Genomic DNA, 57,671 nt, shown 5'->3' with positions numbered 1-57,671 from the left:
GATGACCTCGTCATCCATCCGGTCACCGCGTACCCCACCTACGGTGTCGGCGCTGACCTAGCCGACGTTGATTCGTTGGCTTCGGATGAGCCGTGGAACTTGGATGGGTCGACAAAAGAGCGCATCAAATTGATCTGGGTTAACTCACCAGCGAACCCCACCGGCGCAGTCATGGACACCGAACAACTACGCAAAGTCGTCCAATTCGCCCGTACCATCGGAGCCGTTGTCGCCTCTGACGAATGCTACGCAGAGTTGGGCTGGGATGACTGGGAGGAACACGTGCCCGGTCTGTTGGAACCAGCGGTGAGCGAGAACAACCTCGAGAACCTGCTGGCCGTGTATTCGATGTCCAAGCAGTCCAATATGGCTGGATACCGGGCGTCCTTCATTGCCGGTGACAACCAGCTGATCGCAGAACTGACCAATCTGCGCAAGCATGCCGGCATGATGGTGCCAGCACCGATCCAGCACGCGCTGACCGTTGCCCTCGGCGATGACCAGCACGTCCAAGAACAAAAAGACCGCTACCGCAGGCGCCGCAACCAACTCAAAGAAGCGCTCACCACGGCCGGTTTTTCGATCACCCACTCGCAGGCCGGACTCTACCTGTGGGTCAGCGCCGAAGACCACGATTGCTGGTCGCTGGTAGAAAAATTCGCTGCGGCCGGGATCGTCGTGGGACCAGGAAGTTTTTATGGGCCAGTGGGGGAGAACAACATTCGCATCTCACTGACCGCATCCGATGAAGCCGTGGCTCAAGCGGTGAAACGGATACCGCAAGTTCTGTAGAAGACCAACTACATAACTGCAACAAAATTAGTACGAATGCATAAAGACGGGTACCGTTTTAGGTAAGTATGCACCTTGTGGGCTTGGCACCACCGAGACCACTGTGGACCCTCATTCGACCAAGGGAGATCCGATGACGGAACAGCAGGCCGCTAACAATGCGGCGACTTTGAACTACGGTGATGGACAGCTGGAGCTACCACTGGAAGAAGCCACTAACGGCAACGGCGGTTACGCCATTGGCAGCCTCCTGAAAGACACCGGGAACGTCACCTACGACCCTGGCTTCATGAACACGGCGAACACCAAATCGGCGATCACCTACATCGATGGTGAAGCCGGAATTCTACGTTACCGTGGCTACCCAATCGAGCAGCTGGCCGAGAAGTCCAGCTTCTTGGAAGTCGCCTACCTGCTGATCCACGGTGAGCTGCCAACCGAGACCGAACTGGAAGAGTTCGACCAGCGGATCCGCATGCACACCATGCTCCACGAAGACCTCAAGGACTTCTTCAACGGATTCCCCCGGGACGCCCACCCAATGCCGGTGCTGTCCTCCGCGGTGTCCGCACTGTCCACCTGGTATCAAGACTCATTGGATCCGTTCAACCCGGAACACGTAGAGGTTGCCACGATCCGACTGCTGGCCAAGGTCCCAGTCATCGCCGCCTACGCGCACAAGAAGTCCATGGGTCAGCCCATGCTCTACCCGGACAACTCCATGAACCTGGTCGAGAACTTCATGCGCCTGTGCTTCGCAGTACCGGCCGAGCCGTACGAACTTGATCCAGACGTGGTGAAAGCTCTGGACCAGCTGTTGATCCTGCACGCCGACCACGAGCAGAACTGCTCCACCGCCACCGTGCGCATGGTCGGATCCGCCGACGCCAACCTGTTCGCCTCCGTCTCCGCCGGGGTGAACGCACTGTTCGGCCCAGCCCACGGCGGTGCCAACGAAGCCGTGCTGAAGATGCTGCGCAACATTCACGCCGAAGGCATCTCCCCGGAAACCTTCATGGAGAAGGTCAAGAACAAGGAAGATGGCGTCCGCCTGATGGGCTTCGGCCACCGGGTCTACAAGAACTACGACCCACGCGCCAAAATCATCAAGCAGACGGCCCACGACATCTTGGAGAAGACCGGCGGTGACGAGCTGTTGGAAATCGCTATGAAGCTGGAAGAGAAGGCACTGGCCGATGACTACTTCATCGAGCGCAAGCTGTACCCGAACGTGGACTTCTACACCGGCCTGATCTACAAGGCCATGGGCTTCCCAGAGAAGATGTTCACGGTTCTGTTCGCAATCGGCCGCCTGCCTGGCTGGATCGCCCAGTGGCGTGAAATGATCACCGACCCGGCAACCAAGATTGGTCGCCCACGTCAGGTCTACACCGGCGCCGCAGAGCGGAATTACCCGAACTAAAATTAAAGGGCAACGCGCCAGAAAAATCGTTGTCAAAGAAGTGGCGGGCACATTCAGTCGATGAATGTGCCCGCCACTTTCTGTTTTAGGACTCGTGGCCACTGCCCAAATAGATAGCAGCGTAGCTGGGTCTTAGTTTACGAACGTGATGACGAGTTCTTCGGTTGGCTCATCGGTAGAATTCCAGCTGCGCTTACCCCGTTCCCAGTGAAGCGAGTTGAAGGAAATTGAGAGCACATTCCCGGCCTCAGCATTAGCAAGTGCCCACGTGGCCAACCGCCAACCGGTCTGATCATCGGGCACTGAGATGCGTAGCGACCGAGTATCCGTCTTCAGCTGGACCTCAGCCGAAAGAGCGTCGGCGAACCGTTTCATTTCGGCCGCGTAAGCTTTGTGCGAGAGCTCGGCCTGATCGGCCGGCGTGGCCTTCAAGGTACATGACATCGCACCCGGCTCACCTTCCGTCAAGGCCCGGGCAAACGCTGCTGCCACGTCTTCATGCTTTGCGTAGGCATCCGGGTAGGCGCTGCGCTGGACGGCCTGTGCTGCTTCGGTGACAGATAGGTCCCGGTAGCCGGGAACGGTCTCTAATTCTTGGTAGAACCGGTTCGCAGCGTACCAAGGATCCATAATTTGTTCTTCTGTACCCCAACCTTGAGAGGGCCGTTGTTGGAACAAGCCTCGAGAATCTGGTCCGACGGTGTCACCGTAGCCGATGTTGCGCAGCTTGGATTCTTGGCGGGCAGTGGCCAGAGCAATCATGACTTCGTGACGATCCAAACCTCGTTCAAGTCCTGCGGCCGCGATGATCGAGCCGTTTCGAGTCTGGTCCGGGGCCAGTACGTAGCGCTCCGAACCTAGGAGCACGCTGCACTGCTGACGTTGAAGAAAAGCGGTATCGTCCAGCCAACGTGTCGCGAACAGTACCCCGGCCAACACTAGTGCCAAGCCCAAGACCGCCACGAATGGGCCAAGGAAATGCCGCCGACGTGGGGCAGCCTCCGCCCTGAGGTAGCGGTCAAGTGGGTTTTCAGACATAGCGGTGTCGTGATTTCCGATCAACACGGGGGAGTTTGGACAAACCTATCTTACCCCTGAGTCAACCCGAGACAGACGCCAGCCCCGGCGCCTAGACCCATGTCGAGGGGCAGGCACCGGGGCTGGCGTGTTGATATGCGGTACGCGGTTTACACGGTGGCCGGAACACCGGTGGTGGTGTCCGGTTCGACTTCCCCGGAGGTACGGGAAGAGAGTCGACGTGCCAACCGACCGGCGATCCAGGTCAGGATGTAGTTCAGGATGATGAAGATGACGGCTGCGACCACGAGTGTCTGCAACATGTTCGACTGGCCGGAGCCCAGCTGGCGAGCGTATTGCAGTACTTCGTAGAAACCGATCAGGTAACCCAGCGCGGAGTCCTTCAGAATTACCACGAACTGGCTCATCAATGCCGGAAGCATCGCCACCAAGGCCTGTGGGACCTCCACGAAGGCCAACGATTGGTTGCGGGTCATACCGATCGCTGCAGCAGCCTCACGCTGACCTTTCGGCAGCGTGTGGACACCGGAGCGGATCAGCTCAGCGATCACGGCACCGTTGTACAGGGTCAGGCCGACGATCACCGCGTAGTAGGGCGCGTCCGCGGCGTTGATGATGCCCTGAGAGGCAACCACTTTGGCGAAGTAGTTGTACAGGAAGAACATCATCACCAGCACGGGCACGGACCGGAAGAACTCGACAACGATGGTCGCGAACCACCGGATCGGTGCGAACGGTGCCAACCGGAGGAATCCAAAGACCAGCCCGAACACCATGGAGGTGATGACCGCGATCACGGATGCCTGCAGGGTGAATCGCAAACCAGGCAGATAGTAGTTGGTCCACGCGTTAGCATTCAGGGCATTGCCCCAACGGGTGGGCGAAAGCTGATCCATCTCGTGGAGCTTAACCAGCACCAGCGCGATACCGACCGCCACGAGGGCAACCGTGATGATGTTGGCAATGCGTGTCCGGCGAGCGGCCAGCGGGCCGGGGGCGTCAAAGAGTACGGTTTGTTGTTTCATCGTGCCACCGCAAATCTCTCTGAGGCCCACGTGGTGACCAGACCGATAGGGATCACGATCAAGCAGAAGCCGATCGCGATAGTCATGAAGATCGAAATCATGACATCCGGCCGGAACTCGATCATGGTCTTCATGACAGAGGATGCTTCCGTGACCGAAGCCGCTGCGGCAACCGTGGTGTTCTTGGTCAATGCAATCAAGGTGTTGCCCAACGGGGTGATGGCACCGCGTAGAGCCTGCGGAAAGATCACCATGCGTGCCGCCGGCAAGAAGCTCAGCCCAATGGCGCGGGCAGCCTCAGCTTGGCCCAGTGGCACCGTGTTGACGCCGGAGCGGATTGCTTCACAGAAAAAGGCCGCGTGGTACAGGCTCAGAGTCACCACGGCGAACATGAAAAAGTTGGTGTTGAAGTCGGAGCTAAAACTGAACTTCAGCTGTCCCCAGACACCGAGGATGCCCAGCACCATCAGGATCGTCAGGGGAGTGTTACGGACAAGGTTTACATAGGCGGAACCAAACGCCTGCAATGACGGAACCGGAGAAATCCGGAATAACGCCAAAATAGCGCCGAGTACAAAGGAGCCGATCGCGGCCAGAACCGCGAGAGCGAGGTTTACCCCGAAAGCTTGGACTACGTTGTATTCGGCGATGAGTTCGAAAAGGCCATCCAAGGCAGCCACCTCATGGTCGATACGATGCGGAAGATGAAGGTGAAGTGGTGAAAAGCCCAACGGCCCGGTGCGGGTGGTCCGTCACCGGGCCGTTGGCGCCACTGAAGTAGCGGGAAACTCTACTGAAGACCCTTAGCCTTCGCAGGTCTCCATCTCTACATCGGTGTTCAGCTTCTCATCAGGCTCGTAGCCGGTACCCTCGGTGTTGGAGTCGAGAGCGTTCTGCCACTCGTCGCCGTCCTTCATCTTCTCAATGGCGGCGTTGATGGCCTCGCAACGGTCCTTTTCGCCCTTCGGCAGACCGACACCGTAACGCTCTTCAGAGAACGGGTTTCCAACAACCTTGAACTTGTCCTTGTTGTTGGAAGCACCGGCTAGACCAGCAAGAATGATGTCGTCGGTGGTCACAGCATCGACCTGACCGGACTCAAGGTAGGTCACGCACTCGGCGTAGCCGCCCTGTTCAACCAGGGAAACACCCTTGGCGTAGGTGTCCTTGATCTTCTGAGCCGAGGTGGAACCGGTCACCGAGCAGAGCTTCTTGCCATCAAGATCCTCTGGGCCCTTGATATCGGTGTCGTCCTTACGCACCAGCAAGTCCTGGCCGGCAACGAAGTACGGGCCGGCAAAGTCCACCCGCTGCTTGCGCTCGTCAGTGATCGAGTAGGTCGCCATAATCATGTCGACTTCTTTGTTCTCTAGCGCGTTCTCGCGGTTGGCAGACGGTGTCTGCTTCCACTCGATCTGGTCTTCTTCAAAACCAAGTTCCTTAGCGATGAAGCGAGCCACGTCGGTGTCGAAACCGGTTGGCTGGTTGCTACCTTCGCGGAAACCAAGACCTGGCTGGTCAAACTTGATACCGATCGTGAGCTTCTCGTCAGAGCCGGAGCCTTCGCCTTCCTTTTCAGAGCTCGGGGAGCAGGCTGTCAGGGCGAGTGCGCTGACGGCAAGGATGGCAGCGGCGCCGCGAATTTTTGAGATTCCCATTTGTGTTCTCCTCAATGTGGGAAGTGATGAACTGGTGCGATTACTGGTTACTCAGGATCTTGCCAAGGAAGTCCTTAGCGCGATCGGATTGTGGGTTGGTGAAGAAGTCCTCCGGAGTGGTGTCTTCGACGATTTCACCATCCGCCATGAAAACCACACGGTCGCCAGCCTTACGGGCAAAACCCATCTCATGGGTGACGACAACCATGGTCATCCCTTCTTTGGCCAACGAAGTCATGACATCCAAGACTTCGTTCACCATTTCCGGGTCCAGGGCGGAGGTCGGCTCATCAAAGAGCAAGACTTTCGGACGCATTGCCAGTGCTCGGGCGATCGCAACGCGTTGTTGCTGACCACCTGAAAGCTGGGCGGGCATCTTGTTGGCTTGCGCCTCAACACCCACCCGACGCAATAGCTCCATGGCTCGCTCTTTCGCCTCGGCTTTGCGCATCTTTCGAACTTTCATCGGACCCATGATCACGTTGTCCAAGATCGATTTGTGTGCAAACAGGTTGAAAGACTGAAACACCATGCCAACTTCGGCACGGAGCTTCGCTAGGTCTTTACCTTCGGCGGGCAATTCCTTTCCATCAATCATGATTTCGCCGCCCTCATCAATCGTTTCTAATCGATTGATCGTGCGGCACAAGGTGGACTTGCCAGAGCCTGAGGGCCCAACCACAATCACGACTTGTCCTTTTGGAATAGCCAAATTGATGTCTTTGAGCGCCTGAAACGAACCAAAGTGCTTATTGACGTTGGTCAGTTTTACCAATGGTTCACCACCGCTGACGACCGTCTGCGGTTCCGTGAACAGGTGCGAGGGCTCATGTGATGTGGAACTCATAAGTATGAGAGTAGCGAATAAACCCTGAATTCGATAGCAAATCGAAACCAGTTAGAGTAAATGTCATGAGCGAATATCCAAAGGACCTGCAGTTACGCTTTGGCGAGGCCGAGCGAAACCCGACTCGAAACCAAGGTGCGGTCGAGCTGCGGATGGATCTCGACGATCGTCCAATGGAGGACACGCTACTCCTGTTGGCGCCGACCCAAGAGGACTTCACCAATACCGACCCGTGGCGGGTCATGCGAATTACGGCAGAGTTCGTTGAGGGGTTCGACGCACTAGCGGAACTTGGCCCCGCGATCTCTATCTTTGGATCCGCGCGCACCCAACCTCATGAACCGCTCTATCAACTGGGCATCGATGTAGCCAAAGCCGTCGCCGAAGACGGTTTCAACATCATCACCGGCGGGGGACCGGGCCTGATGGAGGCCGGCAATGTGGGAGCGATGGAAGCCGGGGTTTGCTCGGTCGGCTTGGGGATTGAACTCCCGTTCGAAGCGGCCTTGAACGAATATTTGAATATTGGCATTAATTTCAGATATTTCTTTGCCCGCAAAACCATGTTTTTGAAATATGCCCGCGGTTTCGTCGTGCTGCCAGGCGGATTCGGCACCCTCGATGAACTCTTCGAGGCCCTGACACTAATCCAGACGGGTAAGGTCATTGACTTCCCGCTGGTGCTGGTGGGTAAGAAATTCTGGGCGCCGCTAGTGGATTGGCTTCGGGACACCCTGGTTGAAGAAGGTATGATCTCAGCCTCAGACCTGAACCTGTTCTCCGTGGTGGAAACACCGGAAGAAGTGGTGCAGGCGCTGCGCGAAGGATGCCGCTAATGCTCGTGTTGCTCTTGGTCCTGTTGGTGCTCTTACTCGGGATGGCCGCTCTTTTCCTGACCGAGAAGATTGCGCTGCCGACCGCGACCACCGATGTGCCAGAGAACGCATACCGAGCCGTGGATGCGGAGGCCAGCATCGATGATTTAGCGGCCACCAAGTTCTCCGTCGCGCTGCGAGGTTATCGCATGGACCAGGTTGATGCCGTCATGGACGTGCTGCACCAACGTATCCAGCGTCAAGAAGCTGAACTATCAGACTTGAGAAAAAAGATTACTGAGACAGAAGAATCTCGGTGATTAGGCTCACCGCAAAAACTCAAGGATAATACTAAGAAGAGTGAGCAACAAGAATAGAAAGGTCTAGAGGATGGCGGCACAGAAGCCACGCGCGGGGGACGGCCCATTAGAGGTTGTGAAGGAAGGGCGTAGCACGATCATGCGCATACCAGTAGAAGGTGGCGGACGTCTCGTGCTCGAAATCTCCCCGGAAGAGGCTCAGACGCTACTAGACCAACTCGTCACTGTGGTTGGGGACGAGCGCTAGAAGCCCTCACCCTCTGGTTCGAGGCTGCTAATGGCGTCGAACAGCTACGAGAAGACCGGTTCCAACCCCAAGTAGGGTGGTCAGGAACCGGTCATCATCGTTTAACAGCCGTTCTGCTTCGCGCGCGGAGACTGCAGTTTCTGACCGGTCTTGTGGGCGTGGGACCCGATCTTGGTCGAGTGCATCGTTGACTAAGACCAAGCCACCGGGGCGCACCAGGCGGGTCGACTGCTCAATGTAGCGGGGCAGATCCGCAACCTGGGCATCAAGAAAGACCACATCGTAGCCTTGGTCTGCCAATCGTGGCAGCACGGCTTCGGCTCGCCCAATGATCGTCCGGGTCCGATTGGAACGGTAGCCGGCTTCGGCAAAGCCTTCTTTCGCGGCACGGATGTGATCGGCGTCCGTATCGATGGTGGTCAGGACCCCATTGCTGGTCATGCCTTCCAGCAGGGCCAAGCCTGAGACACCGGCGCCGGTGCCGACCTCGACCACGGTCGAGGCTTTATTCGTGGTGCAAAGCACCGTCAACAGCCGGGCCACCGCGGGGGAGACCGCGGGCACACCGAGCGCGTGGGAGCGTTCGCGGGCACGGGCGAAAAGATCAGTTTCGACGGGACGGGACTCGATATAGGACCAATTACTGAACTTCGCTTCGGTGCTCATGAGCACTTATCCTAGCCGATCATCAGCCTTCTCCCAGCCAGGCCGGGCATACTAAAAACTGACTTGAACCCTCTGCGACAAGGAGCGCTTCGCGTATGGCCAACGATGCCCATGCTCATGGGCGTGCCGGCTCTCTGAGACGTCACCCGACGGCAAAGCTCGATCAGTACCTTGAAGACAAACTGACAGCAGAGCAAAGCCAGCGCATCGGTGCCCACCTGCACAACTGCCCCAGTTGCCTCGAAGAAGCCCAACGCCGTTCGCAGGTCATACGGCTAGCCCGCCAACAGCAGCCCTCGAGTATCCTTGCGACCTCAGATGTGCGTGGCGTGCAGGGCTGGAAAGTTGTTCTCGGAATCCTGACCCTCGGTGCCGTCGGCTGCGTGCTTTTACTCACCGCCTGGATTCTGGGTGGAGACCAGCCCACCGAGGAACCAGCAGTCGCCGGTGAAGACTCGCCCGCGGCAGCACTCTTGGGTGAATTCCAAAACCAGTTGGTGCCGGAACAGAACTTGGTCTACGAAGACATTTTGGCTATTCGCAACGTCGGTTTCGCCTGCCCTTTGCTCACCGGTCTTGGCTACTCGTACACCAACGCCCAAATTCTCCATGACGACCCAGATGTTGTCTCGGTGCGGATGGAACTCACGCGCGGCGACCAGCACGCCACGATTGTGGAGTCACGGGAGCTGTCCGAGCACCCTGCCACCGGGGAGCTCGGCCTGAGCGCCATCAAACCTGCCCAGAACAAGTCCGGCGTTCAGCGCAACACCCTTCAGGTGGTCGATGAGCCTGTGGCCAAGGACACGCCGGAGGATAGTTTCAAAGTCCGGGTCACGATGAATGAGGCCACCTACCTGATTGAAGGTAGCGGCACGCCGCAGCAAAAAGAACAGATCGTGAACTATGTGGCTCTTTCTGAGCAGGCAAGGTTAACCAGTGGTGACACCTACCCACAACAGGGTGTCCGGGATCGTTTTGAGCGCGGTTTCAGCCGCCTGATCGGCCAGTAATCCCGCGGTAAGCAGGTCCGAGGTTACGGTAGGCTAGAGGGCGTGGGTATCAACGGCGGCGAGTTCATCGTCCTTATCATCTTGGCCATGATCATTCTTGGCCCTGAACGCCTGCCCGAATACGCTTCCAAGCTTGCAGATTTGGTTAAATCCGCGCGTGCTATGGCCACTGACGCGAAGGCCAAGATCCAGGAAGAAACCGGTACCGACTTGGATACGGTCGACTGGAAAAAGTATGACCCGCGTAGCTACGACCCACGTCGCATCATCAAAGAGGCGCTATCTGAAGAAGCTGCTGCCATCCAATCAACGGCCGCCGCAGCGACGCTGCGGTCCGACGCCGTTCACCCGCGGATGCAGATGGGCGCAGCCAGCCCAGATGAACAGCCGGTGACCAACCCCATCTTGCGGGAGGGGCCCACAGCACTGGAACCTGGCCAACGGGCACCCTTCGACGACGAGGCCACCTAGAACGATAACGGTAACGATTTGCCGGCCAAGCCCCGTTTGCGCTGTGCAAGTTGATCCACGATTGCATTCAGTGCTTGAGCGCCGACCGACTGCGGTGCACTCGTCACGATTGGATCGCCCGCGTCCCCTGTACTGCCCAACAGCGGGTCAACGGGGATGCTGCCCAGCAACGGAACCTCATAGCCCAACGTTGCCGACAACTTCTCGGCGAGGGATGCCCCACCACCGGAACCAAAGATCTCCAAAGTCGACCCATCGGGCATCACCATGGCAGACATGTTTTCAATTACACCGCTGACCCGCTGGCCGGTCATGGTGGCTAGTGAACCGGCACGCTCCGCTACTTCCGTTGCAGCCTGCTGCGGAGTGGTGACCACGAGCAATTCGGCAGCGGGGAGCTCTTGAGCCACCGTAATCGCAATGTCTCCGGTACCCGGGGGCAAATCCAATAGCAAGACATCCAAATCACCGAAGTACACGTCGGTGAAGAATTGCCGGATGGCACGGGAGAGCATCGGGCCACGCCACGCAACCGGGGCGTTATCTTGGACAAACATGCCGATGGAAATCAGTTTCAGATCCTGCACCACCACCGGCAAAATCATTTCATCCATCCGAGTCGGAACCTCACCCAACGCCCCGAGCAAACGTGGCTGGGAGAAACCAAACACGTCGGCATCAATGACACCGACCGACAGTCCCCGTGCAGCTAACCCAGCGGCAAGATTCGCCGTGACAGAGGACTTACCGACCCCACCCTTGCCAGAGACCACAGCGTAGATCTTGGTCAGGGTGTCTTCCTGGGTGAACGGGTTAGTGGGCTTGTTCTTGCCTCCGCGCAACTGTTCCTTCAGTTTCTCGCGCTGCGCCGGAGTCATGACGGATTGCGCGAGATTGATCTGCGCCCCGGGCACGGCGGTGCTCAGCGCCTGTTGCACATCGGCTGCGATGTCATCTTTGCGCGGGCAGGCCGCGATCGTGAGGGCGACGGTGCAATCAACCACGACTGGGTCTTGGGAGGCATCGACGCTCAGATGCTCGACCATGCCCAGTTCAGTCAGGGGTTTGCGTAGCTCAGGATCAATGACGCGACTCAACGCGTCTTGGGCACGTTCAAGCAACTCAGTTTCCCGGGTTGCCATGGCTATCAGCTCTATTCTTTGGGATTTCAGGGGATTCAGTGGTGCTGAGCTCCGTGTTTTCTTCTTTTTTCAGCTCAGCTACGAGTTCTTCAAGAATGCTGCGGACTTCGGTGCGCACGAAGTCACGGGTGGCAACTTCGCGCAGACTGATCCGCAGCGCCGCCAGTTCGCGAGTGAGGTACTCAGTGTCAGCAAGATTGCGTTCAGCCCGATCCCGGTCCTCACGCAACGAGACACGGTCACGGTCATCTTGGCGGTTCTGCGCTAGCAACAGCAGGGGAGCGGCATAGGAAGCTTGCAGAGACAACATCAAGGTCAGTGCGGTGAACCCGAGCGCGGCGGAATCGAACCGCCATGCTTCAGGTGCGACGGTGTTCCAACCTAACCAGAGGACACAGAAGACTGTCATCCACAGCAGGAACTGGGGTGTGCCCATGAACCGGGCGAAGGTCTCAGTGGTTTGCCCGAAGGAGTCCGGGTTGGGCCGAAACCGGTTCCGACCACGGTGCCGGGCTTCAACCGGAGTATCGAGACCGGTGGCATCGGTGTTCTTGCGCATTGGGGGCCTCCTTGAACATGATCGGAACGAACAATACTGTTAGCGGTTGTGTGCGACACGCCAATCGTCGGGCAGTAAATGATCCAGCACATCGTCGACGGTACACGCGCCGACCAGCCGGCCGCTGTCATTGACCACGGGCAGCGAGGTCAAGTTGTAGGCCGCCAAGAGCCTCGTGACGACGGCCAGTTCGGTCTGGTCAGACACCGGCTCAAAGTCAGTGTCCATGATGGACCCGAGTTGTTCCGGTGGGGCGTGACGCAGCAACTGCTGGATATGGACCACGCCCAAGTAGCGCCCAGTTGGTGTCTCCAACGGGGGCCGGCACACGTACACGCTGGCGGCCTGGGCGGGAGTGAGGTCTTCTTTGCGCACATGGGCCATGGCTTCTGCGACGGTGGCTTCGGGGGAGAGGATCACCGGCACCGGGGTCATGATGGAACCTGCAGTGTTCTCGTCGTACTCCATCAACCGGAGGACGTCTTTGGCCTCATCCGGTTCCATGAGGTTCAACAGTTCTTGCTGCTGGTGATCGGCCAGTTCGTTCAACAGGTCGGCCGCGTCATCCGGGTCCATCTCTTCCAGCACGTCGGCCGCACGCTCGGGGGCCAGTTGGGAAAGGATTTCTACCTGATCATCGTCGGGAAGCTCCTGCAGCACGTCGGCTAGCTGGTCGTCCTGCATCGCCTCGGCAATTTCGAGGCGTCGTTTCTCGCCAAGTTCGTAGATCGCATCCGCCAATTCGGTCGCTTTGGCATCCTGGTGCTGGGCTAGGAACCGGGACGCCGGCTGTGCCAACTCATCGGAATACCAGCGAATCTCATCGAAACTGACAAGTTTGCGGGTGACAGAGCGGCTCTTGGGGGCGCTGATCGCCGCATAGAATTCTGCGATCTGCCAATCAGATCGGGTTGTCTGAGCCAAGCCCACGTCCTCGATATGGGCGGTCAGGGTGGGATCTTCACGCAACGTGATGCGACGATCGAACAACTCGGCGGCCACCAGTTTTTCCGACCCGCGCTTAGCAAAGCGACGCAAGTTAATCAGACCGGTGCTGATGACTTGTCGTGAATCCATGGAGGTAATGCGGGTCATCGGAACGAAGACGCGTTTCTTCCCGGGCACTTCAACGAGCAGACCTGTGAGTTGGGGCGGGGAGTGGATTCCCTGTTCATGCACCACAAGATCCCGGACTCGGCCCAGCCGGTCACCGAGTGGATCGAAAACGTCTAGGCCAAGAAGCCGGCCCGCGAAGATCTTGCTACTCACACCCCTAAGCCTAGTGCAGGATATTCAGCTGGGCGTAAAATACGGAACGTCCGGGCAGGTGAGGGCACTAAAGTTAGATTGAGAGATCAATCTATGTACCCTTCAGAAGGTGAAACCTCATGGCAAGGAATGCCCCCGCACCCAGCGAATTCATGCAGGATAACGGCCTGCCCCGCGGGGAGGTCATAGGCCATTTCGACCGCTACGCCAAAGCCCAAGAAATGGTCGACTACCTTGCCGATAAGGATTTCCCAGTTCGTGCCGTCACGATTGTGGGCAACGATCTGGTCTCGGTAGAGCAGGTGCGCGGCAAACTCACCTACGCTCGTGTCGCCCTGAACGCGGCGATGCAAGGTGCCGTGTTCGGTCTGTTCATCGGCTTCATCATGGCCCTGTTCTCACCCACCGACAACATGTTCGGGCAGATCCTAACCACCATGGGGATCGGTATCGGAATGTGGGTGCTGTTCGGGGTGATCAGCTACGCCATGACCGGTGGTAAACGTGACTTTATCTCCACCAAAGACATGATCGCCACAAGCTTTGATGTCGTCTGCGCCTTCAACTACGTCGGTGAAGCCAAGAACCTCTTGAAGGATCTACCCGGCTACCGCCCGTACACTCCACCAGCTCCCAAACCTGCTGCCGGCGCGGGGCAATCCGCCCCACAGGCGCAGCAACCACAGGCCGAACGCGCCTCCGGCAGATTCCCGGATCTTCCTGATGGTCGACCACAGTTTGGTGTGCGTATTGACGATCAGCAGCAAGAACAGACCGCAGACCAGCGTCCAGATTCCGCAGAGACCGAAGCCGGGGACTCGGAGAACCGGACCCAATAGACGCAATGCTTCACTCAACGATCTAGGCCCGTCAATCCTCGAACATATCGGGTGATTGACGGGCCTGATTCGTTGGACCTAGTACCCAGCCGGTTTAGGACGCAGACTTGCCTGCGATGCGGTCCATCCACGCCTCGATTTCATCCGGGGTGCGGGCCATCGATGCGGTGAGGTTCTCGCCGCCATCTTCGGTGACCAGGATGTTGTCCTCGATCCGAACACCGTTGCCGCGGTACTCTTCCGGCACCGCCAAGTCTTCCTTCTTGAAGTACAGACCGGGTTCAATCGTGAAGATCATCCCCGGGGCGAGGGTCCCGTCCAAATACATTTCCCGGCGCGCCTGGGCACAGTCATGAACATCGAGTCCAAGATGGTGGCAGGTGCCGTGTGGCATCCACCGGCGGTGCTGCTGACCTTCGTCGCTGAGTGCTTCCTCAACGGAGACCGGCAACAAGCCCCATTCGGAGAGTCGGTGCGCGAGCACTTCAAGAGCCTTGTTGTGCACGTCCCGGAACTTGATCCCCGGCCGGACAATCTCGAATGCCGCGTCATTGGCATCCAGCACCGCTTGGTAAATGCGGCGTTGTACCTCGCTGAAGCGACCGCTGACCGGGATCGTCCTCGTCACGTCTGCGGTGTAGAGCGAATCTGCTTCAATACCGGCATCCACTAAGAGCAGCTGACCGTCTTTGACCTCTCCGGTGTTGCGGATCCAGTGCAGGATCGTCGCGTTATTGCCGCAGGCAGCAATGGTGTCGTAGCCCAAATCGTTGCCTTCTGCGCGGGCGCGGGCAAAGAATGCGCCCTCTACGACGCGTTCGCCGCGTGGATGTTCTTTTGCCTTGGGTAGAGCGGCCACGATGTCATCGAAACCTGCCATGGTGGCAGCCACCGAGTGGCGCATCTGGTCGATCTCGTACTCATCCTTGATCAAGCGCATCTCAGAGAGTGTCTCCGCCAGCTCGATGCTTGGATCGGCCAGCTCTTGGTCTTGCAAGAGGGCATCTACTTGGGCGTCAACCTCGCGCAAGTAGGCAACCGCGGTTTGGCCGGCGTTCTTCGCCAAGGCTGGGCCCAGCTGATCCAAGTGTTCGGTCCGGATTCCGGTCCGTGCGGCCAAGCTGCCGAGTGTGGGGCGCGGGCCAATCCAAAACTCACCGGAGCGGGCATCGGCGTAGAACTCTTCGGTCTCACGCCCGGCCATGGGGCGGAAGAACAGGGTCGCTTGGTGGTCTGAGCCTCCGTCACCGGTGCCTGGGTCAACTGGTTCCAGCACGAGCACTGCATCGGGCTCGTGGTCAGCACCCAGACCGGTCATGTGGGCGAATGCCGAGTGCGGCCGGAACCGATAGTCGGTGTCATTGGAGCGAACCTTTGGGTTGCCGGCCGGAATCACCACGGTGGTGTCAGCGAACTGTTTGGACAGTTCCACGCGTCGAGTCAGGGCAAAAGGTGCAGCTTCATCTGCCGGTGGCAGTTCGGAATCGTCTGCGGCCCAGTGCGCAGCCATGAACTCTTTGAAGGCATCTGAGGATGGCCGGTGCGAGCGGTTATTCACACGCTCTTCCAGCGGCTGCTCGTCGGATACAGGGGAATCATTCTTCACGTCGTCAGTGCTAGTCACCCCCTTAGTCTCTCACTTTTAGCTTCGGTCTACACTAAGGGGTATGCGCTTCGATATGCACACCCACACGGTGGTCTCCGACGGTACAGACACCCCAACTCAGTTGGCGCAAAAAGTAGCCGCGGCCGGGTTGGGCGGCTTCGCCCTGACCGATCACGACACAACTGATGGGTGGGCGGCCGCTTCGACCGCAGCAAAGCAGCTGGGTCTAGTGTTCATCCCTGGAATGGAACTGACGTGCACCACTGATAACGGCATCAGCGTGCACGTGCTGTCCTACCTGCATGATCCCTATCACGAGGGTTTGTTGACGGAGATCGAACAGTCCCGGCGCTCCCGGCAGGAACGCGCGATCCGCATGGTCGAGCGACTCAACGAGGACTATCCCATCCAGTGGTCCGATGTGGAAGAACAGTGCGCGCCCGGCGCCACCATTGGGCGGCCCCATATTGCTGACGCATTGGTCGCGGCCGGGATTATTCACGACCGGTCGGAGGCATTCGTGGAGCTGCTTCATCCGCGCTCGCGATACTATGTCAGCCACTATTCCCCGGACCCCGTCCACGGCGTGGAGCTGATCCGGCAGGCCGGTGGGGTGCCCGTTTTCGCGCATCCGATGGCCTCCAAACGGGGACGCGTCGTGCCGGCGGAAGTCTTCCACGACATGATTGATGCGGGCTTAGCCGGTGTGGAAGTGTATCATCGGGACAATCCGCCGGCAGGACGGGAGTATCTGTTGAAGTTGGCCGCGGACCACGATCTGATCGTGACCGGTTCTTCCGACTACCACGGCTACGGCAAGCCCAATGAGTTGGGTGAGAACTCGGTCGGCCTGGAGGTCGTGGAGCGGATCGACGAGCTTGGCTTACTCGATGTGCACTATCCGGTGACGCGCTAGCGCCCTTGTGCCGGCAGTTGCTCGGTGAACAGTGTCGACTCGGGTAACCGTTTGCGCATGACATCGATCGCTTCGTCATTCTGATCGATCAGCACGAAGTTGCGGCCCAATTCCGCTGCCGCTGCACCGGTTGTTCCGGATCCGGCGAAGAAGTCGAGGACCCAGTCGCCGGGGCGAGACGACGCGGTGATGATGCGACGGAGGATTCCCAGAGGTTTCTGGGTGGGGTAACCGGTCTTTTCTCTGCCGGTGGGGGAGACGATGGTGTGCCACCAGACATCGGTGGGGAGTTTGCCCCGCTGGGCCTTCTCCTTCGTCACCAGCCCCGGTGCCATGTACGGTTCTCGGTCCACTTCAGTGGAATCGAAGTGGTATTTTTTCGGATCCTTCACGTACACCAAGATGGTGTCATGTTTGGCCGGCCAGGATCGTTTCGATTTGGCGCCATAATCGTAGGCCCAAATGATCTCGTTGAGGAAGCACTCACGACCAAAGATGATGTCCATCATGACTTTGGCGTAGTGCACTTCCCGGTAGTCCAAATGCACGTACAGGGTGCCGTCTTCCGCCAGCAACCGCCATGCTTCTTGAAGTCTGGGCATGAGAAAGTCCCAGTAGTCGATGAACTGGTCGTCGTAGCTAGCCAGTCTGGTACGAACGGAAGTGTAAGACTGTCCTTTGAAGCCGATTCGGTCTCCGGTACCGTCGGCTACCCGGGTGGTAGCGGTGTGGTGCCGTTGTTGCCGTCGGCCGGTATTGAACGGTGGGTCAACGTAAATGAGGGTGAAAGACCCTGCCGGTAGCTGTTGCAGGACCGGCAGGTTTTCCCCTTGGATAACGCGATTGGCGCTAAACACAGTCTTCTTAGGCTTCGCTACCGCCGGTGTTGTCCTTAGCGCCGCCGCTTCGACGGCGGTTACGGGTACGGGTACGCTTGCGTGGCTCTCCAGAGGTTTGCTTCTGGCGTGGGTGTTCACTCGCAGCTGCTTCGCCATCCACCACACGTTTGGTGCGGGTACGGTTACGCCGCGGCTTGGCTTCGCCAGCATCTCCCTGGCGAGAACGTCGTTCGCCGCGCTCACCCCGTTGACCACGGCCTCCGGAGCGTCCGGAACGGCCACGACCGCGGGAACGGTCATTGCGGTCACGACGATCCAGCTCTTCGCGTTCTTCAGCTTCCAGACCTGGTTTGGTGCGCTGATGACGGGGCAGACGGCCCTTGGTGCCAGCCGGAATGTTCAGGTCCGTGAACAGGTGGTCTGAAGAAGAGTAGGTCTCAACCGGCTCCGGCGTGTCCAGCTCAAGGGCGCGGTTGATTAACTGCCAGCGGGGAACATCTTCCCAGTCCACGAATGTCACCGCGGTGCCTTTTTGACCGGCACGCCCTGTGCGACCGATCCGGTGCAGGTAGGTCTTCTCATCTTCGGGGCACTGGAAATTAATGACGTGGGTGACGTCTTCCACGTCGATGCCGCGGGCGGCCACGTCGGTGGCGACCAAGACATCAATCTTGTTGTTGCGGAACGCACGCAGCGCTTGCTCGCGTGCGCCCTGACCCAAGTCACCGTGGATGGCGCCGGCAGCAAAGCCGCGTCGGGACAGCTCATCTGAGAGCTGGGCGGCAGCGCGCTTGGTCTTGGTGAAGATGATGGTCCGGCCGCGGTCTTCGGCTTGAAGGATGCGGGCGACAACCTCGTCTTTGTCCAGCTGGTGGGCGCGGTAAATGACCTGACGGATGTCTTTCTTGGTGGCACCGTCGTCTTCTGGGTCTGCGGCACGAATGTGCATCGGCCGGGACATGAAGCGACGGGCCAAGGTCATCACCGGACCGGGCATGGTCGCCGAGAACAGCATGGTCTGGCGAACCGGTGGGAGAGCGGCCATCAACGTTTCAACGTCCGGCAGGAAGCCCAAGTCCAACATCTCATCGGCTTCATCCAAGACAACACCGCGCACGTTCTCCAAGTTCAGATGGCGTTGACGGTGCAGGTCGATGAGGCGCCCGGGGGTGCCGACCACAATGTCGGTGCCGTTCGTCAGTTCGGCAATCTGCGGCTCATAGGCCCGACCACCGTAGATGGTTGTGACCCGGATGCCGCGCTTGGTGGCAGCCTTTTGCAGATCGTCAGCAACCTGGACGGCCAGCTCACGAGTCGGCACAATCACCAGACCCTGCGGGGCACCGGCGTGCGTGAGTTTCTTATAGTCCGCGTCGGTCCGTGCCCACGACTGCTGGATCAGTGGGATGCCGAAACCAAGGGTTTTACCGGTACCGGTCTTGGCTTGCCCAATAATGTCCTGACCGGTGACCGCAATAGGCAAGGTCATGGACTGGATGGGGAAGGCATGCGTGATGCCGTTGGCCTGCAGTGCTTCAACGATGTCCGGGTGTACGTCCAGTTCAGCGAAGGTGGGTTGCTGTTCGAGGACCTGTTCCTCGGGAGTCTGATCGAGTGCTTCTTGTTCAGTTGTCATAAAAGTGAATATTCCAATCGGTCGCGCACCACGAGCTAAGGTGGGATGCTCAACGCCAACGACCAAGCGTTGTTGGCGGAGCCACAGCAGGTGCTCTCTGTGGAAGCCGATCGGTTTAGAAACATCACAGAGCTAGCGACCGGGCATCCAATCTTCTGTACCAGTCTAACGGTTCAGCCCCAATTTCCACGAAACCTCATGCTGCTTAACTTTTGCAGCGCACACGAAAACGCGCCGTGAACCTCCTTGGTGGAGCTCACGGCGCGTGCGCTTGAGTCGAGGACTGCGGCGGGTGTGTGCCTTAGCGAACGAACCCGACCTGGCGGGACTCGGGATCACCACATTCAACGTAGGCGATGGAAGAACCGGCAACGACCACGGTCTTGTCCTTCTTATCGGTCAAAACGAGCTCTTCGCCACCCTTGATGGCTTTGGCTACGGTCTTCGTCAGGTCATCGACGCTGTCCTCGACTTCCAAGACGAGTTCACGGTTGACGTTCTGCATGCCAATGCGGATTTCCATGCGGGCTCCTTCAGTCAAACTAGACGGGGGTCTTCAGTTGTGACTTTACCCCACCGGGTACTAGCTGGCAGCGTCCTCATCCAGTGAGTTGATGCCGAAAAAGGAGACCTTAGTCAGTGAGCGGATCGCGTCCTCGCGTGTGATTCCGTTGGATTCACTGAACCAATGTTCACTCGCAGTGGTGAGCATCCCCGCCAGGCCGTGACCCAGAAGTTCAGCGGTCGGCTTATCGATCTCTGCGCTGGAGGCGATATTGTCGGCGAACTCACGGGCCAATGAGTGCCTCAGGTTCTGCACCACGGAGTAGATTTGCTGATCGGAAGCCACCGCCGCGGTGTAAATGAGCTTGGAAGCATCACATTCCTCATCTACGAACGTGAAGTACGCGGTCACCACGGCTCGCACCCGATCGTAGGGTGCTTGGGAATTATCTAAGACGGCAGTGACTCGGTCTCGCAGTTGGCGCACGGCGGCGAGCAGGATCTCCATGTAGAGATCGTGCTTCGAGTCGAAGTGCTGGTACAACACAGGTTTTGAAACTCCGCCACGCTCGGCGATGCTGTCCATGGATGTACCGTCGTAGCCGCGCTCCACAAAGCTTTCAGTGGCGGCTTTGAGCAGGGATTCCCGACGCTCAGCACGGGGCAGCCGGGGTGTACCGGACTTGAATGGACGACCACGAGGGCTCGGCTTCATTGCGTTACCTCCAAGAAACATAACTCGTGGTAGCTATGTTACTCGGGGTAGTCCTCCATTTACCGTTTAACCGGTTGCGGAATCCCGCAAATCTGTGCTCGTTGGGCAGCTCTTGCCTTCCGCGAGGCGTTGCCGCCGGCGTTTGTTCTCCAGCGCCTTACGTTTCTTAGCTGCCGCTAGTGCTTTGCGACGCTCAGCACGGGATTCGATCTCGTTTTGATCGATGTTGTACAGCGACTCCAGAGCGGCCACGTATTCGGCTGCTCGACCAGAGGCGGCTAGCTCCTTGGCCCGAATGGTCGGAACGTGGAGAAGCTCCCGCACGAGGTGACGTAGTGCGAACTCGACCTCTTGAGCTGCGGCGGTGCACCCGTGTCGGGAACGAACCTTCGCCATCTCATTTTCCAGCACTTCATGCGTATGTTCCCGCAGCGCAACGATGGCATCCGTGGCGGTACGCTCCCGAAGTTCGGTCAGGAATTCCCCAATGGCACGCTCCACAATGGCCTGGGCCTGCATGAGGGCCGCATCAGCGGATTGTGGCGCAGCGTTCTTGACCGATTCAAGGGTGATCAGTTCAACCCCAGGAAGCTGGGCAACAGCGGGATCAAAGTCATGGGAGAGGGCCAAGTCGAGGATGGCCAGAGGGTGCTTTTGGGTGCCCCGGACCTGCTGCAGCTGCTCCAAGCTCAAGCGACGCTCCCCGCCGGAGCAGCCAATGAGCACGTCAGCTTCAGCAACAGCATCCGGCAGCGTGGCATCATCCAGTGCGAACCCACCACGATCGGCTACGAAGTCTGCGGCGCGCCCGGAGGAGGAATGAACGGAAATGTGCTGAGCGCCGCGGGAACGAAGCTGCGCCATGGCGGTACCTGCGTACGCGCCAGTGCCAATGAGCACAATCTTGGCTTCTGGCCAGAATCGCTCAGTGGTGGCCAAGTCTTCGGTCAGATCCAGTGCTACGGAAACCACCGAACGTCCCTGAGCGCCAAGTTCTGTTTTTGCGCCGACTTCTTTGGCGGTGCGGGTGACGGACTCAAACAACCGGTTCAGGTGCCCGGTCGCGGTGTGCTTTTCTTGGGCTTCGGAGAGGGCGCGGCGAACCTGGCCGGCGATTTCACGTTCCCCCACAACGGCGGAGTTGAGACCGGCGCCGACTTCAAACAGGTGCCGGACCGCTTCATCGGAAATCTTCAGAGTGAAAGCCGAGACGATGATCTCGTACGCGATGCCGCAGGAGACGGAAATCGCCTGATAGACCTGCGTTGCCGCTGTCTGCACTGCGTCCGGGCCCGAGCCCTGAGCTTCAATGTAGAGCTCGTAGCGGTTGCAGGTGGCTAAGACGACACCACCACGGACGACGTTGTCCTCCGGCAGGCAGGACAAGACACGGTCAGCCCCGGTACTGAGTTGGGCGACCGTTTCTAAATCAAGCTTCGTATGCGATGCGATAAGTGAAAAGAAAACCACAGCGCTTCAATTCTACATCTGAAACGAAGTAGGGCAGAATCGAAGACATGGTTAGCGATTCTTCGACTCTTCTATATCCGGCTCTCTCCGCCGACCACCCACTGAATTCTGGTCTGACCCACGATGCCACGCTGATCAAGGCGTACCGTGGTGAACGCAGCGAGACCCTTCCGGTGTGGTTCATGCGGCAAGCCGGCCGTTCTTTGCCTGAATATCGCAAGTTGCGTGAAGGCACCGAAATGCTCGAATCGTGCTTGCGCCCGGAGATGGCTTCAGAGATCACGCTGCAGCCGGTCCGTCGGCACAAGGTTGATGCCGCGATCTTCTTCTCCGACATTGTCATCCCGGTCAAGTGCGCCGGTGTCGACGTCCAAATCGTGCCGAACGTTGGGCCGGTCCTTGGCGAAGCCATCGACACCCCAGAAAAAGTTGCAGCGCTGCCCGAACTCGACGATGCAGCACTGGACCCGATCCGTGAAGCAGTAGCGCTGACGGTGGCCGAGCTCGGTTCCACCCCGCTGATTGGCTTCGGTGGTGCACCCTTTACCGTGGCCGCTTACATGGTCGAAGGTAAGCCGACCCGTGACCACTTGGGTCCACGCTCCATGATGCATGCTGATCCCGAGACATGGCACGCGCTAGCCGATTGGGCCGGACGCGTCACCGCTCAATTCATCCGCGCTCAAGTTGAGGCCGGCGCCTCATCAATCCAGTTGTTCGACTCGTGGGCCGGTTCCCTCTCCCTGAAGGACTACCAAGAGTTCGCGCAGCCACACTCGGCCAAGGTTTTCGCCGATCTAGATGATCTGGGTGTGCAGAAGGTGCACTTCGGTACCGGCACCGGCGAGCTGTTGACCGCGATGAAGGAGGCCGGCGCAGATGTCATTGGCGTTGACTACCGGCTGCCGCTGGACGTTGCAGCGCAGCGGGTCGGCGCCGACACCCCACTGCAAGGCAACATCGACCCGGCGCTGCTGACGGCAGGGTGGGAGCCCTTGAAGGCTGACATCGACGCAGTGATCGCCGCCGGCAAGAACGCCCCAGGTCACGTGCTGAACCTTGGTCACGGCGTGCCTCCGACGACTGACCCGGACGTGCTCACCCGCATCGTGGAATACATCCACGCGCAGCCGGGCCGATGAGCAAACATTTTGACGCGATTGTCATCGGCGGTGGGATCTCCGGTCTTACCGCCGCATGGCAGCTGCGCAAGAACGGCACCGCCCGAGTTGCCGTATTGGAAGCAACCAATCACTGCGGTGGCTGCGTCAGCGGTCAAAGCATAGCCGGGCTCACCGCAGATGCCGGCGCCGAATCATATGCCACCCGATCCGCCGTCATCCCAGAGTTGCTGACCGAACTCGGTATCGCGGACAAGCGGATCGAGCCGAACCCGGCAGGTGCGTGGCTGGTGTTGCCGGAAGGCGCCCAGCCGATGCCACGCACCGGAATCTTGGGCATTCCCGGTGACCTCGAAGCCGAAGAAACCATCCAGGCGCTCTCGGCCGAAGGTCTGCAGCGGGCCCGAGAAGACCTTGAGAAACCGATCGATCACTGGCGTGAGCGCCTCGCCCAACCGGGCGGGCCACAAGCATCCGTGGCCGAACTGGTGGTTGACCGGATGGGTCAAGAAGTTCTTGACCTGTTGGTCACACCGGTCGTCTCTGGTGTCCACGCCGCTGATCCACAAACCCTCGATCTGGAGACGGTCGCGCCCGGTCTGCTGGAGCGGGTCGTAGCCGAAGGCTCGCTCTGTGCAGCGGTCTATGCCCAACGGCTGGCCGCAGGACAAACGGTGTCCGGGAAGCCGGGCTCCGCGGTTGGCGGACTCGCCGGTGGCATGAACACCCTGACCACGGCGTTGTTGGCAAAGCTGGCGGAGCAGGACGTGGTTGTGCACACCGATGTTGCCGTGACCGCGCTGGAACTGGGGCAACCGCACCGACTCAGCACCACTGGCGGCCAACTCACCGCCGAGCGCGTCGTTGTTGCCACGGACGGACCGACCGCCGTGGATCTCCTAGCCGCAACCGATGCGGAATTCGAGAAGTACCGGCCTGAGCCAGGCACCGGCGTGGCCTTGGTTTCACTCGTCGTGGACCATCCGGAACTTGCGGCAGCGCCCCGGGGGACCGGCGTGCTTGTTTCCCCCCTCGTCAAAGACATCGACGCTAAAGCCTTGACCCATGCGTCGGCCAAGTGGGCATGGATCCGCGACGCGCTCGCAGCCCAGAATCCCGACCGTCACCTGCTGCGCCTGAGTTACGGACGTATCTCCGATGAACCAGGCCGCCTCGGCTATGGCTCAGAAGACGAGAAGCTCATTGCCGCCGCCCTCAACGACGCGGCCGCGATCACCGGCATTGAACTGCAGCCGGCGGACATTGTCGATTCCGGAGTGGTGCGTTGGCTTGGAGCCCTTCCGTTCGCTACTATCGGACACCGGGAAAGAGTTTCCGCATTCCGGAAAAAGCTGGCTGAGTTGCCGCGGGTCGATGCCGTCGGCGCATGGCTGGCTGGGACCGGGTTGGTCGCTGTCGTCGCGGACGTGCAGAAGACGCTCAGCTAACCGCGATAAGGTAAAGATTTGGGAGCAACAAAAACCCGCGCTGCCCGCGCCGGGCAGTGCCCAAAAGTAAAGGTTGTGAAAACCCGCTAATGACCGAGGTCAAAGACTACTACGCCCTCTACACCGTGTTCGCACGCAATGGGATCAACGCTGATCGCACCGCAGACGTTGCGGACTTCAAAGAAACTCTCGACAATCTCGACGATGTCACCGTTCGCGGTATCTACGATGTCTCCGCTATGCGCGCAGACGCCGACATCATGACGTGGATGTACAGCACTTCGCCTGAAAAACTGCAGGCCGCTGTTCGCACCCTGCGCCGGACCAATATGCTTTCCGACACCACCGTCGTGTTCTCCGCTATGGGTGTGCACCGCCCTGCAGAATTCGCCAAGGACCACGTGCCGGCATTTGCGCGCGGCAAGGAACCAGAGAACTGGCTGGTGGTCTACCCATTCGTCCGCACCCACGAGTGGTACCTGATGGAGCCACAGGAGCGCGGTCAGATGCTGCGCGAACACGGAGCACTCGGCCAAGAGTTCCCCATGGTACTGGCAAACACCACCTCCGCCTTCGCGCTGGGAGACTGGGAATGGATGCTGGCTCTGGAATCCCCTGAACTCATCCACCTCGTGGACATGATGCGTCACCTCCGCAACAGCGAAACCCGCCTGTACGTGAAGGAAGAAGTTCCGTTCTACACCGGGCGCCGGATCACCGCTGAAGAAGTCGCCGAAGTCATCGGCTAAGAACACCGTGGGCGAGCACCCCGGCCAAGGATCATTTACGAAAGGTACAACAAGTGAGTTTTGACCCTGAAACCGGCTACAACGAAGCCGGCCGCATGCAGCCGAAGCACTACGATGCGTTGCTGCTGGCCTCGTTCGGAGGCCCGGAAGGTCAAGAGGACGTTCTGCCGTTCCTGCGCAATGTCACCCGTGGCCGGGGTATCCCTGATGAACGACTGGAAGAAGTCGCCACGCACTACCGGGAAAACGGTGGTGTCAGCCCCATCAACGCCCAGAACCGTGCGCTCAAAGCCGCGTTGGAGGCCGAGCTGGCCGAACGGGGCATCGACATGCCCGTGTACTGGGGCAACCGGAACTGGGACCCGTACATCCCTGAGATCCTGCAAGAAATCTACGACGCAGGGCACCGTCGCCTGCTCGTGCTGACCACCAGCGCCTACTCTTGCTACTCTTCCTGCCGCCAATACCGTGAAGACCTAGGTATGGCCCTGCAGTCCACCGGGCTGGAAGGCAAGCTGGAAGTTGACAAGATCCGCCAATACTTTGACCACCCTGGCTTCGTGGAGCCCTTCTACGACGGGGTTGTCGAGGGCATCAAGGACGTCGTGGCGCAGCTGAAGGCCAAAGACATCGATCCGAATGGCGCCATCGAGGTTCTGTTCGCCACCCACTCGATTCCCATGACTGATGCTGAGGCCGCCGGTCCACGCGACTTGGCTGCCGAGCTGAAGCAATCCTTGGGCGATGACGTCAACGCCAATGACGTCTACTCGGCCCAGCACTTGGCCGTTGCCGAAGAGATTTTCAAGCGTTTGGACGTGGCAGAACTCGGGCTGGAGAACAAACCAGCTTGGTCACTGGTCTACCAGTCCCGCTCCGGCGCCCCACACATCCCGTGGTTGGAACCAGACATCAACGACGCCATCGAAGATCTTGCCAAAACCGGCACGAAGGGCGTTGTGGTGGTTCCGCTGGGCTTTGTGTCCGACCACATGGAAGTCATCTGGGATCTGGACACCGAAGCGAAAGAAACCGCCGAGGAACAAAACCTTGCGTTCGCGCGCACACCGACCCCGGGTACCGACCCGCAGTTCGTCAAGGGCCTCGTGGACCTCGTGTGCGAACGCCACGACGTACAGCACCAGAGCGAACAGAAGGCCGAAACCCTGCTCGGCCCATGGTTCGATGTCTGCCGGCCGGAGTGCTGCGTGAAGATCATGCGCGACGGTACCCAGCGGCCCACCATTGGTGCCGTCGATTCCAAAGTCCGTTCCACCTTGGTGAAGGAGTAACCGTACTTCATGGCTAGCTTCCGGGTAGGTACCCGCGGATCCGCTCTGGCGACCACGCAGACCGGAATGGCCGCCCGCGCGTTGAGCGAACTGGGTGGCCGCGACCACGAGATCGTCCTCATCAAGACCGAAGGGGACGTGAACATGGCACCGCTGACCAAAATCGGCGGTACTGGCGTCTTCGTCGCAGCCCTACGACAGGCTCTGTTGGACAATACCTGTGATGTAGCGGTTCACTCGCTCAAAGATCTACCCGCAGCCGGCTACCCTGGGTTGGTGATCGGGGCATACTCGGTGCGTGAAGACGTCCGGGACGCACTCTGCGCTGCCGACGGACACACGCTGGCCACACTGCCTGAAGGTGCTGTGATCGGTACCGGTTCACCCCGTCGCGCGGCCCAGTTGAAACTGGCACGGCCGGACCTGAACATCGTGGGGATCCGCGGCAACGTCGACACCCGGCTCGGGCGAGTGCGCCGCGAGGGTCGAGAGGTCATTGAGGGCAAACAGGGCGATCTAGACGCGGTCGTGTTGGCCGCCTCCGGCCTGATCCGGCTGGGCCGGGAAGAGTTCGTCACCGAGTACCTCGACCCATCCGTGATGTTGCCCGCACCGGGACAGGGCGCGCTAGCAATCGAAGCTCGTGCCACAGCAGATGGGGCAGTCGAAGAAGAGCTGGCAAGCATGCTGGCCGGTTACGATCACCTGCCAACTCGATTGGCGGTTGTTGCCGAACGATCCGTGTTGCGCACCCTCGCCGCAGGTTGTGCCGCACCGATCGGTGGCTATGCAACGTACAACGAAGACAGCGGTGAGTTGAAACTCGATGTCATTGTCGCCAACGTTGACGGCTCAGAACACGTCACCGCCAGCGGCCAGATCACCGTTGACCACAATGAAACCGACGCAGAAGCCAGCGCTGACGCGCTCGGCGCCAGCGTGGCTGAAGAACTGCGGCACAGCGCAGCACACCTGATTACCCGGGAAAACCACTTCGGCTAGACCCCTCATGCACCGCATCGTTCTCACCCGCCAACCTGGGCAAGCCGGACTTCTGGAAAAAGAACTGGCTGAACTCAACGTTGACGTAGAACTGCTGCCCCTGCTGGACTTTGTGTTGCCGGCCGACACGGGCGGCTTGCAGCAAGCCAGAACCGAATTGGCCGAAGGGGTCTACGACTGGGTCGTGCTCACCAGCCCGAATGCGGTGCGTGCCCTAGCCAAGATGGATTTCTTCGACTTTGAAGCAGACGTCCGCTGGGGGATGGTCGGTGGCGGAACAGCCGCGATCTTCGAGCAGGTAACGGACCTGCGAGCAGACTTCGTGGCTGAACACAACCAATCTGGTGAAGGACTCGTGGCCGAGTTCGACAGCGCAGAACCAACAGGACGCAACGCGGTCTTGCTGCCGGTCTCAGAGATTGCAGCTGACACCGTGCAAACCGGGTTACAGGCCAAGGGCTACACCGTCAACCGCGTGACCGCCTACCAGACGGTGCCGGCTGATTCGCGGCTGTCACAAGACCGTCGCCTGCTGCCAGCTGCGAGAGGCGGTACCGTTCACGACGCTGAGTCACTGGCAGGAGAAGTCGGCGCCGTGACCGCCGTGGTGTTAACCAGCCCCTCTAACGCCCGGGCCTACGCAGGGTTGGCTGAGGACTTCCCCTCGCTGGTCTTGCCGCCACTGCTGGCGATTGGACAGCCAACCGCCCAAGCCATGACCGCAACCGGACTGCCGATCACGGCGGTACTGCCCAAGCCAGATGCCCGCAGCGTGTACCGCTGGCTACTTGAATACTTACCTTCATATTGAATCGACCAAGGAGACTGACCCCGATGGCATTTCCGCAGCACAGACCGCGCCGACTGCGGCGTACCCCGGCCATGCGCCGCCTCGTCGCCGAAACCTCACTGGAAGCCCGCAACCTGATCCTGCCGGCCTTCATCAAAGAAGGTGCACAGGAACCAATCCAGATCACCTCCATGCCGGGCGTCGTCCAACACAGCACCGACTCCCTCAAAGCAGCAGCGGCTGAAGCCGTCGAACTGGGCTTGGGCGCCATCATGTTGTTCGGTGTCCCGGAAGAACACGATGCCCGCGGCAGTGCCGGAGCCGACCCGGACGGTGTACTGAACAAAGCCATTCGGGACGTCAAAGCTGAAGTGGGTGACGAGCTGATCGTCATGAGCGATCTGTGCTTGGACGAATTCACCGACCACGGCCACTGCGGTGTGCTCAACGCCGCTGGTGAAGTCGACAACGACGAAACCAACGACATTTACGCCGCCATGGCCATCGCGCAGGCCGAAGCCGGCGCGGACGTTCTGGGCCCCTCCGGCATGATGGACGGTCAAGTTGGTGTCATCCGTGCTGCGCTCGACACCGCAGGCCACCACAACGTTGCCGTATTGGCCTACGCCGCCAAATACGCGTCCGCGTTCTACGGCCCTTTCCGCGAAGCCGTCGACTCCCAACTCAAGGGTGACCGCCGAACCTACCAAATGGATGCGGCAAACCGACGTGAAGCCCTGCTGGAAGTCGAACTTGACCTAGAGGAGGGCGCAGACATGGTCATGGTCAAACCGGCCATGAGTTACCTCGACATTCTGGCTGATGTGGCGGCAATGTCCCCGGTCCCGGTCTCCGCGTACCAAATCTCCGGAGAGTACGCCATGATTGAAGCTGCCGCCGCCAACGGCTGGATCAACCGGGAAGCAGCCATCGAAGAGTCAATTCTGTCCATCCGCCGTGCTGGCGCCGATCAGGTCCTGACCTACTGGGCAGTCGAAGTCGGCCGCTGGCTGGCAAACCGTTAAGGAGTTTTTCACGTGACTACCAATACCGAACTATTCTCACGGGCACAGTCCTTGATGCCAGGTGGGGTGAACTCTCCGGTACGTGCCTTCGGCTCTGTTGGCGGAACTCCAGCCTTCATGGTGAAAGCTGATGGGCCGCTGCTGTGGGACGCCGCAGGCAAAGAGTACGTCGACCTAGTGTGCTCGTGGGGGCCCATGCTCCTAGGCCACCAGCACCCGGCTGTCATCAAAGCCGTGCATGAGGCCGTCGATGCCGGGCTGAGCTTCGGAACTTCCACGCCGAAAGAATCCGAACTCGCAGGCTACATCACCTCCCGGGTACCAACCGTTGAGAAGGTCCGGATGGTCTCCACCGGCACCGAGGCCACCATGACAGCGATCCGTTTGGCTCGCGGTTACACCGGACGCAACCTGATCGTGAAGTTCGCCGGCTGCTACCACGGCCACTCGGACGGACTGCTGGCCGCAGCCGGATCGGGGGTAGCCACCCTCGCACTGCCTGGCTCCGCCGGAGTCACCGAAGCACAAGCTTCGGAAACGCTCGTCTTGCCCTACAACGATGCAGCCGCCCTAGAAGAAGCATTCAACACCCACGGCGATAAGATCGCCGCAGTCATCACCGAATCGGCCCCGTGCAACATGGGCGTGGTTGAGCCTGCTGAAGGCTTCAACGCCACCATCCGCAGACTCACCACCGAGCATGGTGCCTTGATGATTCTGGATGAAGTGCTTACCGGCTTCCGGCTTTCTGAAGCCGGCTATTTCGGGCTGGTTCAAGACGAAAACTGGGCTCCGGACATCTTCACCTTCGGTAAGGTCATCGGCGGCGGCATGCCTGCGGCTGCACTGGCCGGACGCGCTGAAGTGATGGACTTCCTGGCCCCACTGGGCCCGGTGTACCAAGCAGGTACGCTCTCCGGAAACCCAGTCGCAATGGCAGCCGGTGCTGCGACGCTGGCGAACGCCACCGCCGAGGTGTACGAGCACATCAATAGCCGTTCCGCACAGCTGCAGGAGCAGATTGCTCAAGCGCTCAACGCGGCAGGCGTCAATCACTCCATCCAGTCTGTCGGCTCCCTATTCTCGGTTGCTTTCGGCACGGCAGAGAACGGCGTGCGCAACTACGCTGATGCACAGAACCAAGAAGTGTTCCGCTACAACGCGTTCTTCCACTCGATGCTCGAACAAGGTGTCTACCTACCGCCGAGCGTGTTTGAAGCCTGGTTCGTCTCTAGCAGCCACGACGATGCAGCCATGGACCGCATCTACGCTGCGCTCCCGGCAGCGGCCCAAGCCGCAGCAGCTGCCAAGGCGGAGTAGTCCACAGACGCAAAATTGCACTCAGAAACGGTGGGCGGACATCCAAGTTGGATGCCCGCCCATCGCGTTCTCTAACAAGCTGTTTAAGCGCGTGCCGTGAAAAACCTAGTCCAAAGCGACGGGCCAACGCGGATCGACGAACGCGTTGGGGTTCTTACGCATCAGGAACTCTTGCAGACCAGCTGCTTGTTCCTTCTTCCATTGAACTTGTGCGTCATGCAGCTCGGTAGCCGGGATTTGCACGGCCGGATACTTCCGAGCGATTTGATCGGCCACCCCAACTGCAGCCATGGCGTCGGCGGCAGAGGTATGCGCATTCTGCAAGGGCACCTGGTAGAACGCGGCAACATCGGCCAGCGTACGTTTGCCGCGGCGGTACCGATCAACCTGCTTGTCCATCACATAGGGATCAATCACCGGGCGTGGATCGCCGAACACAACATGATGACGTTGCGCCTCTGCAGCCATCACGGTGAAGTCGTAGCAAGCATTGAACGCGACGACTGGGATATCTGCTTCAAATAACTGATTCAGCTGCATTGCAATCTGCGATACGGCCAGCACGGCTGGCAGCCCATCGCGTTGGGCCCGCTCGTCGGTAACCCCATGGATGTTAGCGGCCGCAGGGGGAATAGGGACCCCCGGGTTGACCAGCCATTCTTGGTGGTTGGCGACATTGCCGGCACCATCGACCACGATTAGCGAAGCGGTCACGATCCGGGCCTCGGTTGGTTCCGGCGAGGTCGTCTCTAAATCAAAACCAGCCCGCAGGTTTTCGTGCCACTTGTCTTGGCCAGGCATCTCAAAAAGCTCTTGTTGTCCTAAATCGCTCACGAGACTCAGCCTACTAAAGATGTCCCACCGATGTGATGGAATAACAAGCGAAGGAAGGCGGAGTGAATGCTGCAGAAGCCACTGTGGAAGAGCGATCCTGAGGAACTCAACGGACCAACACTGATCCAAGGTCCAGCCGGGTGCGGAAAGACCCGTTTCATCATTGATGAAGCGGCCCGCTACCTGAAAGCTGGCCATGACCCCGAAGCATTGCTTGTGCTGGCGCCGACTCGGGTGGCCGCAGACCGGCTCAAAAGCGGCATTAACGCAGTCTCCGGCGCTACCATTTCCACCGTTCCTGTCCGGACTTGGTCTTCCTACGCCTTTCACCTCATCGCGCGGGCCTTTGAAGCCGGCCTGACCCACTACGAGAACGTGGACCCGGCCTTACTCACCGGCGCGGACCAAGACGCCATCCTGAAGGATCTCATCGCTGGGGCCCAGCTTGATTGGCCAGCGGACCTGGGGTTTGCCCCCAGCACCGCCGGGTTCCGGAAAGAAGTCCGCGAGTTCTTTGACCGGATGCAAGAATACGGTCTCGATCAGCAAGGACTTGAAGAACTCTGTCAGCGCACAGACGCCACACCAGAAGTATGGCCGCTGCTGGGCCAACTCTTCACCGACTACACCCAGGTCATGCAGTTGAATGAAGCCGGCCGCTTCGATCCTGCCAGCTTGATTTCGACTGCCGTCACCATCATGCGCGCCGGGGCAGAAGAAGCGGGCGCTGATCTTCCCAACAGCAGCGGTTTCGGAGAGTTCTTTCGCAAGGAACGTGAGCGGCTCAAATTGGTGTTGATCGATGACCTTCAAGAAGCCAACCCTGCGATGCACCAACTATTGAACGTCCTCGGTGCCGGTAAACCTCTTGTCGCAGTGGGGTGCGCCGATACCGTGGTTCAGGGGTTCCGTGGTGCCCGGCCCGAGCTGTTGAATGCTTCAGCCGGCACCATCTCTTGGGATCAAAAAATCCATGTGAATCACTCTCACACGCTGCACGGTGATCTGGCCCGGGCTTATCAGCGTGTGACAACCAGTATCGGCGCCACCGGGGATGCTGTGCTGGCTCGGCTCGAAGGCGCACCAGACAATGATCAACACGCTCGTACCGAGACCGAGGTGGCCCTAACCGGATCGGTGGCCGAACAAGATCTCCTTGTCCTTTCCTATGTGCTGAACTGGCTCAAAGGAGATGCGAACCAAGGTATCGCACCGGTCCCGCTCTCCCAGCAAGCGATCATCGTTCGTAACGGCGCCCAAGTCAGTTCTTTCGCCAAATTCTTGCGGACGGAGGGAGTGCCGGTACGCACCACGGTTTCAGACATGGTCTTGGCAGAAGAACCGGCCGTTGCAGCACTGCTGAACCTGCTGCAGATCTCGATCGAACTGGCGGCAGAAGACGAACCTGAACTTTCAGTGCGCACACTAGAGGCTGCACTGCGTGGGACTTACATCGGGATGACAAATCTCCAGCTACGCGCACTGCGCAAGCAAGTCATCCGCAGGCCAGTCACTGCCGGAACAGAGGAGACTGGAGACGAACTTATCGATGCTCCGGCAATGGAGGCCTTGCGTTGGACCGGTACAGCGCGCGAGAGACTGGCAACACTGGCGACGATGGCGTTGCGGCGAGAACTGGACCCGCTACAGTCACCAGATTTGCCCGCACATTTGCGTGAGCCCTACCAGCAGTGGTCGTCATTCGCTCCGCTACGTAAGCTCATCACGGTTCTTGCCCGGACCATACGGAGCCTGCAGGACCCAGCACAGTTCGCCGAAGACACATTGTGGGAATTGTGGTCGGCGACCGGGGTGGCAGAGCAGTGGAAAGAACGCAGTGCCCATCCCGGGGCGGAAGGATTGCACGCGAACCATGATTTAGATGCCGTTGTCACGCTCTTCCAAGTCGCCAAACGATTCCAAGATCAAAACTTGGCGGCCACCGCAACCCAGTTCGTCCAGCACATCCAAGCACTCGATCTGCCCACGGACTCGCTGTCTCGTGCAGGACAGAACTCTGACGCAATCGCGATCCTGACACCGGCCGCGGCTGCGGGACTGCACTTTTCCCACGTCATTGTCGCCGGTCTACAACAGGGACGCTGGCCCAACGAGCAGCCCCGCGGCACCCTCCTTGGGTCAACCGAGCTCGTCGAAGTTCTCGAAAACCAGCCCCACATCGGGCAAGAAGCTCAGCTGGCGCGTCGACAGAGTATTCGCAACGACGAACTGCGCAGTTTCGCAACAGCCATCTCCCGGGCACGAAACAAACTCGTGGCGATCGCTATCGCCGACAACGACCAGCAGCCCTCCACATTCCTGCAATACATTCCCAACGAAGGCACCGAATTCACAGCGGAACATACTCCACTAACGGACGTACCGGTGCCCCCGACACCACAACAAATTGTCGGGGAATTGCGTCGGAACCTGCGCACCCTCGTCACAGGTCCTAATAGTGCCGATCCTGCTATCGCAGACGAAGTCGCCGGGATACTCGGCTTCTTGGCCCGCCAAACTCATGCGGAACTAGAAGCTGCCCGGCCCGAACACTGGTGGGGTGTGGCCGAACGCAGCAGTACCCAGCCGCTATTCCAGGCCGGTGAGGATATGCGACTCTCACCTTCCAAAGTTGAATCGCTGGTCGCCAATCCGGTCAGCTGGCTCTTTGATCAAATGGGCGATGATAGCGCCCCGGGAGAATCCGATCTGTACCGGCACGTCGGAACCATGATTCACTACTTGGCAGAAACACACCCCTCCGGCAGCTTAGAGGAACTTGAATCAGCTGCCACAAAACTGCTCACCAATCTGAACCTGCACGGCTATTTCGGGCAGCAAATGGGTAAACGCATCACGGGGATGATTGCGGCGCTGGCCAACTACTACCGGCATGTGTTGATCCACAAAACCGAAGTGCTTGCGGTGGAGGCGCGTTTCCTGCACGAGCACCAAACTGAAAGCAACACCGTCTTCCTCTCCGGTGTGATTGACCGGATAGAGAAAACCGAAGCCGGCAAGATTCGGATCATCGATTTCAAGACCGGTAGTCGTGTTCCTTCGAAAAAGGACGTAGCAGCACACATCCAGCTGGCCCTCTACCAGCTTGCTTATAACGCAGGTGCGGTCGAACTGGAAGAACTCACAGACATAGCAGTTGATCAGCTACCTCAGATTGAGCAGGCCTCGTTGGTCCAGCTTGGGGCCGAAAACAATGTCAAGATTCCCTCGTTCACGCGGGATCAGCCGCCGCTGGCGGAGGCCGACATTGACCCAGTTCCGCTGTTAGAACTGTGTTCGGCGCTACTCCAACAAAGCTACTTCGCGGCCATTTCCTCAGCCGAAACCTTCGGAGGAACCAAAGACATCACCCCAGAAAACCCTTCCGGAACTCAGGTGACTGAGTGATGGCACCGAAACGAGAGCACACCCTCATGGAACAGAACCCCCGCATCACCTCAGCTGACATTGCTGATGCCTTGGGAACCTTCCGGCCAACGGAGGAACAAGCCGCGGTGATCGAGGCGAACCTTGATCCGCGTTTGGTTGTTGCCGGTGCTGGGTCGGGCAAGACAGCAACCATGGCGGATCGGGTCGCTTGGCTTGTAGCCAACGGTATTTGCCGACCAGAACAAATCTTGGGCGTGACTTTCACCCGGAAGGCTGCCGGCGAACTGGCCGAGCGAGTCAACGCCAAACTTCGTGCCCTGGTGAGTGCCGGTCTGTTGGAAGAACCGGACGCCGCCGAACCATTCGGTGAACCCATGGTCTCCACCTACCACTCCTACGCGCAGTCGCTCGTGCGCGAACATGGGCTGCGTCTGGGCGTTGAACCAGAAGCTGAGCTCATCAACGATGCCCGCGCATCCATGATCATCCGTGAAATTCTTGATGAGCACCGTGAAGAGTTCTCTGAGTTTACGAACGCGGCCTCCACCCTTGTCTCTGCTGCGTCACGACTCTGCTCGGAGTCCGCAGAACACTTAGTTGATACCACGGGTGTCGCAGCAGAACCACAGCGACTTCTCGACACAGTCTTCATGCCCATGGTCACCGGCTATCAAGCCCAAGGAAAAACTCCGACGGCTGGCATGAACACAATCATTGCCAGCATTGAAAATCAGAAACTGGTGGCACAGCTGGCCATTAAATTCACGCAATACAAGCGGGAAAACCAGCTCCTGGATTACGGGGATCTGGTAGCGTTCGCCGCACGGTTGGCCAAAGATTACCCACAAGTGGGCGCGGTCGAACGGGAAAAATACGCGGTGGTCCTGCTCGACGAGTTTCAGGACACCTCCCACGCACAACTGGAATTGTTCTCCGCACTGTTCGGCAATGGACACCCAGTCACCGCGGTGGGAGACCCCAACCAGTCCATTTACGGATTCCGCGGTGCCTCGGCAGGACAGCTGGCCTCGTTCCGTCACCGGTTCCCGATCGTCACGGATGACAAACACACGAACTCTGCCATCAGCTATCTGACGATCGCCTGGCGAAACTCAGAATCGGTCTTGGCAACCGCGAACAAAATCATCGACGGCTTTCCCGCACCGCCAGCCGGCATCGAGCTCACCAAGCTCCGACCGGCACCCACCGCGGACAAAGGCCTCGTTGAACTGGGCTACTACCTTTCCGATGAAGAAGAGGCTGAAGCTGTAGCGGCAGCCTTCCTCAACCAACGCGAGCTGTTTCTCGCCGAACAGCAGCGATTGCCGGAAGCGGAACGGAAACAGCCAACCATGGCGATCCTGACCCGTACCCATGCCCAAGTCCCAGTGCTCATCAAAGCCTTAACCGACGCGGGCCTGGACTACGAAGAACTGGCCCTGACCGGGCTGCTCCTCACCCCGGAAATCCAAGACCTCCGCGCCATCTTGGCGTTGTTGGCCGATCCCATGAACAACCACGGAGCACTGCGCATTCTCACCGGAGCTAAGTACAAGCTTGGTGCGGCGGACATGGTTGCTTTTGCCAAGTGGGCGGCAGCCACCCAACGGATGCGCGATGGCAACGACGCCGCACCGGAGAGCGAAGAGACAGAACTACGTTTCGACACCGACGATGACCACTCCGTTTCATTAGCCGAAGCACTCGAAAAACTCCGAACATTACCGGCACCAACGGGGGAGGATCGGCCCTACCCGCAACCAAACATCTCGGCAGCGGCCCGCACCCGCATGCAAAATTTCGCTGGGCTGATGCAGCGATTCCACAGCTACCCCAAACACGACCTAGCCGGATTGATCCGATTCATCGAACAGCAACTCGGACTTGACGTGGAACTGCTGGCAAACCCCCGCCGATCCACTGCCACAGCCCGGGCCAACGTGGAAGCCTTCCTCGCGGTAGCCCGCGAACACCAAGCCTCCGCAGGAAGTTCCGACATTGTTGCCTTCTTAGACATGCTGGATGCTGCGATCGAAAACGAGAAAGGTCTAGACAAGGCTGCGGTCGAAACCAAACCCGGCGCCGTGCAGATCCTGACGGCCCACGCAGCCAAAGGCTTAGAGTGGGACCTCGTGGCCGTGATCGGCTTGAACAAGGGTGGCCTAAGCGCAGAACCGGAGCGAAATGAGCAATGGGTCAGCACTCTAGGGATGCTGCCGTGGCCACTGCGTGGCGACAAAGCTAACTTGCCGGAGTTTACAGCCACCCCAGACCCAGACCTGTCCTGGAGCGCCTGGGAACGGGAAAACATCAACTACTTCAAAGAACAAGTCAAACACCACCTTGGGGTGGAAGAGCGTCGTCTCGCGTACGTGGCACTGACCCGAGCCAAGTCCTACTTACTGCTCACCGGTCACCGATTCAAAGGCACGACAACCAGGCCACGAGAAGCCAGTGCCTTCCTCACCGAATGCCTTGAACTGGCAGACAGCTCGAGTGCAGATAGTCTCAATCTTCGGCTTGTGACGGACGTGGAGAGCATCAACGAAATCGATGAAAACCCGCGCGGGAATCTCATCAACGTCGGTTGGTGGCCACAGGATTCCTTTGAACCGGCCCCACCGGTGACGATCTCAGCCGAAGAGCTTGAAGCAACCTTGCGCACAGGGTGGACACCCACGCCGACACCCATCAAGGATGCACTGGGCCAAGCAGCCCGAACCGTCGAGCAGTCCACGCTCCAGGCACTTCCTGAGAACGAATTGGGTGAGCGCATCGGGTTCATGCTGGACCGCCTGCAGATCAATAAGACGGCGCATCAACGCATCGAGCTGCCGGAAACAATCAACCCATCCACGTTTGTGCAGCTCGCCAAGAATCCGGAGACCGTTCTGGAACAGTGGCGCAGACCAATGCCCGAAAAGCCCTCTAGCCATGCCCGTCGAGGGACAGCCTTCCACACGTGGGTGGAAGAACACTACGAACACTCTCACCTGCTTGATCTCGAGGAGGTACGAAACTTCGCCGACGCCGAACACGACAAACGGCTCGACCTAGAGCAGATGAAAAAGAACTTCCTTGGTTCACGGTTCGCCGACCGGCAACCCGTGGCTATTGAAGTCGCCCTGCAAACTCCCGTATCTGGAATCGCCGTGCCTGGACGAATTGACGCCGTCTTCACTACCGATGATGGTGGCGTCGAGCTCGTCGACTGGAAGACCGGGCGCAAACCGCACGGTCAAGAACTGACAGACAATTCGATCCAGCTGGCGCTCTACCGGCTTGCTTGGTCGCGACTATACGACGTGCCACTAGATAAGATCCGAGCAACCTTTTTCTATGTGGCAAGTAATGAAATCGTCGAAGTCACAGATCTTGTCGACGAAGCAACGCTGGAGGGCATCGTGGCGGCGGCTCAACAGGCCAGTGCGAGCACAACCAGCAGCTAAGCGTCAGGGCGCTCGTCGGCACCATCGGCGGAGGATTGACCGCCGGAAGCTTCGCGGGCCTGCTCCAGGCGGCTTTGCTGCTGACGCTGCAATTCGGCGATATCAATCGCATCCGTTGCCGTTTCAGCGTCCTTGCTGCCTGCGTCCACATCCGATTGAGACTCGCTTGCCGCAGGCTCCGGATCCTCGACCGAATCAACGGCTGGATCCTGCTCAACATCGCTGTCTGTAATGATGGCAGGCTCACCGTCCTGATCTTCCGCAGCAAGCTCAGCTTCCAACTTGGCTACCGATTCACGATCAATAACATCAGTAGTTGCGTTGACCGGTGTCTCCGGGGCGTCCTGAGTTTCAACCGTTGATTCCGCAGAGGAATCCTGGGCAGCCTCGGCAGAAGACTCCTCCGCCTCGTTACCGTCGTCAACCTGCTCGGCAGTCTTGGACTCGTTTTCCATCGGGGTGACCGAAACTTCTTGGCCACCGTACCGTTCGATATCCTCGGCCAACTGTTCGAGCATGCCCTGACCCTGCTCCACCATCTCGGTGTCGTTGGTGGCCAAGCCCTTCAACAGCCATTGGGCCAGAGCGAACTCAGCACTCAAAGCTGCACGCAGCGACAGATGATCGTCAGCCGCACCGTGACGTTCTTTCTCATAGGCCGTCAACACTTGGTCTTTGAAATCTTCATCCGCGACGGTCGCAAGCCACGCGAAATCATCCGCCGGGTCTCCAACATGCAAGTCCGTCCATCCCATGACAGCAGAGACTTTGCCACGTTCAAACAGCAGATGGTCTTCATGCAAATCGCCGTGCACAACAACGGGCTCAAACGACCACATACCGGTGTCTTCCATGGCATGTTCCCAGCGCCGCAGCAAAGATACCGGTATCTTGCCGGTGGCGGCAGCCTGATCCAACTCATTGAGCCGGCGTTGCCGGAACTGTTCTGCCGAATAGCTAGGCAAGTTCACCAGATCAACCACCGACTCATCCAAATTGTGAATCGCGGCGATAGAACGCCCAATGTCAACGGCTGTTCCCGCGCCCGAATCAACAAGCGCAGCCAAATCCAATACCTGGCCGGAGACATGGTTGTAAACGAAAGTGCGCAGCTCATTGATCCGTACAGCGCCAGCGGCCGACGGCAAATGGAACGGCAGGGAAGCACGCACCGCATTGGAAAAACCGCTCAGAACCTGCAACTCCGTCTCAAGCCGCATGGCAGCTTCAGCATGGAGTGGAGAACGGACACGCCAACGGTTGCCCTGTTCATCTTGAACAAGGGCCGCAGCAAAGTCACGCCCGTCATCAGCCAACGCCGCTACAGCGGTTGGCCGGAGCCCGGGGACCGCAGCGCTGGCAAGTGCAGCTAGTTCCATCGGAGAGATTTTCACATCTTTTAGCCTATGACAGGTTGAGGCCCGGATGGCTGAGGCACACAGCAGACGAAAGAAAAGGTACCGTTGAATCATGAGTGCTGAACAACCAAAACTTGATGATGTTTTCGGGCAAACGCCTCTGGGAATCCTGCCGCTATCACGCGGCACCGCTGACCGGAACTGCATGGCTCGAGAGGAACTTGACTTCCTCAACCGCGTGTTGGCCGACGAACGCACTCGAGCCTTGATCATGGTCGAACACCGAGCACCGGTTGATGGCGGGGAGCTAGCACTCGTTCCCGTCCCCGCCCAGATCGTTTTCCAATACAACCAGAACAACTGCGACTACCAGCTGGTGTACCTAGGTAAAGCAGGCGGCGCGGACGTTGTGCTGATTCCCATGGAGCCGGAAAGCCCACACCTGCCCGACTCACTCCAACAACTGCCCTGGCTGGGTCTGCGTGACATCGCGGCGGCATTGGATGACGACTCCGCAGGATTCTTCGTGGAGGCCCTAGCCATCCATCAGTGGTTAGAAAACAGTGCTTTCTGCCCGCGTTGTGGTTCTTCAACGACCGTCGTGGCATCCGGCTGGGTGAGAACCTGTGACCGTGAAGGCCGCCAAATCTTTCCCCGCACTGATCCGGCCGTGATTTGTGCGATTGTTGATGACACGGACCGCATCCTTCTCGGCGCCGCTGCACGATGGGGTGGAACTCGGTTCTCCACACTGGCCGGATTCGTCGAACCAGGCGAGTCTCTCGAAGGGGCTGTTGTTCGCGAAATCAAAGAAGAAGCTAACCTAGATGTTGCAGACCCGCAGTATCTAGGCTCGCAGCCGTGGCCGTTTCCACGCTCATTGATGCTAGGTTTCACTGCCCGAGCACTGAACCCGGAACAAGCAGAGGCCGACGGCCAAGAAATACTGGCGGTACGGTGGTTCAGCAAGGCAGCCTTGGCTGAAGAAGTCAGCACCGGACGAATCCAGGTCCCCGGTCAATCCTCGATCGCGCGCAAGCTCATCGAACACTGGTATGGTGGCCCACTGCCAGAAGCGACAACGCTAGAAAACTAACACTAAGGACAGCACAATAACCGTGAACACCTTGTCAGCACCGGAAGAAATATTGGCCGGTCTAGACAAAGAACAGCGCGCCGCGGCCACCGCCCTGCACGGTCCGGTCTGCATCTTGGCGGGCGCTGGCACCGGTAAGACCCGTGCCATCACCCACCGAATCGCTTACGGTGTAGCAACAGGTGTCTACGATCCGCACAAGACCCTTGCACTCACGTTCACGGCCCGCGCCGCGGCCGAAATGCGGTCCCGTCTGAACGCACTGGGAGCACAAGGCGTGCAGGCCCGGACCTTTCATGCTGCAGCCTTACGTCAGCTGCGCTACTTTTGGCCCCAAGTCATTGGCGGGCCGATGCCACAGCTGATCAAACAAAAGGGCCGTTTCCTCGCTGAAGCGGCGCAGCGGATCAAAACCAGTACAGACCGTGCCGCTTTGCGGGATCTGGCCGCCGAAATTGAATGGGCCAAAGTATCAATGATCGGGCCGGAGGACTACCGCGAGACCGGTCGTGACGCAGTCGCCGGCCTAGACACCATCACGGTTGCTCGGCTCTATCAGGGCTACGAAGACCTCAAAACAGATCAGGGCTACATCGACTTTGAAGATGTGCTGTTACTCATGGTCGGCATTCTGGAAGAAAACCCCGATATCGCGGCACAGTTTCGGCAGCAGTACCGCACCTTCGTGGTGGATGAGTATCAGGATGTTTCCGCACTACAGCAACGACTCTTGGACCTCTGGCTGGGAGATCGAGATGACCTGTGCGTCGTGGGCGATGCAAGCCAAACCATTTACTCGTTTACCGGTGCTACTAGCCGATTCCTGCTGAATTTTTCGGACCGTTTCCCAGACGCAACTATCGTCAAGCTGGTGCGAAACTATCGTTCCACTCCGGAAATCATTGCGACCGCGAACGCCATGTTGGCTGAACGCACCAAGAGTAACTTGCCGCCGGGCATCGATGCGCCCTGGCCGCCACCCCTAGAACTGATCAGCCAACAGGACTCAGGTGCTGAAGTCGAGTTCGCTGAATATGCCCATGATGAGGACGAAGCACACCAGCTGGCGGCACGGATCAAGGAACTCGTTTCCGCCGGAACGCAGTACCAAGACATTGCTGTTCTGTACCGGACCAACTCTCAATCACTGGTTCTAGAAGAGGTCTTTACCGAGCTAAACATCCCCTATGTGCTGCGCGGTGCAGAACGATTCTTTGAACGTGCCGAAGTCCGCCAAGCAATGCGACAGCTGGCAGCCCCCGCAGTTCAAGCTGAAACCAACGTCGCCGAACAGGTCAGAATGATCCTCGGAGCTGTCGGGTTCACCGAGAATCCACCAAGCCAGTCTGGGGCCAGCCGTGAACGCTGGGAATCGTGGCAGGCGTTGTATAACTTGGCACAGCAGCTAGGGCAAGAGCGTGGGGATGGGTTCACCATGCATGAATTTGTCCGCGAGCTGCACCAACGGGCCGAGGCACAACATGCGCCCCAAATACAGGGCGTGACCCTAGCTTCACTCCACTCAGCGAAAGGGCTGGAATGGGACAATGTTTTCCTGACCGGCCTCAGCGAAGGCCTAGTACCGATCTCCTTTGCCGAAACACAAAGCGAGATTGATGAAGAGCGCAGACTCTTCTATGTGGGCATCACCCGCGCCAGAAAGCGGCTGTACCTGTCATGGACTCTTGCCAGAAGCGCATCCAGTCGTTCCAACCGCAAGCGCTCGCGCTTTATCGACGGGATCGTGCCCGCAGGCCATGCACTGGCTCGCACCACAGAACCGGCACCTACTCGTGGGACAAAACGTTCCTCTCGTCGTTCCAGCAAGGTAGCCACCTGCCGTACGTGTTCACGGGCCTTGGCAACCGCAGCCGAACGAAAGATCGGTCGATGTGTTGACTGTCCTGCAACCTACGATGAAGACGTGTTCGAAGAACTGCGAGCGTGGCGTCTGAACAGGGCAGAAGCTGACGAGGTACCTGCTTTCGTGGTGGCCACCGACGCAACCCTGATCGCCCTAGCAGAGACCATGCCCACGGATGCTCACGAGTTGAGTAAAGTTCCGGGTATCGGGGCCCAGAAAATTGCCAAGTACGGGGAAGAAATTCTGTCCGTGCTCGGGAACTAGTGAGGACAGTTTCTTAGCAGATCCGGAAGCTGGACTGTTGAGAAGTTGGTGGCCTTGGCCGGGACAACGATCACGGTGTTGGACCCGACTCTGTCGCGGCTGCCGGTGCCTGTCTGCACGAGATCCCCTGCTGGCGGCAGACTATCGTTGGTCCCGCCATGGTTTGCCGGATCCTTCATCCACTGCTGAGCGTAGCTGTCGAGAAAAATGTGGGTCGCTACGGTGACAAGCGCGAGCGTGGACGAAGACAGTGGTGGGGTTGCGACGGGTTGCCCGGCAAGTGTGCCAAGTGTGGCTGCAACGCATTCTAAACACTCATGGTCGTCCTTTAACCAAGGTCCGATGGCCACACAAGAGTCGGTCAGCAGGATTGGCAAGGTAGGCAAATCCACCGCTAGATGGGGTCCTATATCAAGTAACTGGTGCGCCGAGGTGGCCAGCCATAAAGCTTGATGGTTCGGTCCGAGCTGGACTCCGCGGAGCGCGTCAGAGCTAACGACGCTGGCCCAAGGGCTGAGCTTGCGTACCTGCTGTGCAAGGAGTTCGGTTCGGCCGGCACCGATGTGAGCTGAACTGAAATACAGGCTTGTATCCGTCTGGGCGATCTTGGCTGGATCATGACTGACAAAAGCCCGCCAACCATCACGGGCCAGCGACAGAACCAAACTTTGTGCCGGTTCCAAGATCGTATTAAGGTGAATGACCTGATTAGCTCTGGCGTGCAGCGTCTGAGCAGATTCCGCACGCAAGTGAGAAAGTGACCCAGCCAAAGCGTTCTCCGGGATCGCAGTAGACGGCAGCGGTTCAGCTTGGCGCTTCTCATAAATGAGCCAAGCTCCCAGTTGTTCCCACATGTGCGGCCGACTCCACGTGGGATGAACCTCATCACACAACACTTCGAACAGCGAGCGACGAGTGAAACCAGTGACTAAGCGGTGGACCAGCACCGCTAACTGACCGGTGAGTGCGGTCAACTCTAAGCTGCGGTCGTGGTCTTGAAGTCGACACACATTCTTTTCGACGCTGACCACGTGATTACCTGCGTGCAGTCGGTACATAGGCTTGTCCACCTTTGGCGTTCAGGTTTGGTACGGTCATGGTGACACACAGGCTCGCAACAGCGGGATAGTTTTCCACAAGCTCCGACTGCAGTGGGGTAGCGGGCCCAGAACAATCCCCACACTGGTAGGCATGAGCACACAAGAATTACGTATCCAAGGACATCGAGTGAAGGTTGTCCGCTCGGCCCGTCGACGCAAGACCATTTCGGCAAATTGGGAAGACGGCCTGATCCGACTACAGATCCCTGCGACACTGAGCAAGGATGAAGAGCTGCGGTGGGCCGAGCGTATGGTCACCAAATTGCATCGACGAAGCGGTGCAACCGACTTTGGGCAAGAACAACTCGAGAACCTGGCCGCCGAACTCAACGAACGTTACTTTGACGGGGCAGCCACACCGAGTGAGGTCGTCTTCTCCTCACGACAAAACACCCTATGGGGTAGCTGCAGTCGGCGGTCACGAAAGATCCGTTTGAACCAAGACTTAGCCAGAATGCCGCAATGGGTTTTGGAAGGTGTCCTCGTCCACGAACTAGCCCACCTTCTTGAACCCAATCACGGGCCACGCTTCAAAGCTCTAGAGGCCCGCTATGAACGCATCAAAGAGGTCCACGCGTTTCTCGCAGGGGTCAGCCACATCAAGAGCGGACCCGGTGGGGCGAACGCGAACGATGTCCCCGGCACGCTCGATGATGATGGGGCCGAACTGGAAGACTAGTCTTTGTTTGGGTCTTCCGACTCGCTCTGGGGGTCTTCGTCGTAGCCACCCTCGAGGAGCTTACGCAGATCATCCTCAAAGCTCTGATCCTTTTCCGCCTGCTGTTCACGCCGCTCAAAGAAACCGGTTGGATCATCCAGATCTGCCGTGGTTGGTTGCATATCAGGGTGGCTCCAAACCTTGTCCCGTTCGGCGCTGCCGGCCTGTTCGCGAATGAACGCCCACAGGTTGGCAGCGTCGCGGAGTCGACGCGGGCGCAACTCCAGACCAACCAATGCGCCGAAGGCCAGTTCTGAGGGTCCGCCGGTGGCACGGCGGCGCCGCATCGTTTCGCGGAGGGCCTCGGCAGATGTCAGATGAGTGGCTGCTTCGGCAACCACATCGTCAACCCAACCTTCAATCAACGCTAACTGAGTCTCCAGGCGGGCCAACGCCGCCTGCTGTTCTGGCGTATCCGAAGCGCGCACAAAAGAACCTTCAATGTGCTGCTGGAATGATTCTGGATTCATCGGATCGAAGTGCTGGGCAATCTCATCCATGCGTTCAGTATCAATTTGGAACCCGGACGCGTACTGCTGAATGGCTGACTTCAGCTCGCCATAAAGCCACGGAACTTGCAGGAACAACCGCTGGTATGCAGACTCTCGCAATGCCAAATAAATGAAGACATCCTCGTTAGCAACTTCAAGGCCATCAGCGAACGATTTGATATTGGTCGGCATGAGCGCAATATGGGGACGGGCGATCGGCAGACCGATGTCCGAGGTACCCAAAACTTCACCTGAAAGTTTGCCCACGGCCTGGCCGAGCTGGAGTGCGAACATCATTCCGCCAAGATTCTTGAGCATCGGCAGTGCCGGACCAAGCGAAGCGGCCATTTCCTCGGGCAGCTGCTGCTGCAGTGATTCACTCATGGCCTCGGAGACAGAGGCGGCAACTGGTTCAGTCAGTTCGGCCCAAGAATCCATGGTGTGCTCAACCCACTCCGAGCAGGTCCATGCTTGCGGTAGCTGGGCAGGGGATTCAAATTCGGTGACGTTGTTCAGCCACAAGTCTGCCAGCTCGAACGCTTGACTCACCGCAGCTGAGTGCTGCTCGGAAATGGTGCTGTCATGTTGCTTTGCTACCTGCAGCGCCGTGTTCTTCGCTTGCTCCCAATTCACCGGTCCTTCGGACGCGGCACCGGAAAACATGGCTTGGACTTGGGAAAAAATCTGTCCCATCATTTCCGGGTTGAAGGCTTTGGCCATGTCTTCAGGGGTCATGCCTGGAGGCAACGGAGGCATCTGGCCTTGTTCGCCGGAACCAAAGAACTGACCGAACATCTCTTGGAACATCTTCGAGAAGTCATCATCTGGATTCTGCTGTGGATCCTGCGGGTTGGAGCTCATCGTCCGGTTCCTTAGATACGTCGGGCGCGGGAAAACTGTCCCTTCCAATCTAGTGCATTCAACAGTGCGTTCGCTGGAAATCTCGCTCTCAGCAAGGTAATTCGCCGCAGGCTTGGTCGGCCGCATAGAATCGATGAGACCCCTCAGTCTGCTCGGTAACGGTTAGGGCACCACGGTGAAACAAACCAGAAAACCAGTCTCAACAATCATTGCTGCGCTGTTTGCAGTCCTGTTGGCTGGTGCCTTCCTTCCGGTGGATTACGTGATTGAGTCTCCAGGGCCGACTTTCAACACGATTGGCTCATTTGACAACCAAGATCTCATCGCGGTGGACGGTAAACGAACCTATCCCACCGCCGGTGAGCTGGACATGACCACCGTCATGGTCTCTGGAGGTCCAGGTCGGGACATCACGGCCGGCGACGCAGTTCGGGCCATGCTGAACCCGCACCAAGACCTCGTACCGAAGTCGATGCTGTACGACGAAAGCCAAACACGGCAAGAAGTCGACGAGCAAAACCAAGCTATGATGGACCATTCGCAAACTGACGCGGTCGCCGCCGCCTTGCATGAACAAGGTATCGACTTTGTGCGCAAGTTCGTGGTGCAAGGATTCACCGAGGAAACCCAAGCCGATGGGATCTTGAAACTCAATGACGAGATTCAGACCGCGGATGGCCGGGACATCTCCGGCGTGGTTGCGCTACGACAGCAACTGGCCGAGCTGGACGAGGACACCATCACGCTAGGTCTGACTCGTGATGGTCAAGACATGGATGTTGAGGTCCCCGTGGTGACTTCAGCGGCAGGGGAGCGGGTCATGGGTGTCTTCCTGTCGAACACGTATGAGTTCCCCTTTGATGTGAGCGTCAACCTAGATGATGTTGGCGGGCCTTCAGCCGGGTTGATGTTCGCTTTGGCGTTGGTGGACAAGATGACTCCCGGCGCCATGACCGGTGGCAAACACTTCGCCGGCACCGGCACGATTGACGCAGATGGCACCGTCGGCTCCATCGGAGGGATCCCGCAAAAGGTGGTCGGTGCCCAGCAACAGGGTGCCAAGTATTTCCTGGCGCCAGAAGAGAATTGTGCAGACTTACGCGGGCGCATCCCGGCCGGGATCACCGTATTCTCCGTGAAGAATCTGGCCCAAGCCCGTAAAATTGTTGAGCAGGTTGGCCGCCAATCGGACACCGATCAGGCGTTTGCTGACCTGCCGCAGTGTGATTAGACCTGTAAAAGAAAACAAATGAGGTATGAGTGAGCTTCGGACAGAGCTTTAGCTTCGGTTCAGGTGGCCGCGCCTCCGGCGACGGAGGAAGTAAACCGCCTGGCGGTTCGCGACCAACAGGGGACAACGGGGGTGAGAAGCGTTCCTCTAAACCTTCGGTGTTGACCCTAACCGTGGTCATCTTGGCACTGCTCATCGGTGCCTTTGTCATGGCCTCGGGCTATTACGCTGACATTCTGTGGTTTACCCAGCTCGGATACGAAGAAGTTTTCTGGACTTCCTTGGTGGCCCGCATTGTGATCTTCCTGATCGCGTTCGCCATCATGGCCGGCGGGGTCTGGGCCAGCATGAGTGTGGCCTACCGCAAACGGCCGGTCTATTCGCCCGGCCAGATGCAGGACAATCTGCAGCGCTACCAAGAACAGTTGGCACCACTGCGCCGGCTGATCTTCATCGCGGCGCCACTGGTACTGGGTGTTTTTGCCGGCACGGCCATGGCCTCCAGCTGGCAGCAGGTTCTGCTGTTCATCAACCAAGAGCCCTTCGGCCAAACCGATCCGGAATTCGGACTGGACTTTAGTTTCTACCTGAACACCCTGCCGTTCTTGAAACTGCTGGTCGGATACCTCATCGCGGTCACGGTCATTGCTGGTATTGCCGGCATCCTGACCCATTACATTTACGGTGGCATTCGGATTACCGAACAGGGCAAACTTGTCATCGCCAAGGCCGCGCGGATCCACATCGCGGTCATCGCGCTCGTCTTTTTGCTCTTGCAGGCGGCGACCTTCTGGTTCGACCGGTACTCCACCATGTTGAATCAGAATGAGCGCTGGGCCGGCGCCATGTACACCGATGTGCACGCGGTGATCCCAACCAAGACGATTCTTGCGATCGCCGCGATCATCGTGGGCCTGCTCTTTATCTGGACCATCATGCGCAACAACTGGCGCATCCCGCTGATCGGGACCGCGATGCTGCTCATCACGGTGCTCGTCGCCGGTGGTCTCTACCCAATGCTGATCCAGCAGTATCAGGTCAACCCGACTGAAAAGGCGCTGGAAGCTGACTACATCCAGCGCAATATTGACATGACCCGCTTCGCGTACGGCATGCATGAACTCGAAACAGACGAGTACGATGCTGAAGTCAGCGCCAAGCGGGGTGCGCTCGCTAAAGAGTCCGAAAACACGAAGAACATCCGTATCCTTGACCCTAACTTGGTCACGGACGCGTTCGGACAGTTGCAGCAGTTCCGTCAGTACTACACCTTCCCGCAGGTCTTGGCCGTAGACCGGTACGAGATTGATGGGGAAGTCAACGACGTTGTGGTTGCCGCCCGCGAAGTGACGGTCGACAACCAAGATTCGTGGGTCAACCAGCACATCACCTACACCCACGGCTACGGTCTTGTGGTGGCCCACACCAATCAGGTGACGGGCAAGGGTGCTCCCGACTTCCTCCTAGAAGACATCCCGACTCAGGGTATTTTGGGCGATGACTCCACGTACGAGCCGCGGATCTACTTCGGCCAGAACTCTCCGCTGTACTCGGTGGTGGGCGCGCCGGAGGGGGCCGAACCACGTGAGCTGGACCGTCCGCAGACTGCCGATCAGGAAGTTGATACAACCTACACCTTCTCTGGCGACGGTGGTCCTTCCGTAGGTAACCTCCTGAACCGCTTGGTGTACGCCATCAAGTTCCAGTCCACAGATCTGCTGCTGAGCCAGGAAGTCAATGAAGAATCACAGATTCTTTATGACCGCCACCCAGCTGATCGAGTGAAGAAAGTTGCCCCGTACCTGGAGATCGACTCCACCGTTTACCCAGCCATCATCGATGGTCGCGTGAAGTGGATCGTCGACGGTTACACCACCTCCAACAACTTCCCTTACTCCAAGGGCGAGCAGTTGGGCGCAGCCATTCGGGATTCCTTGACTCGTGAAGATCCAACCCGTGCCGGTGAGATCAACTACATCCGTAACGCGGTCAAAGCTACGGTTGATGCCTACGACGGCTCGGTCGAGTTGTACGCCTGGGACGATGAGGACCCAATCCTTAAGGCATGGCAGAAGACCTTCCCATCTACGCTGAAGCCGTATTCGGAAATGTCCGGCGAACTCATGTCCCACGTTCGCTACCCGGAAGACATGTTCAAGGTGCAGCGCGAACTGCTGGGTCGCTACCACGTTGACCGTCCAGCCTCCTTCTACGACAACGACGACGCGTGGTCCGTGCCCGCAGACCCGACCGTGAAGGAAGGCACCACCAAGGTTCCGCCGTACTACATGTCGCTGCAGATGCCTGGTTCGGACAAAGCCAGCTTCTCCCTGACCACCACCTACATCCCACGCCGGGTTGAGGGCCAAGGTCGGAACCGCAACGTGCTGTACGGTTTCCTCTCGGCCAACGGTGATGCCGGAAACAAGGCAGGGGAGAAGGCCGACACCTACGGTCAGCTTTCCTTGCTGGAGTTGCCGCGTAACACCACCATTTCTGGTCCAGGTCAGGTCCAAGCCGACTTTGACTCCCAACCAGTGGTTTCGCGTGAGCTGAACCTGTTGCGTCAGGGCGCCTCCAACGTGACCAACGGCAACCTGATTACCCTGCCCGTCGGTGGCGGTATCCTCTACGTGCAGCCGGTCTACGTCCGCTCCACCGGTGGGGACTCCTACCCGTTGCTGCGTAAGGTGCTGGTTTCCTACGGTAACCAGATTGGCTTCGCCGATTCCCTGTCCGAAGCGCTCGACCAAGTCTTTGAAGGCGCCTCCGGCGCTGTGACCGCAGATGGCGACGGGGCAGATGGAACTGAGCAAACAGGCGGTGAAGATGCAGCCCCGGGCGCGGACCAGACTAACGAACAGAAGTTGAGCCGTGCACTGCGTGATGCGAACGACGCCATCCAAGAAGGCCAAGAGGCTTTGGCGGAGAACGACTTCACCAAGTACGGTCAGGCTCAGCAAAAACTGACCCGAGCTATCGAGGACGCCATTGAAGCAGAAAATGCCATCAACGGCACCACGGAAGCTCCAGAGGAGCCAGTAGAAGAGCAGCCAGCAGAGGAGAACACCGACAACTAAAGGTGAGCTTATTCACCATCTGTTCACCCAACGCGATCTCGATTAGGTTATCCGGACAGACTTCGGTAACGTAGAGGATGTCGCCGCGGGGTGGAGCAGTTCGGTAGCTCGCCGGGCTCATAACCCGGAGGTCGTAGGTTCAAATCCTGCCCCCGCCACTAGAAGCAAGTGGTAACTGATCCGCTGCGAAACAAGATCCCCGATCCGATTGAATTCGGATCGGGGATCTTGTCGTTTCACCGGCTAACCCCGTGATCATAGGGCGGAAATCACACACTTCGAAGCAACTCAATAGTTAACTTTAGTAAGCTTCGCTGGTATTCTAGGGTCATCGATATCCGTCGTTGTGGGGGACAGTCTCTTGCGCCCCCTGATTTTTAAAGGCGAACAGCAATGAATGCGCAGCGACTGACCACCATTCTGGTCACTTTTTCCCTGCTTTTGATCGGCCTAGGGGCAACAGCACCTTCAGCCACGGCAGCGGGTCAAGCTCAACTCACCGTGGGGCACATCAGCGCACCCACCGCACTAACCCGGGGTGCTAGGTATCTGCCAACCGCTTCGCTCATCCTGCGGGAACGAGCCACTTCAAAATCACGCAGGCTGGCAACAGTCCCGCGCGATGCAGTGGTGACCGCCAACGGGCGCGAAGGTAAGGTCTACGCCCAAGTGAGGTACGGAAATCGTACCGGATGGGTATTGAAGAAGTACTTGTCACGGGTCTATACCGTGAACAAGACCTACCACACGCTGCGCTCTGTAACGCTGTACAAAAACCGGACATCCACCTCTGCGCGTGTGACTTCAGTGGCTACTAAGCGCAACGTGACTGTCCTGATGCGTGCCGGCAACTGGTCTCAAGTCAAAACGGGAACCCGGGTCGGTTGGACAGCGACTAAGAATCTGAAACTTGGCATGGTTCCGCAACCCATCAATGCTTGGTACAAGACCAACCGCAATTCCGTGGCCGTCAAGAGTTCTCGTTCGACCAAAGGCACCACCATCGGGACCATGTCGAAGGCCGGATACCGGATCAAAGTCAAGACACGATACGGCTCGTGGGCTTCTGTCGATTGGAAGGGCCGCACAGGCTACGTGCCGTGGGCTTACCTGACGCGAACAACCCAGCCAAAGCCTCCGGCACCAACTAACCCTGGTGTCGCGGTCTACGGAACGCTGCGTAAGGGGCAGTCGGCCTATTTCCTGCTCAACGGGAAGACCAGCGCCGAACACAAGACCAAGATCACGAATCACGTGATGTACCTGCGCCCAGACCAGCGTTGGTGGTCCTTCATCCTGCCACGCACAAACAGCACAGGCGTGGTGGCAGAAGAGATGATCATCAAACCTTCCCTGTACTCCTCGACCCTGCGCGCCTTGGATGAGTGGGAACGCTTCGACCCGAACAAGCCACTGGCAAACCAGACGTACAACCGCAAATATGTCACGCTGGCTAATGGGCGAAAAGCCTGGTCGTATGTGGCTTCTTCAAGCATGCAGAACTACTTGAAGAATAACGGGATCCTTGTGAAATCTGGCGACTACCTGCGCCGAAACTAGTATCGATTCTCTGATTAGAAAAGGTGCATTGAGATGGCCGCCAAGAAAACCAATCTTCTCAACATCGTTGCTCTCAGCACGGCTGGACTGTTTCTGCTCAGCGCCCTAGCCGGGACAACAGCTCAAGCGATGAAGGACAACGAAAACGTTGGCCCCACCATCGAGGAACTGCAAACCGAGCCCGCTGAAGCAACCGATTCTGAGAGCCCGGAACCTTCAGAGACGACACCTGAAGAACCGACCGAAGACTCGGACTCAGCGCACGTAGAAAAGGAAGCGGACGAACCTGCCGTCATCACAGACGAAGAAGGCAAGACCGAGCTTTTCACTCTCACGGTGGAAACAGTCCAGCATGCCCAGACCTGTCCTGCTCGTGTGGGTGGTCAAACACTGACCCCGGAGAACGGGCAATTCTTGATTCTGGATGCCACCGCTACGATGAAGCCACTGTCAGCTTGGCCGGAAAACACGAACGCCGAGGAGGCTTTTGTTCCGGTGCTTGCCGACACCTTCAAAGTGACCTTAGCGGACGGGCAGGAACTCTCCGACGTCCAGTCCGAGAGCAGCTGGGGCTGTTTCCAAGATACCGAGCTGCTTCCGTCGTTCATCAGTGCCGGTGAAACCAAGTCTGGCAAGATCGTGCTCGATGTCCCGGCAGGTGCAACCTCGGTGATCTACGATCCGCTCAACAGCGGTGGTTGGAGCTGGGAGCTGAACTAGCTTTTCCGGGAATTCATATGAGTCCCGCCCGGATTGGTGTGGACACAGCTGACGGCTAGGCTTAGAGCATGCGATCGCCTGTACAGCAATACTTGGATGATGTTCACGCAGGACTGGTAGACGAGCTGGGTGGCTCGACCAAGTCCAAAAACCCGGAACTTGCGCAAGCCGACCCCATGATGTTCGGCATGGCCATCACCACCGCAGATGGTTACACCTATGCCAGCGGTGACGCTGACGTGCCCTTCAGCATCCAATCCATCTCCAAGGTCTTCGGCTACGCGCTCGCCTTACAAGACCGCGGCTTCGTGTACATGGATGAGCGTATTGACGTCGAACCTTCCGGGGACCCGTTCAATGAGATCTCCTTGGACGCTGAGACCGGTAAACCCAAGAACCCGCTGATCAATGCCGGGGCGATTGCCGCCACCGCCCAGATCCGGTCAACAACCAAGAAGAGTGCCTTCGACCGAATCCTTGAGGTCTGTTCGGCGGCAGCCGGCCGTGAGCTCGAGCTGAATCAGAAGGTGTACGAATACGATCGAGACACCGGCAAACGAAACCGCGCACTCGCCTGGTTGCTGGCTTCTTCGGAGATCATCGAAGGCGACCCCATCCAAGCTTTCGATGACTACTCCCGACAGTGCTCGATCTCCGTGACCACAAAAGATCTGTCGGTCATGGCTGCCACCCTGGCAAACCTGGGCACCAACCCCATCACGGGTCAAGATGTCTTCGACACCGAGGTTGTCCAACGGGTGCTCTCGGTCATGTTGACCTGCGGCATGTACGACGACTCCGGGGATTGGGTCTCAACCGTCGGGTTGCCCGCCAAGAGCGGGGTCGGTGGCGGCATCCTGGGCGCGCTGCCTGGCCAGCTAGGCTTGGCGTCATTCTCCCCGCCCCTAGATCAACACGGTTCCTCAGTTCGCGGTCTGCGCGCTTACAAACAGATCTCCACCGATCTGGAACTGCACTTCGTCCGGACCTCCAAGGCCGGACTGTCCACCATCCGTACCCAGACGACGGTCGATAAATATCCGTCCACGGTGCGTCGTCCCGACGCGGCTAAAGAGGTGCTGGAAGAGTACGGCCATAAGGCGCACGTGATTGAAGTGATGGGCGATCTGCTCTTTTCCGGAGCTGAAGTTGTCAGCCGAACCGTCACAAATCTTGATTCCGACAGCGTTTGCGTGGTGTTGGATATGAGTCGCACCGACGAGATCCCTGATGTATCAGTGGATACGCTTTCGCGCCTGTCCGAGGTGCTGGCTGATGAAGAAACTGCTCTCGGTTTAGTCGACCCGCATGACCGCCTCGACGGACTGCGGGTTCCGCTGGACATGGAAGTCAAAGCGTTCGGCACCAGAAACGCTGCCCTTGAATGGGCCGAATACAAGGTGCTCAAACGCTACGGTTCACCAGAATGCTTCCCGGCATCCAGCGTAAAAGAGTATCCACTGTTATCTGTCCTCTCCGACGAAGCGGCGGAGACGATTCGGGCTGAACTAGTCGATGAGACCTATGACGATGGGGAAGTCATCCGAAAAATTGGACAGGTCTTCGACGGGCTGTGGTTCATTTCTTCGGGTCGCATTGAAACGTTGACGGCCGAAGAAAAGGGTAAGCGCCGGCGATTGGCGCTTTTGACTCCGGGCATGACCTTTGGCGAGTCCGCGTTGGATGAGCGAACCCATCAGGTGGCCACGATTCGTGCGGTCACCCCGGTGAAGGTCAAGCACTTCTCCAAAGAGTCCATCGAGAAGGTCACCAGAGAACACCCGGAAGTCATGGTCGAGTTCTGGCGGGCCGTCGCGGCTGAAGCCATGTCTTTGGTGTCCTCACCATCACCAAGTTAAGTCGCTGACTCACTAAACGAACAGGCGGGTCTGAAGACGCTGAACGCGTTCTTCAGACCCGCCTGACATGTTCTCTAGCCGACGTGCGGTCCGCCAGCAGGATTAGCTGTCGAGTTCGCCCTGTGGCTGGGTTTCGCCGGCCTTCAAAGCAGCTAGTCTTGCTTCTACTTCGGTTTGTTCGCCTAGGTCCTCGAGCTGTTCGAATTGGGCATCGAGTGAGGATGCCGCCAACTCTTGCTGGCCACGCACCCGGGCTTCTTCCCGGCGGATCTTTTCTTCGAACCGAGACAGCTCCGAGGTCGGGTCCATGATGTCGATGGACTTGACCGCATCCTGAATCTGGGACTGAGCCTGTGCAGACTTGGCTCGTGCCACCAGCTCATCACGCTTGTTGACCAGTTCGGTACGCTTACGCTTCATGGCTTCCAAGCCGGTCTTGAGCTTCTCAACGATCTCGGTCTGCGAAGCAATGGCTGGCTCGGCAGTCTTTGCGGAACGCTCCGCATCCATTTGGCGCTGGATTGCGACCTTAGCCAGATTGTCGAACTTGTCCGCACTGGCAGTGTCGTTTTGGGCGCGGAACTCTTCAGCGTTGTTCGAGGCGGCCAACGCCTTCTGTCCCCAGGTCTGTGCAGCCTGAATGTCCTCGCGGTGGTCATCCTCAGCAAGGCGCAGATTGCCGATGGTCTGCGCGATGGCCGACTCAGCTTCGGCGATGTTCGTGGTGTAGTCCCGAATCATCTGATCCAACATCTTCTGTGGATCCTCGGCAGAATCCAGAATTGCGTGAATATTGGCTTTCGCCAGTTGAGTAATGCGACCCAAGATCGTCTGCTTGGCCATGTTGGTACCTTTCTGTTGTCTTCGGTAGGGCACCGAAGGAACTCTTTTTCTGTTGTGGGACGGTTTCAGCGGTGGGAACTAGAAGCTACCGCCGCTGCCACCGCCGCCGAAACTTCCGCCGCCTCCGCCGAAGCCGCCGCTAAAGCCGCCTCCACCGAAACTTCCGCCGCTGCCCCCACTGCCGAAGAAACCGCCGGAAGAGCCGGAGCTTCGACCCCCGCCGCCGAGCAGCTGACCCAGGATGAGTCCACCGATGACTGCGGACATGTCGCTATCGCGGCGTCCCCCGCGGGGACCGTAACCACCGTGGAAGTTGTCGTAGTCATTTTCCGCGATGCTCTGGGCTTGGCTGGCTAGGATGCTGGCATTCTTGGCGTGGTCCAAGGCGTTGACTGGGTTTTCAGTTCGCAGCCGCACGGCGGCGGTGAGAGCTCGTTCAGCTTGTTCCAGTTTCGCGCGAGCTTGGTGGGCGACCGCCCCACGCCGGTGACGAATAAAGTCGTTCGCGTTTTGGATGTAGGTTTCAGCCCGGGCAATCGCTCCATCCAATTCACGGCTGGCCTGCTGCATCCGTTGATGCTCATCGCGCAAGGGTGAAAGCGCCTGATCGACTTGGTGGTCGAGCTCTTCCAGCTCGGCGAGTTCTTGGACCGGTGCGTCGCTGGGCAGGCTCTGCCGAATCTGATTAACTTTCGCTTCCAAGGCGCTGACCCGGCCTGGCAAGGCGGGATCGACCTGAGTGCGCTGCATGTATTCCTGCGCTTCGCTGATGTGCTGCGTGGCCTCGGCCAGCTCGGCATCCAAGAGCTCAGCGGCACGCTGTAGGTCTTGGGGCAGGGACTCGATACTTGTGTAGATCTCTTTAAGCTGCTGTGAGGCGTTCTCGGCTTCGTGGATCTGCCAGGCGGCTTGCCCCTGATCTCCGTTGTCGAGGTTGTGCCGGGCTGCCTGTGTTTTTTCCTGTACAAAGGTGATCAGATCGGCGCCTTGTCGCAACGAATCATGGGCGTTCGCCAGCGCCTGAGCCGAATAACGGCCGTCCAGATCTGCCAGCGTACGCTCCGCTCGTTGGCTCTGATCACGCAATTGGGTGGTGATACCCTCCAGCTGCGCCAAGGCTTGCGGGGCCTGGGCTTCTAGATTCCGCAGCTGCGCGAAGTCGCTCTCGTGCTGTTGCAGCGACCGGATCACTTCATCAGTGCGTTGCATGATCTCTTTGAGCCAGCTGCGCTGTTCCTGCTCGGTGTCGGGAATGTGATCGTCCAATTGGCTCTGCAGCTGGAAACAGGCCCGCATATGCTCCTTGGCAGCTGCCACGTCGTTCTTGAACACTTCGACCGAGCCGGCCCCGTAGGATGCTTCGGCAAAACCGATCTCTTGTTCGGCTGTTTTGATCGCATCATCGGCCTGTACGAGCCGGCTACCCACGTGGGTCCGTAACTCGGGAATGGGTATGGTGTCGTACGGGTCGGCTGGTTGCTGCGGTTCCGTTCGGTGAGGAAGTTGGCCTGGGCCACGCTTGCGCCGATTCATGAACATGAAACCAAAAACGACAGCCGCGACAACCAGAGCGCCCATGACGATTACTCCGCCCATTCCGGAACCGCCGCGACTACCAGCTGAACCGGCCCCGACGCTACCATCAGCGGCATCCTTGAGCCCCTCGACAGCTGCTTCGGCCGCCCCGAGGTAATCCAACTGGGCCAGCTTGGGCTGAATGTAGCGAGAGGAGATCGTCTGTTCATCGCTTTGGTAGGGCCCATTGTCTGCAGCGTCAAAAACGAATTGGCGATCTTCAACGGCGATTGCCAAAATCGAATCGTTGGTACCCATGTTCTTCATGTTGGCAACTCTTGCCGCCCAATCGGCCGAGTTGCTTGGGTTACTGAACCGGTCGACGATCACCACAAATAGGGTGGCACCTTCATCCCTTTGCAGATCCCGGATTTGCTCCGTCAAATCTTCGGCATCTTCCCCGAGCACACCGGCTTCATCGATCACAAAAGTGCCGGGTGGGATTGAGACAGGATCCTCCGCCAAGGCAGGGCTGGCGAACCCGAAGATTGGGGCTGACGCGAGCACGACAGCGGCAAGAAATGCCCTGAGTCGAGAATACGAAGGTCTGCTGTGAATCATGGGCCCAACCTTTTTAGGTGCTGTTCTATTCTTGGTTTTCAGTGTAACGACCAATCCAGCGTTTCTTCACTGGTAGACACTGAATTAATCTGGTTGTGCTTGTGGCGGATTTTTCTGAGTCTCATTTCCAGCTGACATTCAGTAAACATCGAAACTTGTTGCAGCAAATTAGGAGACCATGAACGTCATAGAAACTTTTACCGACACAACTTTTCAAGGAAGTGTGGCCCACTGAGCATGAGCGAGAACAACAACCCGAA

At 58.5% G+C, this 57,671-nt stretch carries 49 protein-coding genes and 1 tRNA gene (2 of these 50 cut by a window edge); 29 read left to right on the top strand and 21 right to left on the bottom strand.

Features of this window, described 5'->3' with window-relative positions; all coding sequences use genetic code 11:
- Together dapC and ACFFFR_RS03190 are read left to right on the top strand one after the other, a co-directional pair.
- On the top strand, positions 1-792 hold the 3' portion of the coding sequence (gene dapC, locus ACFFFR_RS03195) for a succinyldiaminopimelate transaminase (protein WP_377458081.1). Its footprint begins 321 nt before the window's first position; 792 of the gene's 1,113 nt are visible here — the last part of the coding sequence; its start codon lies beyond the left edge, outside the window; the stop codon is at positions 790-792.
- 133 nt (positions 793-925) lie between these two features.
- A complete protein-coding gene (locus ACFFFR_RS03190; RefSeq protein WP_377458080.1) occupies positions 926-2,215 on the top strand; it encodes a citrate synthase in 1,290 nt (429 codons plus the stop codon).
- 132 nt (positions 2,216-2,347) lie between these two features.
- Here the strand turns inward: ACFFFR_RS03190 and ACFFFR_RS03185 are convergent, their stop codons facing one another.
- The 5 genes from ACFFFR_RS03185 to ACFFFR_RS03165 form a co-directional block, all read right to left on the bottom strand.
- Complete coding sequence (locus ACFFFR_RS03185; RefSeq protein ID WP_377458079.1) at positions 2,348-3,253, bottom strand: hypothetical protein; 906 nt, start codon at positions 3,251-3,253, stop codon at positions 2,348-2,350.
- 149 nt (positions 3,254-3,402) lie between these two features.
- Positions 3,403-4,278, bottom strand: a complete 876-nt coding sequence (locus ACFFFR_RS03180; RefSeq protein WP_377458078.1) for an amino acid ABC transporter permease — start codon at positions 4,276-4,278, stop codon at positions 3,403-3,405.
- Positions 4,275-4,949 (bottom strand): amino acid ABC transporter permease, encoded by a 675-nt coding sequence (locus ACFFFR_RS03175; protein ID WP_377458077.1) that lies wholly within the window; start codon positions 4,947-4,949, stop codon positions 4,275-4,277. The genes ACFFFR_RS03180 and ACFFFR_RS03175 overlap by 4 nt, the downstream gene beginning before the upstream one ends.
- A 132-nt stretch (positions 4,950-5,081) precedes the next feature.
- Positions 5,082-5,936 carry a glutamate ABC transporter substrate-binding protein gene (locus tag ACFFFR_RS03170; RefSeq protein ID WP_377458076.1) on the bottom strand — a complete coding sequence of 285 codons (855 nt, stop codon included), beginning with the start codon at positions 5,934-5,936 and terminating at the stop codon, positions 5,082-5,084.
- 40 nt (positions 5,937-5,976) lie between these two features.
- Positions 5,977-6,711 carry an amino acid ABC transporter ATP-binding protein gene (locus tag ACFFFR_RS03165; protein WP_377458120.1) on the bottom strand — a complete coding sequence of 245 codons (735 nt, stop codon included), beginning with the start codon at positions 6,709-6,711 and terminating at the stop codon, positions 5,977-5,979.
- Between the two features lie 137 nt (positions 6,712-6,848).
- On the opposite strand from ACFFFR_RS03165, the gene ACFFFR_RS03160 reads away from it, so the two are divergent.
- From ACFFFR_RS03160 to ACFFFR_RS03150, 3 genes are all read left to right on the top strand, one after another.
- Positions 6,849-7,619 (top strand): LOG family protein, encoded by a 771-nt coding sequence (locus ACFFFR_RS03160; RefSeq protein WP_377458075.1) that lies wholly within the window; start codon positions 6,849-6,851, stop codon positions 7,617-7,619.
- On the top strand, positions 7,619-7,918 hold the full coding sequence (locus ACFFFR_RS03155) for a DivIVA domain-containing protein (protein WP_377458074.1): 300 nt from the start codon (positions 7,619-7,621) through the stop codon (positions 7,916-7,918). Before ACFFFR_RS03160 ends, ACFFFR_RS03155 begins: the two co-directional genes overlap by 1 nt.
- Positions 7,919-7,988: 70 nt before the next feature.
- Positions 7,989-8,165 (top strand): DUF3117 domain-containing protein, encoded by a 177-nt coding sequence (locus tag ACFFFR_RS03150; protein WP_377458073.1) that lies wholly within the window; start codon positions 7,989-7,991, stop codon positions 8,163-8,165.
- Between the two features lie 27 nt (positions 8,166-8,192).
- On the opposite strand, the gene ACFFFR_RS03145 is transcribed toward ACFFFR_RS03150, so the two are convergent.
- Positions 8,193-8,831 carry an O-methyltransferase gene (locus tag ACFFFR_RS03145; protein WP_377458072.1) on the bottom strand — a complete coding sequence of 213 codons (639 nt, stop codon included), beginning with the start codon at positions 8,829-8,831 and terminating at the stop codon, positions 8,193-8,195.
- A gap of 95 nt (positions 8,832-8,926) precedes the next feature.
- On the opposite strand from ACFFFR_RS03145, the gene ACFFFR_RS03140 reads away from it, so the two are divergent.
- A complete protein-coding gene (locus ACFFFR_RS03140) occupies positions 8,927-9,844 on the top strand; it encodes a zf-HC2 domain-containing protein (RefSeq protein ID WP_377458071.1) in 918 nt (305 codons plus the stop codon).
- A gap of 42 nt (positions 9,845-9,886) precedes the next feature.
- On the top strand, positions 9,887-10,315 hold the full coding sequence (locus ACFFFR_RS03135) for a twin-arginine translocase TatA/TatE family subunit (protein WP_377458070.1): 429 nt from the start codon (positions 9,887-9,889) through the stop codon (positions 10,313-10,315).
- Here ACFFFR_RS03135 and ACFFFR_RS03130 read toward each other — a convergent pair.
- The 3 genes from ACFFFR_RS03130 to ACFFFR_RS03120 are packed head-to-tail and all read right to left on the bottom strand — an operon-like array spanning position 10,312 to position 13,285.
- A complete protein-coding gene (locus ACFFFR_RS03130) occupies positions 10,312-11,457 on the bottom strand; it encodes an Mrp/NBP35 family ATP-binding protein (RefSeq protein ID WP_377458069.1) in 1,146 nt (381 codons plus the stop codon). The genes ACFFFR_RS03135 and ACFFFR_RS03130 overlap by 4 nt on opposite strands.
- Positions 11,438-12,016: a DUF1003 domain-containing protein gene (locus ACFFFR_RS03125; protein ID WP_377458068.1), complete on the bottom strand. Its 579-nt coding sequence runs from the start codon at positions 12,014-12,016 to the stop codon at positions 11,438-11,440. Before ACFFFR_RS03125 ends, ACFFFR_RS03130 begins: the two co-directional genes overlap by 20 nt.
- A 39-nt stretch (positions 12,017-12,055) precedes the next feature.
- Positions 12,056-13,285 (bottom strand): magnesium transporter MgtE N-terminal domain-containing protein, encoded by a 1,230-nt coding sequence (locus ACFFFR_RS03120; RefSeq protein WP_377458067.1) that lies wholly within the window; start codon positions 13,283-13,285, stop codon positions 12,056-12,058.
- A 119-nt stretch (positions 13,286-13,404) separates the two neighbouring features.
- Here ACFFFR_RS03120 and ACFFFR_RS03115 point away from each other — a divergent pair, with 119 nt between their 5' ends.
- Positions 13,405-14,124, top strand: a complete 720-nt coding sequence (locus ACFFFR_RS03115; RefSeq protein ID WP_377458066.1) for a YflT domain-containing protein — start codon at positions 13,405-13,407, stop codon at positions 14,122-14,124.
- Between the two features lie 94 nt (positions 14,125-14,218).
- Here the strand turns inward: ACFFFR_RS03115 and ACFFFR_RS03110 are convergent, their stop codons facing one another.
- Positions 14,219-15,748 (bottom strand): aminopeptidase P family protein, encoded by a 1,530-nt coding sequence (locus tag ACFFFR_RS03110; RefSeq protein WP_377458065.1) that lies wholly within the window; start codon positions 15,746-15,748, stop codon positions 14,219-14,221.
- A gap of 43 nt (positions 15,749-15,791) precedes the next feature.
- Between ACFFFR_RS03110 and ACFFFR_RS03105 the strand changes: the two genes are divergently transcribed.
- On the top strand, positions 15,792-16,646 hold the full coding sequence (locus ACFFFR_RS03105) for a PHP domain-containing protein (RefSeq protein ID WP_377458064.1): 855 nt from the start codon (positions 15,792-15,794) through the stop codon (positions 16,644-16,646).
- Here ACFFFR_RS03105 and ACFFFR_RS03100 read toward each other — a convergent pair.
- The 5 genes from ACFFFR_RS03100 to ACFFFR_RS03080 all read right to left on the bottom strand — a co-directional run bounded on the left by ACFFFR_RS03100 (position 16,643) and on the right by ACFFFR_RS03080 (position 21,810).
- Positions 16,643-17,503, bottom strand: a complete 861-nt coding sequence (locus ACFFFR_RS03100; protein WP_377458063.1) for a DNA-methyltransferase — start codon at positions 17,501-17,503, stop codon at positions 16,643-16,645. The two genes, ACFFFR_RS03105 and ACFFFR_RS03100, sit on opposite strands and share 4 nt — an antisense overlap.
- A 7-nt stretch (positions 17,504-17,510) precedes the next feature.
- The gene (locus tag ACFFFR_RS03095; RefSeq protein WP_377458062.1) at positions 17,511-19,121 is read right to left on the bottom strand and encodes a DEAD/DEAH box helicase; all 1,611 of its coding nucleotides are present in this window, start codon (positions 19,119-19,121) and stop codon (positions 17,511-17,513) included.
- A 301-nt stretch (positions 19,122-19,422) separates the two neighbouring features.
- Positions 19,423-19,644 (bottom strand): DUF3107 domain-containing protein, encoded by a 222-nt coding sequence (locus tag ACFFFR_RS03090; RefSeq protein ID WP_377458061.1) that lies wholly within the window; start codon positions 19,642-19,644, stop codon positions 19,423-19,425.
- Positions 19,645-19,704: 60 nt separating this feature from the next.
- On the bottom strand, positions 19,705-20,340 hold the full coding sequence (locus tag ACFFFR_RS03085; protein WP_377458060.1) for a TetR/AcrR family transcriptional regulator: 636 nt from the start codon (positions 20,338-20,340) through the stop codon (positions 19,705-19,707).
- 66 nt (positions 20,341-20,406) lie between these two features.
- A complete protein-coding gene (locus ACFFFR_RS03080; RefSeq protein ID WP_377458059.1) occupies positions 20,407-21,810 on the bottom strand; it encodes a glutamyl-tRNA reductase in 1,404 nt (467 codons plus the stop codon).
- 47 nt (positions 21,811-21,857) lie between these two features.
- Between ACFFFR_RS03080 and hemE the strand changes: the two genes are divergently transcribed.
- From hemE to hemL, 8 genes are all read left to right on the top strand, one after another.
- Positions 21,858-22,952 (top strand): uroporphyrinogen decarboxylase, encoded by a 1,095-nt coding sequence (gene hemE / locus ACFFFR_RS03075; protein ID WP_377458058.1) that lies wholly within the window; start codon positions 21,858-21,860, stop codon positions 22,950-22,952.
- Positions 22,949-24,379: a protoporphyrinogen oxidase gene (gene hemG, locus ACFFFR_RS03070; RefSeq protein WP_377458057.1), complete on the top strand. Its 1,431-nt coding sequence runs from the start codon at positions 22,949-22,951 to the stop codon at positions 24,377-24,379. Before hemE ends, hemG begins: the two co-directional genes overlap by 4 nt.
- An 89-nt stretch (positions 24,380-24,468) precedes the next feature.
- Positions 24,469-25,128: a hydrogen peroxide-dependent heme synthase gene (gene hemQ / locus ACFFFR_RS03065; protein WP_377458056.1), complete on the top strand. Its 660-nt coding sequence runs from the start codon at positions 24,469-24,471 to the stop codon at positions 25,126-25,128.
- A gap of 95 nt (positions 25,129-25,223) precedes the next feature.
- Positions 25,224-26,420 carry a ferrochelatase gene (locus ACFFFR_RS03060; RefSeq protein WP_377458119.1) on the top strand — a complete coding sequence of 399 codons (1,197 nt, stop codon included), beginning with the start codon at positions 25,224-25,226 and terminating at the stop codon, positions 26,418-26,420.
- A 9-nt stretch (positions 26,421-26,429) separates the two neighbouring features.
- Positions 26,430-27,422, top strand: a complete 993-nt coding sequence (hemC, locus tag ACFFFR_RS03055; RefSeq protein WP_377458055.1) for a hydroxymethylbilane synthase — start codon at positions 26,430-26,432, stop codon at positions 27,420-27,422.
- 7 nt (positions 27,423-27,429) lie between these two features.
- Positions 27,430-28,233, top strand: a complete 804-nt coding sequence (locus ACFFFR_RS03050) for a uroporphyrinogen-III synthase (RefSeq protein ID WP_377458054.1) — start codon at positions 27,430-27,432, stop codon at positions 28,231-28,233.
- 23 nt (positions 28,234-28,256) lie between these two features.
- On the top strand, positions 28,257-29,237 hold the full coding sequence (hemB, locus tag ACFFFR_RS03045) for a porphobilinogen synthase (RefSeq protein ID WP_377458053.1): 981 nt from the start codon (positions 28,257-28,259) through the stop codon (positions 29,235-29,237).
- 12 nt (positions 29,238-29,249) lie between these two features.
- Complete coding sequence (gene hemL, locus ACFFFR_RS03040) at positions 29,250-30,557, top strand: glutamate-1-semialdehyde 2,1-aminomutase (protein ID WP_377458052.1); 1,308 nt, start codon at positions 29,250-29,252, stop codon at positions 30,555-30,557.
- Between the two features lie 105 nt (positions 30,558-30,662).
- Here hemL and ACFFFR_RS03035 read toward each other — a convergent pair whose 3' ends face one another.
- Positions 30,663-31,358, bottom strand: a complete 696-nt coding sequence (locus tag ACFFFR_RS03035; protein WP_377458118.1) for a 3'-5' exonuclease — start codon at positions 31,356-31,358, stop codon at positions 30,663-30,665.
- A 99-nt stretch (positions 31,359-31,457) separates the two neighbouring features.
- Between ACFFFR_RS03035 and ACFFFR_RS03030 the strand changes: the two genes are divergently transcribed.
- Together ACFFFR_RS03030 and ACFFFR_RS03025 are read left to right on the top strand one after the other, a co-directional pair.
- Positions 31,458-34,799 (top strand): UvrD-helicase domain-containing protein, encoded by a 3,342-nt coding sequence (locus ACFFFR_RS03030; protein WP_377458051.1) that lies wholly within the window; start codon positions 31,458-31,460, stop codon positions 34,797-34,799.
- A complete protein-coding gene (locus ACFFFR_RS03025; RefSeq protein ID WP_377458050.1) occupies positions 34,799-38,230 on the top strand; it encodes an ATP-dependent helicase in 3,432 nt (1,143 codons plus the stop codon). Before ACFFFR_RS03030 ends, ACFFFR_RS03025 begins: the two co-directional genes overlap by 1 nt.
- Here ACFFFR_RS03025 and ACFFFR_RS03020 read toward each other — a convergent pair.
- Entirely contained in the window at positions 38,227-39,624 is a 1,398-nt protein-coding gene (locus ACFFFR_RS03020; protein ID WP_377458049.1) for a phosphotransferase, read from the bottom strand. The two genes, ACFFFR_RS03025 and ACFFFR_RS03020, sit on opposite strands and share 4 nt — an antisense overlap.
- A gap of 76 nt (positions 39,625-39,700) precedes the next feature.
- Between ACFFFR_RS03020 and nudC the strand changes: the two genes are divergently transcribed.
- Together nudC and ACFFFR_RS03010 are read left to right on the top strand one after the other, a co-directional pair.
- The gene (gene nudC, locus ACFFFR_RS03015) at positions 39,701-40,684 is read left to right on the top strand and encodes an NAD(+) diphosphatase (protein ID WP_377458048.1); all 984 of its coding nucleotides are present in this window, start codon (positions 39,701-39,703) and stop codon (positions 40,682-40,684) included.
- A gap of 31 nt (positions 40,685-40,715) precedes the next feature.
- The gene (locus ACFFFR_RS03010) at positions 40,716-42,812 is read left to right on the top strand and encodes an ATP-dependent DNA helicase UvrD2 (protein WP_377458117.1); all 2,097 of its coding nucleotides are present in this window, start codon (positions 40,716-40,718) and stop codon (positions 42,810-42,812) included.
- Here ACFFFR_RS03010 and ACFFFR_RS03005 read toward each other — a convergent pair.
- Positions 42,809-43,870, bottom strand: a complete 1,062-nt coding sequence (locus ACFFFR_RS03005) for a hypothetical protein (RefSeq protein ID WP_377458047.1) — start codon at positions 43,868-43,870, stop codon at positions 42,809-42,811. The two genes, ACFFFR_RS03010 and ACFFFR_RS03005, sit on opposite strands and share 4 nt — an antisense overlap.
- 133 nt (positions 43,871-44,003) lie before the next feature.
- Between ACFFFR_RS03005 and ACFFFR_RS03000 the strand changes: the two genes are divergently transcribed.
- Positions 44,004-44,591, top strand: a complete 588-nt coding sequence (locus ACFFFR_RS03000; protein WP_377458046.1) for a SprT-like domain-containing protein — start codon at positions 44,004-44,006, stop codon at positions 44,589-44,591.
- Here the strand turns inward: ACFFFR_RS03000 and ACFFFR_RS02995 are convergent.
- Positions 44,588-45,982: a zinc-dependent metalloprotease gene (locus tag ACFFFR_RS02995; protein ID WP_377458045.1), complete on the bottom strand. Its 1,395-nt coding sequence runs from the start codon at positions 45,980-45,982 to the stop codon at positions 44,588-44,590. The genes ACFFFR_RS03000 and ACFFFR_RS02995 overlap by 4 nt on opposite strands.
- A 175-nt stretch (positions 45,983-46,157) precedes the next feature.
- Between ACFFFR_RS02995 and ACFFFR_RS02990 the strand changes: the two genes are divergently transcribed.
- From ACFFFR_RS02990 to glsA, 6 genes are all read left to right on the top strand, one after another.
- Positions 46,158-47,213, top strand: coding sequence for a YlbL family protein (locus ACFFFR_RS02990; protein ID WP_377458044.1), 1,056 nt, complete (start codon positions 46,158-46,160; stop codon positions 47,211-47,213).
- A 29-nt stretch (positions 47,214-47,242) separates the two neighbouring features.
- Positions 47,243-50,293: a UPF0182 family membrane protein gene (locus ACFFFR_RS02985; RefSeq protein ID WP_377458043.1), complete on the top strand. Its 3,051-nt coding sequence runs from the start codon at positions 47,243-47,245 to the stop codon at positions 50,291-50,293.
- An 84-nt stretch (positions 50,294-50,377) separates the two neighbouring features.
- Positions 50,378-50,451 (top strand) — tRNA-Met (locus tag ACFFFR_RS02980).
- A 235-nt stretch (positions 50,452-50,686) separates the two neighbouring features.
- A complete protein-coding gene (locus tag ACFFFR_RS02975) occupies positions 50,687-51,853 on the top strand; it encodes an SH3 domain-containing protein (RefSeq protein WP_377458042.1) in 1,167 nt (388 codons plus the stop codon).
- Positions 51,854-51,886: 33 nt separating this feature from the next.
- Positions 51,887-52,573 carry a hypothetical protein gene (locus tag ACFFFR_RS02970; RefSeq protein WP_377458041.1) on the top strand — a complete coding sequence of 229 codons (687 nt, stop codon included), beginning with the start codon at positions 51,887-51,889 and terminating at the stop codon, positions 52,571-52,573.
- A 68-nt stretch (positions 52,574-52,641) separates the two neighbouring features.
- Complete coding sequence (gene glsA / locus ACFFFR_RS02965; RefSeq protein ID WP_377458040.1) at positions 52,642-54,432, top strand: glutaminase A; 1,791 nt, start codon at positions 52,642-52,644, stop codon at positions 54,430-54,432.
- 102 nt (positions 54,433-54,534) lie between these two features.
- Here glsA and ACFFFR_RS02960 read toward each other — a convergent pair whose 3' ends face one another.
- Together ACFFFR_RS02960 and ACFFFR_RS02955 are read right to left on the bottom strand one after the other, a co-directional pair.
- Positions 54,535-55,275, bottom strand: coding sequence for a PspA/IM30 family protein (locus ACFFFR_RS02960; protein ID WP_377458039.1), 741 nt, complete (start codon positions 55,273-55,275; stop codon positions 54,535-54,537).
- 78 nt (positions 55,276-55,353) lie between these two features.
- Positions 55,354-57,411, bottom strand: coding sequence for a TPM domain-containing protein (locus ACFFFR_RS02955; protein WP_377458038.1), 2,058 nt, complete (start codon positions 57,409-57,411; stop codon positions 55,354-55,356).
- Positions 57,412-57,648: 237 nt separating this feature from the next.
- Here ACFFFR_RS02955 and ACFFFR_RS02950 point away from each other — a divergent pair, with 237 nt between their 5' ends.
- Positions 57,649-57,671: the 5' end (the start) of a S1C family serine protease gene (locus ACFFFR_RS02950; RefSeq protein ID WP_377458037.1), read on the top strand. 1,423 nt of this gene lie beyond the right edge of the window; 23 of the gene's 1,446 nt are visible here — the first part of the coding sequence; it begins with the start codon at positions 57,649-57,651; the stop codon falls past the right edge of the window.

The sequence above is a fragment of the Micrococcoides hystricis genome (genome assembly GCF_042434215.1).
Taxonomy (GTDB): domain Bacteria; phylum Actinomycetota; class Actinomycetes; order Actinomycetales; family Micrococcaceae; genus Micrococcoides; species Micrococcoides hystricis.
This window is presented reverse-complemented; position numbering and strand designations above follow the sequence as displayed.

Bases quoted from the DNA above. Each gene is read 5' to 3' on its own strand.
- ACFFFR_RS03190 (WP_377458080.1), top strand. From the start codon at position 926: ATGACGGAACAGCAGGCCGCTAACAATGCGGCGACTTTGAACTACGGT.
- ACFFFR_RS03185 (WP_377458079.1), bottom strand. From the start codon at position 3,253: ATGTCTGAAAACCCACTTGACCGCTACCTCAGGGCGGAGGCTGCCCCA.
- ACFFFR_RS03180 (WP_377458078.1), bottom strand. From the start codon at position 4,278: ATGAAACAACAAACCGTACTCTTTGACGCCCCCGGCCCGCTGGCCGCT.
- ACFFFR_RS03170 (WP_377458076.1), bottom strand. From the start codon at position 5,936: ATGGGAATCTCAAAAATTCGCGGCGCCGCTGCCATCCTTGCCGTCAGC.
- ACFFFR_RS03160 (WP_377458075.1), top strand. From the start codon at position 6,849: ATGAGCGAATATCCAAAGGACCTGCAGTTACGCTTTGGCGAGGCCGAG.
- ACFFFR_RS03155 (WP_377458074.1), top strand. From the start codon at position 7,619: ATGCTCGTGTTGCTCTTGGTCCTGTTGGTGCTCTTACTCGGGATGGCC.
- ACFFFR_RS03150 (WP_377458073.1), top strand. From the start codon at position 7,989: ATGGCGGCACAGAAGCCACGCGCGGGGGACGGCCCATTAGAGGTTGTG.
- ACFFFR_RS03145 (WP_377458072.1), bottom strand. From the start codon at position 8,831: ATGAGCACCGAAGCGAAGTTCAGTAATTGGTCCTATATCGAGTCCCGT.
- ACFFFR_RS03140 (WP_377458071.1), top strand. From the start codon at position 8,927: ATGGCCAACGATGCCCATGCTCATGGGCGTGCCGGCTCTCTGAGACGT.
- ACFFFR_RS03130 (WP_377458069.1), bottom strand. From the start codon at position 11,457: ATGGCAACCCGGGAAACTGAGTTGCTTGAACGTGCCCAAGACGCGTTG.
- ACFFFR_RS03125 (WP_377458068.1), bottom strand. From the start codon at position 12,016: ATGCGCAAGAACACCGATGCCACCGGTCTCGATACTCCGGTTGAAGCC.
- ACFFFR_RS03115 (WP_377458066.1), top strand. From the start codon at position 13,405: ATGGCAAGGAATGCCCCCGCACCCAGCGAATTCATGCAGGATAACGGC.
- ACFFFR_RS03105 (WP_377458064.1), top strand. From the start codon at position 15,792: ATGCGCTTCGATATGCACACCCACACGGTGGTCTCCGACGGTACAGAC.
- ACFFFR_RS03095 (WP_377458062.1), bottom strand. From the start codon at position 19,121: ATGACAACTGAACAAGAAGCACTCGATCAGACTCCCGAGGAACAGGTC.
- ACFFFR_RS03090 (WP_377458061.1), bottom strand. From the start codon at position 19,644: ATGGAAATCCGCATTGGCATGCAGAACGTCAACCGTGAACTCGTCTTG.
- ACFFFR_RS03085 (WP_377458060.1), bottom strand. From the start codon at position 20,340: ATGAAGCCGAGCCCTCGTGGTCGTCCATTCAAGTCCGGTACACCCCGG.
- hemE (WP_377458058.1), top strand. From the start codon at position 21,858: ATGGTTAGCGATTCTTCGACTCTTCTATATCCGGCTCTCTCCGCCGAC.
- hemG (WP_377458057.1), top strand. From the start codon at position 22,949: ATGAGCAAACATTTTGACGCGATTGTCATCGGCGGTGGGATCTCCGGT.
- hemQ (WP_377458056.1), top strand. From the start codon at position 24,469: ATGACCGAGGTCAAAGACTACTACGCCCTCTACACCGTGTTCGCACGC.
- ACFFFR_RS03060 (WP_377458119.1), top strand. From the start codon at position 25,224: ATGCAGCCGAAGCACTACGATGCGTTGCTGCTGGCCTCGTTCGGAGGC.
- hemC (WP_377458055.1), top strand. From the start codon at position 26,430: ATGGCTAGCTTCCGGGTAGGTACCCGCGGATCCGCTCTGGCGACCACG.
- ACFFFR_RS03050 (WP_377458054.1), top strand. From the start codon at position 27,430: ATGCACCGCATCGTTCTCACCCGCCAACCTGGGCAAGCCGGACTTCTG.
- hemB (WP_377458053.1), top strand. From the start codon at position 28,257: ATGGCATTTCCGCAGCACAGACCGCGCCGACTGCGGCGTACCCCGGCC.
- ACFFFR_RS03035 (WP_377458118.1), bottom strand. From the start codon at position 31,358: ATGCCTGGCCAAGACAAGTGGCACGAAAACCTGCGGGCTGGTTTTGAT.
- ACFFFR_RS03030 (WP_377458051.1), top strand. From the start codon at position 31,458: ATGCTGCAGAAGCCACTGTGGAAGAGCGATCCTGAGGAACTCAACGGA.
- ACFFFR_RS03025 (WP_377458050.1), top strand. From the start codon at position 34,799: ATGGCACCGAAACGAGAGCACACCCTCATGGAACAGAACCCCCGCATC.
- nudC (WP_377458048.1), top strand. From the start codon at position 39,701: ATGAGTGCTGAACAACCAAAACTTGATGATGTTTTCGGGCAAACGCCT.
- ACFFFR_RS03005 (WP_377458047.1), bottom strand. From the start codon at position 43,870: ATGTACCGACTGCACGCAGGTAATCACGTGGTCAGCGTCGAAAAGAAT.
- ACFFFR_RS03000 (WP_377458046.1), top strand. From the start codon at position 44,004: ATGAGCACACAAGAATTACGTATCCAAGGACATCGAGTGAAGGTTGTC.
- ACFFFR_RS02995 (WP_377458045.1), bottom strand. From the start codon at position 45,982: ATGAGCTCCAACCCGCAGGATCCACAGCAGAATCCAGATGATGACTTC.
- ACFFFR_RS02975 (WP_377458042.1), top strand. From the start codon at position 50,687: ATGAATGCGCAGCGACTGACCACCATTCTGGTCACTTTTTCCCTGCTT.
- ACFFFR_RS02970 (WP_377458041.1), top strand. From the start codon at position 51,887: ATGGCCGCCAAGAAAACCAATCTTCTCAACATCGTTGCTCTCAGCACG.
- glsA (WP_377458040.1), top strand. From the start codon at position 52,642: ATGCGATCGCCTGTACAGCAATACTTGGATGATGTTCACGCAGGACTG.
- ACFFFR_RS02960 (WP_377458039.1), bottom strand. From the start codon at position 55,275: ATGGCCAAGCAGACGATCTTGGGTCGCATTACTCAACTGGCGAAAGCC.
- ACFFFR_RS02955 (WP_377458038.1), bottom strand. From the start codon at position 57,411: ATGATTCACAGCAGACCTTCGTATTCTCGACTCAGGGCATTTCTTGCC.